This window comes from Limnothrix sp. CMB-01, from assembly GCF_055193175.1.
The window spans coordinates 2,375,240-2,432,910 of sequence record NZ_CM143720.1 but is presented as its reverse complement, the minus strand read 5'-3'; the positions used below and the strand labels follow the sequence as shown (position 1 = coordinate 2,432,910).

Annotated in this window: 49 protein-coding genes, 2 tRNA genes and 3 pseudogenes (1 of these 54 cut by a window edge); 30 read left to right on the top strand and 24 right to left on the bottom strand. The window is 54.3% G+C overall.

Annotated elements, in window-relative coordinates; genetic code table 11:
• From ACZA91_RS10255 to ACZA91_RS10240, 4 genes are all read right to left on the bottom strand, one after another.
• Positions 1–95, bottom strand: the 5' portion of a protein-coding gene (locus tag ACZA91_RS10255) for an alpha/beta fold hydrolase (RefSeq protein WP_463182240.1). 760 nt of this gene lie to the left of the window's left edge; 95 of the gene's 855 nt are visible here — the first part of the coding sequence; it begins with the start codon at positions 93–95; the stop codon falls past the left edge of the window.
• Positions 96–221: 126 nt separating this feature from the next.
• The gene (locus ACZA91_RS10250) at positions 222–887 is read right to left on the bottom strand and encodes a type I restriction endonuclease subunit R (RefSeq protein WP_190526690.1); all 666 of its coding nucleotides are present in this window, start codon (positions 885–887) and stop codon (positions 222–224) included.
• A gap of 163 nt (positions 888–1,050) precedes the next feature.
• On the bottom strand, positions 1,051–1,719 hold the full coding sequence (locus ACZA91_RS10245; RefSeq protein ID WP_190526692.1) for a peptidase associated/transthyretin-like domain-containing protein: 669 nt from the start codon (positions 1,717–1,719) through the stop codon (positions 1,051–1,053).
• Positions 1,720–1,917: 198 nt separating this feature from the next.
• Entirely contained in the window at positions 1,918–2,316 is a 399-nt protein-coding gene (locus ACZA91_RS10240; protein WP_463182239.1) for a peptidoglycan-binding domain-containing protein, read from the bottom strand.
• Here ACZA91_RS10240 and ACZA91_RS10235 point away from each other — a divergent pair.
• The 6 genes from ACZA91_RS10235 (at position 2,201) to ACZA91_RS10210 (ending at position 9,284) form a co-directional block, all read left to right on the top strand.
• Entirely contained in the window at positions 2,201–2,695 is a 495-nt protein-coding gene (locus tag ACZA91_RS10235) for a GUN4 domain-containing protein (RefSeq protein ID WP_463182237.1), read from the top strand. The two genes, ACZA91_RS10240 and ACZA91_RS10235, sit on opposite strands and share 116 nt — an antisense overlap.
• A gap of 156 nt (positions 2,696–2,851) precedes the next feature.
• Entirely contained in the window at positions 2,852–4,213 is a 1,362-nt protein-coding gene (locus tag ACZA91_RS10230; protein ID WP_190526698.1) for a Mur ligase family protein, read from the top strand.
• A gap of 142 nt (positions 4,214–4,355) precedes the next feature.
• Entirely contained in the window at positions 4,356–5,960 is a 1,605-nt protein-coding gene (locus ACZA91_RS10225) for a tetratricopeptide repeat protein (RefSeq protein WP_463182235.1), read from the top strand.
• A 60-nt stretch (positions 5,961–6,020) separates the two neighbouring features.
• Positions 6,021–7,679 (top strand): tetratricopeptide repeat protein, encoded by a 1,659-nt coding sequence (locus tag ACZA91_RS10220; protein ID WP_463182233.1) that lies wholly within the window; start codon positions 6,021–6,023, stop codon positions 7,677–7,679.
• Positions 7,680–7,722: 43 nt separating this feature from the next.
• On the top strand, positions 7,723–8,529 hold the full coding sequence (locus tag ACZA91_RS10215) for a type 1 glutamine amidotransferase (protein ID WP_190533336.1): 807 nt from the start codon (positions 7,723–7,725) through the stop codon (positions 8,527–8,529).
• A 554-nt stretch (positions 8,530–9,083) separates the two neighbouring features.
• Positions 9,084–9,284 (top strand): hypothetical protein, encoded by a 201-nt coding sequence (locus ACZA91_RS10210; RefSeq protein ID WP_099531870.1) that lies wholly within the window; start codon positions 9,084–9,086, stop codon positions 9,282–9,284.
• Between the two features lie 210 nt (positions 9,285–9,494).
• Here the strand turns inward: ACZA91_RS10210 and ACZA91_RS10205 are convergent, their stop codons facing one another.
• Positions 9,495–11,717, bottom strand: a complete 2,223-nt coding sequence (locus ACZA91_RS10205; protein WP_463182231.1) for a GumC family protein — start codon at positions 11,715–11,717, stop codon at positions 9,495–9,497.
• 423 nt (positions 11,718–12,140) lie between these two features.
• Here ACZA91_RS10205 and ACZA91_RS10200 point away from each other — a divergent pair, with 423 nt between their 5' ends.
• The gene (locus tag ACZA91_RS10200; protein WP_099531872.1) at positions 12,141–12,596 is read left to right on the top strand and encodes a DUF2996 domain-containing protein; all 456 of its coding nucleotides are present in this window, start codon (positions 12,141–12,143) and stop codon (positions 12,594–12,596) included.
• A 347-nt stretch (positions 12,597–12,943) separates the two neighbouring features.
• Here ACZA91_RS10200 and ACZA91_RS10195 read toward each other — a convergent pair.
• Positions 12,944–13,016 (bottom strand) — tRNA-Arg (locus ACZA91_RS10195).
• A 59-nt stretch (positions 13,017–13,075) separates the two neighbouring features.
• Here ACZA91_RS10195 and moaC point away from each other — a divergent pair.
• From moaC to aroF, 6 genes are all read left to right on the top strand, one after another.
• A complete protein-coding gene (gene moaC / locus ACZA91_RS10190) occupies positions 13,076–13,654 on the top strand; it encodes a cyclic pyranopterin monophosphate synthase MoaC (RefSeq protein WP_099531874.1) in 579 nt (192 codons plus the stop codon).
• Positions 13,655–14,185: 531 nt separating this feature from the next.
• A complete protein-coding gene (gene glgB / locus ACZA91_RS10185; protein ID WP_190356157.1) occupies positions 14,186–16,489 on the top strand; it encodes a 1,4-alpha-glucan branching enzyme in 2,304 nt (767 codons plus the stop codon).
• A 192-nt stretch (positions 16,490–16,681) separates the two neighbouring features.
• Positions 16,682–16,951 (top strand): 30S ribosomal protein S15, encoded by a 270-nt coding sequence (gene rpsO, locus ACZA91_RS10180; protein ID WP_099531875.1) that lies wholly within the window; start codon positions 16,682–16,684, stop codon positions 16,949–16,951.
• 15 nt (positions 16,952–16,966) lie between these two features.
• Positions 16,967–17,509 (top strand): photosystem II biosynthesis protein, encoded by a 543-nt coding sequence (locus tag ACZA91_RS10175; protein WP_463182227.1) that lies wholly within the window; start codon positions 16,967–16,969, stop codon positions 17,507–17,509.
• Positions 17,510–17,569: 60 nt separating this feature from the next.
• Positions 17,570–17,710 (top strand): hypothetical protein, encoded by a 141-nt coding sequence (locus ACZA91_RS10170; protein WP_158234325.1) that lies wholly within the window; start codon positions 17,570–17,572, stop codon positions 17,708–17,710.
• Between the two features lie 51 nt (positions 17,711–17,761).
• Positions 17,762–18,826, top strand: coding sequence for a 3-deoxy-7-phosphoheptulonate synthase (aroF, locus tag ACZA91_RS10165; protein WP_099531877.1), 1,065 nt, complete (start codon positions 17,762–17,764; stop codon positions 18,824–18,826).
• Between the two features lie 279 nt (positions 18,827–19,105).
• Here the strand turns inward: aroF and ACZA91_RS10160 are convergent, their stop codons facing one another.
• Positions 19,106–19,804, bottom strand: coding sequence for an N-acetylmannosamine-6-phosphate 2-epimerase (locus ACZA91_RS10160; RefSeq protein ID WP_099531912.1), 699 nt, complete (start codon positions 19,802–19,804; stop codon positions 19,106–19,108).
• A 327-nt stretch (positions 19,805–20,131) separates the two neighbouring features.
• Between ACZA91_RS10160 and ACZA91_RS10155 the strand changes: the two genes are divergently transcribed.
• Entirely contained in the window at positions 20,132–21,424 is a 1,293-nt protein-coding gene (locus tag ACZA91_RS10155) for a tetratricopeptide repeat protein (RefSeq protein WP_143472900.1), read from the top strand.
• 4 nt (positions 21,425–21,428) lie between these two features.
• Here ACZA91_RS10155 and hetR read toward each other — a convergent pair whose 3' ends face one another.
• Positions 21,429–22,385 carry a heterocyst differentiation master regulator HetR gene (gene hetR / locus ACZA91_RS10150; protein ID WP_255407481.1) on the bottom strand — a complete coding sequence of 319 codons (957 nt, stop codon included), beginning with the start codon at positions 22,383–22,385 and terminating at the stop codon, positions 21,429–21,431.
• Positions 22,386–22,450: 65 nt separating this feature from the next.
• Here hetR and ACZA91_RS10145 point away from each other — a divergent pair, with 65 nt between their 5' ends.
• Positions 22,451–22,696, top strand: a complete 246-nt coding sequence (locus ACZA91_RS10145; protein ID WP_463182224.1) for a hypothetical protein — start codon at positions 22,451–22,453, stop codon at positions 22,694–22,696.
• Between the two features lie 19 nt (positions 22,697–22,715).
• On the opposite strand, the gene ACZA91_RS10140 is transcribed toward ACZA91_RS10145, so the two are convergent.
• Positions 22,716–23,435, bottom strand: a complete 720-nt coding sequence (locus ACZA91_RS10140) for a hypothetical protein (RefSeq protein ID WP_099531879.1) — start codon at positions 23,433–23,435, stop codon at positions 22,716–22,718.
• An 836-nt stretch (positions 23,436–24,271) separates the two neighbouring features.
• On the opposite strand from ACZA91_RS10140, the gene ACZA91_RS10135 reads away from it, so the two are divergent.
• The 6 genes from ACZA91_RS10135 to ACZA91_RS10110 all read left to right on the top strand — a co-directional run bounded on the left by ACZA91_RS10135 (position 24,272) and on the right by ACZA91_RS10110 (position 29,343).
• Entirely contained in the window at positions 24,272–24,796 is a 525-nt protein-coding gene (locus tag ACZA91_RS10135) for a GNAT family N-acetyltransferase (RefSeq protein ID WP_099531882.1), read from the top strand.
• Between the two features lie 147 nt (positions 24,797–24,943).
• A tRNA-Pro gene (locus ACZA91_RS10130) sits at positions 24,944–25,017 on the top strand.
• Positions 25,018–25,574: 557 nt separating this feature from the next.
• Complete coding sequence (locus ACZA91_RS10125; protein ID WP_143472901.1) at positions 25,575–25,766, top strand: hypothetical protein; 192 nt, start codon at positions 25,575–25,577, stop codon at positions 25,764–25,766.
• A gap of 146 nt (positions 25,767–25,912) precedes the next feature.
• Positions 25,913–27,343 carry a diaminopimelate decarboxylase gene (gene lysA, locus ACZA91_RS10120; protein WP_463182221.1) on the top strand — a complete coding sequence of 477 codons (1,431 nt, stop codon included), beginning with the start codon at positions 25,913–25,915 and terminating at the stop codon, positions 27,341–27,343.
• 113 nt (positions 27,344–27,456) lie between these two features.
• Positions 27,457–28,296, top strand: coding sequence for a diadenylate cyclase CdaA (cdaA, locus tag ACZA91_RS10115; RefSeq protein WP_190356167.1), 840 nt, complete (start codon positions 27,457–27,459; stop codon positions 28,294–28,296).
• A gap of 288 nt (positions 28,297–28,584) precedes the next feature.
• Entirely contained in the window at positions 28,585–29,343 is a 759-nt protein-coding gene (locus ACZA91_RS10110) for an isoprenyl transferase (protein WP_463182219.1), read from the top strand.
• 167 nt (positions 29,344–29,510) lie between these two features.
• Here ACZA91_RS10110 and ACZA91_RS10105 read toward each other — a convergent pair whose 3' ends face one another.
• The 7 genes and pseudogenes from ACZA91_RS10105 to ACZA91_RS10075 form a co-directional block, all read right to left on the bottom strand.
• Positions 29,511–29,783 (bottom strand): DUF3143 domain-containing protein, encoded by a 273-nt coding sequence (locus ACZA91_RS10105; protein ID WP_190356165.1) that lies wholly within the window; start codon positions 29,781–29,783, stop codon positions 29,511–29,513.
• A gap of 252 nt (positions 29,784–30,035) precedes the next feature.
• Positions 30,036–30,701 (bottom strand): annotated as a pseudogene (locus ACZA91_RS10100) (adenylate/guanylate cyclase domain-containing protein); the annotation flags it as partial.
• A gap of 516 nt (positions 30,702–31,217) precedes the next feature.
• Positions 31,218–31,646: pseudogene (locus ACZA91_RS10095) on the bottom strand (PAS domain S-box protein); the annotation flags it as partial.
• Positions 31,647–32,207: 561 nt separating this feature from the next.
• A complete protein-coding gene (locus ACZA91_RS10090; RefSeq protein ID WP_099531890.1) occupies positions 32,208–32,738 on the bottom strand; it encodes a Rab family GTPase in 531 nt (176 codons plus the stop codon).
• A gap of 881 nt (positions 32,739–33,619) precedes the next feature.
• Positions 33,620–34,210 (bottom strand): tRNA adenosine(34) deaminase TadA, encoded by a 591-nt coding sequence (gene tadA, locus ACZA91_RS10085; protein ID WP_463182217.1) that lies wholly within the window; start codon positions 34,208–34,210, stop codon positions 33,620–33,622.
• An 87-nt stretch (positions 34,211–34,297) separates the two neighbouring features.
• Positions 34,298–34,861 (bottom strand): crossover junction endodeoxyribonuclease RuvC, encoded by a 564-nt coding sequence (ruvC, locus tag ACZA91_RS10080; RefSeq protein ID WP_463182215.1) that lies wholly within the window; start codon positions 34,859–34,861, stop codon positions 34,298–34,300.
• A 2-nt stretch (positions 34,862–34,863) separates the two neighbouring features.
• Complete coding sequence (locus tag ACZA91_RS10075; RefSeq protein WP_099531892.1) at positions 34,864–36,579, bottom strand: ABC1 kinase family protein; 1,716 nt, start codon at positions 36,577–36,579, stop codon at positions 34,864–34,866.
• 758 nt (positions 36,580–37,337) lie between these two features.
• Between ACZA91_RS10075 and eno the strand changes: the two genes are divergently transcribed.
• Entirely contained in the window at positions 37,338–38,627 is a 1,290-nt protein-coding gene (gene eno, locus ACZA91_RS10070) for a phosphopyruvate hydratase (protein ID WP_099531894.1), read from the top strand.
• A 192-nt stretch (positions 38,628–38,819) separates the two neighbouring features.
• Here eno and ACZA91_RS10065 read toward each other — a convergent pair whose 3' ends face one another.
• The 6 genes from ACZA91_RS10065 to ACZA91_RS10040 all read right to left on the bottom strand — a co-directional run bounded on the left by ACZA91_RS10065 (position 38,820) and on the right by ACZA91_RS10040 (position 45,658).
• Positions 38,820–41,039 carry a CHASE2 domain-containing protein gene (locus ACZA91_RS10065; protein ID WP_190533183.1) on the bottom strand — a complete coding sequence of 740 codons (2,220 nt, stop codon included), beginning with the start codon at positions 41,037–41,039 and terminating at the stop codon, positions 38,820–38,822.
• A gap of 171 nt (positions 41,040–41,210) precedes the next feature.
• Positions 41,211–41,519, bottom strand: a complete 309-nt coding sequence (locus ACZA91_RS10060; protein ID WP_099531896.1) for a hypothetical protein — start codon at positions 41,517–41,519, stop codon at positions 41,211–41,213.
• A gap of 178 nt (positions 41,520–41,697) precedes the next feature.
• Complete coding sequence (locus tag ACZA91_RS10055) at positions 41,698–43,242, bottom strand: bifunctional aminoglycoside phosphotransferase/ATP-binding protein (protein ID WP_190533180.1); 1,545 nt, start codon at positions 43,240–43,242, stop codon at positions 41,698–41,700.
• Positions 43,243–43,553: 311 nt separating this feature from the next.
• The gene (rplY, locus tag ACZA91_RS10050) at positions 43,554–43,853 is read right to left on the bottom strand and encodes a 50S ribosomal protein L25 (protein WP_099531898.1); all 300 of its coding nucleotides are present in this window, start codon (positions 43,851–43,853) and stop codon (positions 43,554–43,556) included.
• 251 nt (positions 43,854–44,104) lie between these two features.
• A complete protein-coding gene (locus ACZA91_RS10045) occupies positions 44,105–45,430 on the bottom strand; it encodes an adenylosuccinate synthase (protein ID WP_190355548.1) in 1,326 nt (441 codons plus the stop codon).
• A gap of 60 nt (positions 45,431–45,490) precedes the next feature.
• The gene (locus ACZA91_RS10040) at positions 45,491–45,658 is read right to left on the bottom strand and encodes a hypothetical protein (RefSeq protein WP_158234326.1); all 168 of its coding nucleotides are present in this window, start codon (positions 45,656–45,658) and stop codon (positions 45,491–45,493) included.
• Between the two features lie 26 nt (positions 45,659–45,684).
• Here ACZA91_RS10040 and ACZA91_RS10035 point away from each other — a divergent pair, with 26 nt between their 5' ends.
• On the top strand, positions 45,685–46,740 hold the full coding sequence (locus tag ACZA91_RS10035) for an adenosine deaminase (protein ID WP_463182212.1): 1,056 nt from the start codon (positions 45,685–45,687) through the stop codon (positions 46,738–46,740).
• Positions 46,741–47,083: 343 nt separating this feature from the next.
• Positions 47,084–47,584 (top strand): hypothetical protein, encoded by a 501-nt coding sequence (locus ACZA91_RS10030; RefSeq protein WP_190355551.1) that lies wholly within the window; start codon positions 47,084–47,086, stop codon positions 47,582–47,584.
• 14 nt (positions 47,585–47,598) lie between these two features.
• On the opposite strand, the gene radA is transcribed toward ACZA91_RS10030, so the two are convergent.
• A complete protein-coding gene (radA, locus tag ACZA91_RS10025; RefSeq protein ID WP_463182210.1) occupies positions 47,599–49,131 on the bottom strand; it encodes a DNA repair protein RadA in 1,533 nt (510 codons plus the stop codon).
• 552 nt (positions 49,132–49,683) lie between these two features.
• Here radA and rpaB point away from each other — a divergent pair.
• From rpaB to ACZA91_RS09995, 6 genes and pseudogenes are all read left to right on the top strand, one after another.
• Positions 49,684–50,412, top strand: coding sequence for a response regulator transcription factor RpaB (gene rpaB, locus ACZA91_RS10020; protein ID WP_099531901.1), 729 nt, complete (start codon positions 49,684–49,686; stop codon positions 50,410–50,412).
• A gap of 23 nt (positions 50,413–50,435) precedes the next feature.
• Positions 50,436–51,095 (top strand): cofactor assembly of complex C subunit B, encoded by a 660-nt coding sequence (locus tag ACZA91_RS10015; protein WP_463182208.1) that lies wholly within the window; start codon positions 50,436–50,438, stop codon positions 51,093–51,095.
• Positions 51,096–51,288: 193 nt separating this feature from the next.
• Positions 51,289–51,624, top strand: a pseudogene (locus ACZA91_RS10010) (DUF29 domain-containing protein).
• Between the two features lie 98 nt (positions 51,625–51,722).
• Positions 51,723–52,496 (top strand): PD-(D/E)XK nuclease domain-containing protein, encoded by a 774-nt coding sequence (locus ACZA91_RS10005; protein ID WP_463182207.1) that lies wholly within the window; start codon positions 51,723–51,725, stop codon positions 52,494–52,496.
• A gap of 10 nt (positions 52,497–52,506) precedes the next feature.
• The gene (locus ACZA91_RS10000; protein ID WP_463182206.1) at positions 52,507–54,021 is read left to right on the top strand and encodes a hypothetical protein; all 1,515 of its coding nucleotides are present in this window, start codon (positions 52,507–52,509) and stop codon (positions 54,019–54,021) included.
• Between the two features lie 241 nt (positions 54,022–54,262).
• Positions 54,263–54,883, top strand: a complete 621-nt coding sequence (locus ACZA91_RS09995; RefSeq protein ID WP_463182204.1) for a hypothetical protein — start codon at positions 54,263–54,265, stop codon at positions 54,881–54,883.
• Positions 54,884–55,179: 296 nt separating this feature from the next.
• On the opposite strand, the gene ACZA91_RS09990 is transcribed toward ACZA91_RS09995, so the two are convergent.
• Positions 55,180–57,432 carry a ribonuclease J gene (locus tag ACZA91_RS09990; protein WP_463182203.1) on the bottom strand — a complete coding sequence of 751 codons (2,253 nt, stop codon included), beginning with the start codon at positions 57,430–57,432 and terminating at the stop codon, positions 55,180–55,182.
• Positions 57,433–57,671 lie beyond the last annotated feature (239 nt).

The following is a 57,671-nucleotide window of genomic DNA, read 5'->3' as shown; positions in this document are numbered from 1 at the left end:
GGCGGGCGATCGTTGGGCGACTCGGGCACAACCTCGCGATAGACCCAGGTGTAGTCACCGGCTTTCACCGTTTGTTCTGGAATGCGTTTTGCCATCACGTCCTCATACAGCAAGTTGGGTTCCGTCTATCAAACACCAAACCTGTCTGGATCAGACCCCGATCGCCTGATTTTGCCCCCTCAGCGCCATGGCAACACGACTTGATCGCCCGTCAGTTCAGGTTAGGCAAGTGTTGGAGGCGTCGCGGCTGAGGACTCGGTAATAGTATTTGCTAATTGTCGCAAAATGCTGAGGACAAAATAGAGAGAATTGGGACGCGATCGCAGGGCAAATTCATCGGATAGTCCATAGAAAATCTGCTCATTTTGTTGCTGGACTTTCAAAAACAGAAAATGGCTACCATTGGTGACAAATCCATACAGCGGCAAGTTATTTTGGACGGCTCCAGCCATATAAGCCAAGGTTTGCGGAATTGCCACGCTGACATCATAGGTGGTGTCTTTGGACTCGATAATGGCGCGCCAAAATCGTTGGTGAATCACTAAAAAGTCAATGCGTCCGCGCAACGTTACGCCTTCCACTTGGGACTCAACTGTAACCGGTACTTCAGACCGCATCCGAAAGGGGGGATCGTAGAATCCTGCCAGCTCGAGCAGTGGAGAAATCACCAGGAGATTCACAACCCCTTCATCCACTTTGCCCGATCGCCAATGGTACAGAAAGCGATCGCGCAGTTGGTCAAGGCTGGTGCGATCAGAGTCAGCGATCGTATCTAGGTTTGGGAATGACTCCGCAAAGAATTCGTCATCTCCATTTGGAATTAAGCCCAAATGGGTTTCGATATCCTCCAGGCTAGCAATCAATTCCCGAATGGCAGTAGGTGACATGGCTGGCAATAGGAATGAGAATACAAAGAGTGTTCATTGAATCAATGAAACATCTGTATCTACAGATGTTTCATTCCTTAGGCTCAATTGCTCGCCACTTTGCAGATTAAGAGGTCTGCATGTGCCTGCAAGGGCTATGCAAACAAAATTTATACTTGATTTATCAAACAGGAGACAAAAGTGGGCTGTATATATAGCCTTCCAGTTCGTCGCATAACCTCCACATATTGCCACTCCAGAGCTGCTGTCCTTGTACTTCTTCAACTCTGCAGGTAACTAGAGTTTTTGCAGAAACTCTTTTGATCTCAGCACTTTCTTTTTCTGGTTTAGCTCGAACAGATACAAAGCCATCTCCAACGTCTCTAGTCATATATTGTGCAGTGGCATATGTTGCTGGATTTGTGCTTGAATCTGGAGCTGGCGTAGTTTGTAGAGATGTTTGCTTATCGAGAGGAATTGGGATTGTTAGGGTTTCAGACTCTGGCTTAAGGTCAACTCTCTTTCGATACTCTTGATATCCAATAGGTTTGATAATCAATATAGATCTCAACTTTTCTGGACAGTCAAAATATACATATCCTTCTGAATCAGTAATTTTGGGTGTATTCACCTTCCCTAATTCCTCTAAGATCACTGTGGCATTTGGCACTGAATTACGGGTGACTTCATCGACAACTTTGATACCGCAGTCAGTTGATTTTTCTGTTTTGTTGCTGGATTGCCAATGTCCGACGAGAATTGTGGCAAAAGCAGCAATAATTGCAGCACCAATTCCACTGAGGGCCATCCATTTGGATCCTTGATCTTGATTTTGGCTATTCTTGTTTTTCATGGGAGATACTTTTCCTTGAGAGTTAATAGGATGAAATTGTTTTCATCTTTATAACTTTCTATCATAAACCTTTTCTGTGTTGCTTTTAGTGACTATTGCCTTGACTGTAGAAGTGCGCCTGAATACAAAGAAGGCTGGGTTCAGAGATCGCCAAACCCAGCCTCATGTCATTTGCAAATTGCGACTAACGCAGCATTGTTAGGGTTTGCCGCGCGTACCGGATAGGCCCACGCCCCGTAACATGCGAGTCATTTCCTGGGAAACCGTGCCCGTGTGGGGCAGACCGTTCGCTGCTTGGTAGCGCAAAACGGCATTGCGCGTCAGGGGGCCGTAGTAACCCGTGTTGGTACGTGAGTTGAAATAGCCCAGCGTGCGCAGTTTGGCCTGGAGCGTCGCCACGCGGGCGCTGGTTTCGCCCATGCCGATCGAGCCGCTGAGGATACCGTAGCGACCGGAGTTGACGCGGTAGGAACGGCTGGGGATGCTGTTGCTGCCAAAGAGGGCCGATCGCGTTTTGGGGCCCACCACACCATCAGCGGTCAGGCCGCGCGATCGATTTGGGTTTTCAATCCAAGCCCAATTATGGAATGCTTGCACAGCAGAAACCTGTAAGCCTTTCAATTATTCCCGCCAGGATTTATGTCGCTGCTTTGGGGATGCTGTGGGCTGGCAAGTTGAAACCTATGATGGGTGGCATGTGCCGGACTACGACTTTAAGCGGCGAACTAAGATTCCCTACGATCTCAGCGCCCCGATCGGTCACTTGCCCAGTACCTTTGCCCTCGGTGGGGGTGAGTCTCAATCCGAGTACGATCGCCCCGACACCGAATCAACAATGGGGTTTTATGGGGTTGGTCGCTACTACTACACCTGGAGCCAAGACTCGTTCTTTGGTCACGATTTCCTAAAAGACTGTTTGAAAAGTATCTTGCAGCCCTGGTCAGACCCCAATAGTCTTGGGGGGCAAGAGGCTTAAGACCTTTGTTTGCATTGATCGTTTGTTTGCATTGATCGTTGGGGCAAGTGGTGTCTCAATTGTGGCTTTTCAAACATCGTCTCAGGTTCACAGTCTCCCGCGCGGGGGCCCAGCCGCCGGGTGGTAGGATAGCGGGGGTTTTGCGGACAGGGGTTCATGGCGGGCGCAATCGACAATTTGCGACTAGCAGCGGCAGTAATGGCCGCCCGGGCGATCGCCCTAGCCGTGCGGTTGCTGCGGCGCGGGGCCGGGAGTGTGTTGCCCGGCAGCATTGCCCGCAAGATTCAGCCCAATGCCTTGGCTCTGTTGGCAGCTCAAGTGAAACAGGGCGCGATTTTAGTGGCCGGAACCAACGGCAAAACCACCACGGCCCTGCTGCTGCGAAGCATTTTAGAAAACCAGGGCTATCGGGTGACCCACAACGCCACAGGGGCCAACCTGGAAAATGGTCTGACGGCGGCTTTGCTGGCGGATGCGAATTGGCTGGGGCGGCTCGATCGGGACTTTGCGATCTTGGAAGTGGATGAAAATGTCCTGCCCAAGGTGCTACCGCAAATTCGGCCGCGGATCTTGTTGGCGATGAATTTGTTTCGTGACCAGCTCGATCGCTACGGCGAGGTGGACACGATTGCTCGCCGCTGGGAACGGGCGATCGCCCCGCTCTCCCACACGATCGCCGTGTTGAGCGCCGATGACCCCACCCTCTGCCACTTTGGACAACAACTGGAAGCCCAGTGGGAAGATCTAGCCCGAGTTCGCTACTTTGGCCTCAGTGAACCGGAGCGCTTTTTACCGGAAATTCCCCACGCCGTTGATTCCATCTATTGCCCCAACTGTGGTCACTCTTTGACCTATGAGGGCGTTTATCTATCCCATCTGGGCGATTATCACTGCCCCAGTTGCGGTTTTGAGCGATCGCGCCCGTTGCTGAATAGCCGTGACTGGCCGCAATTATTGGTGGGCATCTATAACCAATACAACGCCATGGCCGCCGCCACTACCGCCCAAGCCCTGGGCATTGGGGAAGCACCCATTCAAGCGGCCATTCGCAATTTCCAAGCGGCTTTTGGCCGGGCAGAATCCCTGACGGTGCAGGGAAAATCGGTGCAAATTTTGCTCTCCAAAAACCCGGTGGGAACCAACGAAACCCTGCGAACGGTGGTGGAACTGACGCGCGATCGCCCCTTTTCGCCCACGGTGTTGCTGGTGCTGAACGATCGCACACCGGACGGAACCGATGTGTCTTGGATTTGGGACGCGGACACGGAAGGGCTGGTGGCGACGGGGGCCACGCTGGTGGTCAGTGGCGATCGAGCCTATGACATGGCCCTGCGGTTGGCCTACAGCGATCCCGATCGCCCCGCCGGGCCCGCCACCCTGTCGGTGGAAACCAACCTCAAGGCAGCGATTCAAAACGCCCTCGATCGACTGCCCGACGGCGAAACCCTCTACGTTCTGCCCACCTATTCCGCCATGCTGGAAGTTCGGGAAATTCTCACGGGTCGCGGCATTCTTTAGGTCTTGAGAAAGTCTTTAGGGACTACTTCATGGCTTAGGAATTTTCGCTTTAAGACAAATCGCGCCACAGACTGCGCCATCCATATTGGGTCACAGATATTGCGCCACAGATTGGGAGACCACAGATCAGGAGACCACAGCGGTGAAAGGCAGCGTCCAAGATCAGGCGATCGCCCTGGCCCAACAAGCGAACCAAGCCCTGGCGGCAGCAGACTGGTCGATCGCCCTGGCAGGCTATCGGGCGGCCCTGCGGTTGGATCCAGCAATTCCCGGTGTTTATATCAACCTGGCGGCAGCCCTGAAGGGATTGGGCAAGATGGCCGCCGCTCGCCAGGCCTGCGCCCAAGCACTGCGTCTGGATCCGCACAGCGCCATCGGGGTGCACAATTGGTTAGCCTTGTTGGATTGGGCCGATCGAACCCAGGCGATTCAAGCCTGCCACCATCTTTTGGATCAAATTCCTGAGTCCGCAGCCCTCTACGTAGCCGCTGCCCATCGGTTAAACAATCAAGATCAGTTTCCCGAGTTGATGGATTGGGTGCGATCGCGCCCCCTGCCTGATACTTGGCGCAATTTACCCTCCTTCGATCGCGCGGCGATCGGCTATTGGCAAGGACTCAAACATTACTTTGATGGGGATTTGGCCACGGCAGAAATTTGGTTGCAACAGGCGATCGCTGATGAGGTAACCTACCAACCGCCCCACATTCAACTCAGCCTGATCCTGGCGGAACAGCGCCGCCTGACGGAAGCCTTAGCCGTTTTGGATGCCGCCTGTGCTCGCTGGCCGGATCATGGCACGTTGCGCCACAACCGGGCCCTCTGTTTGCTCACCCTGGGGCGCTGGGCGGAGGGGTTTTTGGAAAATGAGTGGCAGTGGCGATCGGGACAAATGACCAAGCAGGACTTGCCCGGTCAGGAATGGGACGGAACCCCAATTCCCGATCGCACGATTCTGATTTGGGCTGACCAAGGTTTTGGGGACTCACTGCAATGGGCCCGCTACCTTCAGTGGGTTGCCGATCGCTGCCAAACGGTGATTCTGCTGTGCCCGAAAGCGCTGGTGCGGGTGATGCGATCGGCTCCAGGGGCGGGATATGTCACCGATGGTGTTTGCGAAACCCTCCATTTCAACACCCATTTACCCCTGTCCAGTCTGCCCCGCTTGACCCAAACCACGGTCGATCGCGTTCCGGCTCCGATTCCTTACCTGTTTCCCACTGCCACCGAGGCGATCGCGCCGCTCCCACTGCCGAAACCGGTGTCGAAACCGGATCAACGCCGGGTCGGGATTGTTTGGGCCAGTGGGTTTCGATCGGGCGATCGCCTAGAAGCCGTCCACCGCCAAAAATCCAGCAGTCTCCCGGAGTTAGCGGCGGCCCTCAATTTGCCCGGTGTGCAGCTCTACAGCTTGCAGATCGATCGCTCCGATGCGGATGTGGCCCACCTGGCTCAATTTGGAATCATTGACCTGGCTCCGCAGATCAAGGACTTTGCCGACACGGCCGCCTATTTGGCCCAGCTCGACCTGCTGATCACGGTGGACACGGCCATCTGTCATTTGGCCGGAGCGATGGGCAAACCGGTTTGGACGTTGCTCTGTTTTGCGGCCGATTGGCGCTGGCTGCTCGATCGCCCCGATACACCTTGGTATCCCACCATGCGGCTCTTTCGGCAGACCGAGCCTGGTGACTGGTCGGAACCCTTACAGCAGGTGCGATCGGCTCTGCTGGCCGGACAGTTCTAACGCTTGGAGACTCTGAATTTCGGAGACTCCGAATCTGGGAAGCTCTCACTCTTGGCAACCATGCAATCCTCGCACAGCCATCTTTTGGCCCATTCTCCCGAAGCGATCGCCCAGCTTCAGGCCGGCTTGGCGGCCCAAGGGACTGAGCAATGGTCAACCGCCCGTCATCACTACCGGCAAGGCATTCAGCAGGATCCCCATTGGGCGGGTCTGTACGTGAACCTTTGCGCCACCTATCGAGCCACCCAAGCTACTCAACCAGCAGAACGAGCCCTGGACTTGGCTTTGCGCCTGGATCCACAACTGGGAATCGCCCATTACTACGCCGGACTGCTGGCGCTCGATCGGGGCGATCGGGAAACGGCCCTGCGATCATTGCAAACGGCCCTTGCCCAGGATCCGGAACTCCCTGAAACCTATCTCACCTTTGGACAAGTTTGGATCAATCAAGCAGGCTTAAGCTCTTGGCTAACTTGGTTACGCCAAAACCCGCCTCCTACGGCTATTCAACGGCTGGCCCCTAAACAGCGGGCAATCATCGCTTTTTGGCAGGGCATGGCTTGGGATGACAACGATTCAGGGATTTCAGAACCAACCAAAGCAGAGCAGTCCCTACGCTATGCCATTACCTGTGATCCCGAACTGGGTAATGCGGCTGCCCGGTTAGGAAAACTCCTAGCGAACCAAAATCGATTTGAAGAAGCCCTTCACATCACAGAACAATCCTTGAAATACCAACCGGAAGATCCGCACCTGCGACTCAACCATGCCCTTTGCTTACTCTCCCTAGGGCGATGGCATGAGGGTTGGCAGGCCTACGAATGGCGGCGGTACTCGGATCAAAATCCTTGGGTGCAAGCGGCGGGCCCCGAGTGGGATGGGCAGCCCTTAAAGGGCACGTTGCTGGTGCTGACGGAACAGGGCCTGGGGGATACGCTGCAATTTAGCCGCTATCTGGCTTGGGCCCGGCAACGGTGCGATCGGGTGGTGCTTTGGTGTCCCCAATCGCTGGTGCGGCTCATGGAAACGGTGGCCGGGGTTGATCAGGTCTTCGCGGGTGACGATTGCCACATTCCTTACCGTGCCCAGGTGTCGCTGTTGAGCTTGCCTCGGTTGGCGAGAACCACCGTTGAGCAAATTCCCGCCCCGATTCCTTACCTGCGGCCGATCGCCCCGCTGGCGAATCAGCGCCCGCTACCGCGCCAAACCTCCCAAGCCTTGGCGGTGGGGATTGTGTGGCAAAGCGGCCCGCACATGAAAGACGCGGCCCGCAAGTGTATGGCACTGGATCCTTTGGCGATCGCCCTGCAATGTCCCGGTGTCCAGCTCTACAGCTTCCAGGTCGATCGCTCCGAGGCCGAAGCCGAGCGCCTGGCGGCCCAGGGAATTGTTGACCTCGCGCCCCAAATCAAGGATTTTGCCGACACGGCGGCCGATCTGGCGCAAATCGATTTGCTCGTCACGGTTGATACGGCCATTTGCCACCTGGCCGGAGCCATGGGTAAACCGGTTTGGACGCTGCTGCCCTATGCGGCCGATTGGCGCTGGTTACGCGATCGCCCCGATACGCCCTGGTATCCCACCATGCGTCTGTTTCGGCAGTCGCGGCCCGGCAGTTGGGCGGAACCCCTCAATCGGGTGCGATCGGCGCTGGAGGGTTGGGTGCGATCGGGCGCTGAACCCTCTCGATCGAACCCAGCATCTCGCCAATCGCGATAGACTGGCTCCGATTCTTCCGCAACCTTGCCCAGGTTTTCTGCCCGTGAGTCTTTCCGCCTTGCCCACCCTCTCTGAACCCCTGGTGATTGGCTGGCTCTATCCCAAGCTAATGAGCACCTATGGCGATCGGGGGAATGTGACCTGTTTGCAGCGGCGCTGTGAATGGCGCGGCATCCCGGTGCGAATTCAAGCGCTCGATCGAGACACAGACCCCAGCCAGTTCACCCAGGTGGACTTGATCGTGGGCGGCGGCGCACAGGATCGCCAGCAGGAAATCGTGATGCGAGATCTGCAAGGGGCCAAGGCCGCAGCCCTGAAAGGGGCGATCGAGGCCGGCGTGCCCGGCGTGTTCACCTGTGGCGCACCGCAGTTGCTCGGCCATTACTACGAACCGGGTTTAGGCCAACGTATTCAGGGGCTGGGCGTGTTGGATTTGGTGACTGTGCATCCGGGCCCCGACGCGCCCCGCTGCATCGGCAATCTGGTGCTGGAGGTGACCGCCGAACGGCTGGCGCGGGAGTTGCGGCTGATGTTGGGAGATGTGCCTTACCTGATCGGTTTTGAAAACCACGGGGGCCGCACCAAGCTGGGATCAGTGGAGCCGCTGGCCCGGGTGGTGCGCGGCTTGGGCAATAACGGCGAAGACCAAACCGAAGGCGCATTTCACTGCAATGCGATCGCCACCTATTCCCATGGGCCCCTGTTGCCGAAAAATCCCTTTTTGGCTGATTGGATGATCCAAACGGCGATCGCCCGACGCACGGGGGAATCCTGCGCATTGAACCGCCTGGACGATTCTCTGGCCGATCGGGCGCGATCGGTCATGCTCCAGCGCCTCAGTGTGGGGTAGGGGTAAATCGTCGCAAATTCCCCGCGTTAAACCGTCTCTTTCGCAAGGCTCCATTTCAGGATTGAAAACCCCAACCGCCAATCGACAGGGGTTGATCAACCGCAATCATCCACTTTTTCAATCAATCGGTTCAAAAATGCTGGGAAATGGGCTGAAGCGACGGATGGCCGGCTCATGGGGCCATCGTCAGCTTCCGGATTTAAAGATGGGGAGTGATGGCCAGCACTGTCTTCCTTGCAATCTTGCGTTACAAGTAAGAGAGTCAGGGGGCAATGACCTGGTGGATCACTGGTAAATCACTGGTAAATCATGGGTCGGTGGCAAGGTTCATGGTTGACAGATTTCGTGACCCATCACGGTCACAATGACCTCAGGCAGGGGAAGATGTCAACTTCGCTAGTCTCTGATATCGCGATCGCCCACCTTCAACCTGGCGTGATTGCAATTGCCCCCTCAATTGAGCCTTAGCGCCGCCCTTCGGGTGGGTTTAGCTCTCTCAAAATTGCTCAATGGCAGTGGATTTGCTGCATTGCTTCACTCGTTAGGAGGTTTTCATGGCCCCTTCACTCGCGTCTTCGACTGCTTCCTTACCCGATCGCGCCGCCGTTTGGGAAAGCTTGGTGCAAGCGATCGCCTCTAGCTCCGGTTTTGAACGCTGGCTGGAACAACAACCCAGCACGCCCAATCAACCCACGGTCACGGATTTGCTGGTGCGTCGCTATCTGCGTGAGACCTTGGAAACCCTTGCTTACTAGGTCTAGCTCAGGTTTTTTCCAGGTTTCTTTCCCAGGATTCAACGTTTCCAGAATTGAACGTTTCCAGAATTAAACGATCGCTTCCAGCGTAGTTGATTCAAATAGGCTCAAATAAGCACCCGAGAGACCAACCCAACAGGGGGATCTCTTGGGTGCTTTGGTTTGGGTAGCTCGTTAGGACGGGGCATCAGGGCGATCACCCGGCTGTGCCTAGCGTTGTTTCGATCGCGCGGCCACGGAATTGGAGGACGGCCGCACGATCGACCATTCATCCACCGCCGCCATCGGATCGATCGCCTCGGCATCCTCTTCCAGCAGGGGTTCTTCTTCCAGCAGCTCAAAGGGCGAATCGGCACTGTCAATGGCAACACCAATTAAGCGAATGGTGCTGGTTTCCTCATCGGTCAACTCATCCAGCCGCTGAGTGAAGGCGGTTTTGTCAGTGTGGCCAGGGCGAGCCACTAAGATCAACCCGTCCGTTTGGGACTCCAACAGCAAGGCATCGTTGGCATTGTTGAGGGTCGTTGCTTCCACAATCACGTAATCAAAGCGACTGCGGGCATCCAACAGGAGTTGCCGAATTTCGCTAGATTCCAAAATCGCCGCGCAATCATTCTGGGGGCCGGGACTGGGGGCAATGTAGAGATTTTCCACCTCGGGAACCATCCGCGCACAGTTGTTCAAACTGCTGTAGTAGTGGAACGGTTCACGAACCGCATCCGGATCCGGAGCCACGCGCAGGGCCTTGGCAGCGGAGGGAGCGCGCAAGTCCAGTTCAATCAACAGGGTGCGTTTACCCGATCGCGCCGCTGCGATCGCCAAGTTATAGGCCACCACCGATTTCCCTTCGCCCACGTCCACACTGCTCATCAACAGCACTTTCAGGCTGCTATCCAGGCGGCGCAAGTTGCTGCGGAATTGTTCATAGGCTTCCCCTGGGGGCGAGGGTTCCACCAACACCGGCAACAGGCCCGGCGCACGGGCAGCCAATTCCGGCAAAATGCCCAGCAGTTTGATATCCCGCTCGGCCAAGGCGCTGCGAATTTCGCTGTCGGCCTGGTAGCGGCGATCGAGCATTCCCAACACCAACAACAACGCCCCGCTCAAGACCAAACCGCCCGCAAACCCGGCCGGCAGGGTCAAGCGCATGGAGAGCTTTTGCGCAATTTCCTCGGAGCGGATGGCGGCCGGTTGGGCGATCGTGAGGCTGCTGACGGTTTCCGCCTCGGCTGCTTCCGAATCGACTAATTTGGCCTGCATTCGATCGTAGAGCGCTTTTTTCAAGGCCACCTGCTGAGCCAGGCGATCGCGCTCTAGCTGTTTGTTGGGCACGCCTGCATATTCCTGACGCAGTTCCCGTTCCGCCTTCAAGGACAGGGTGAGTTGGCGTTGCAGGGTTTCTTGCTGGGTTTTCAGGGAAACCAAACTGTTGGCTAACTGTTGCCGCGCCGGATCCAGGCTGCTGCTCGATCGAATCCGACTGGTGGCCGCCAGCGGTTTTGCCCCCGCCATGCTGCCGCCAACCACCTCTTGGGCCCGACGATTCAACAGGGTCTCTAGGGACTGTTGCCGCTGCATCAACAATTGCATTTGGGGATGCTCCGGCCGCAGGCGTTGGCTTTGGAGCAGCCGTTCCGCCTCCACCTGCTGAAGCTGCACCCGCAACTGAGCCAGCATCGGATCGGAACTGAGGGCCGAAGACACATAGGCATCGTCCACCGACAGGCCCAGCCGCTGTTCCAGGGAGCGCACCTGGGCGGTCACGCCTTCCAGTTGCAGTTGCAGTTGGCGCTGCTGATTCCCGATCGTGGCGATCGACTCAATCAGGGCCCCATTTTGGGCCGCCAAAATCGCCGCCCCTTCCACCCGATCGTATCGTTCCAAATTGCGCTCCGCCGCCCGCAGTTCTCCAATCACCTGCGGCAGCCGGGCCCGAATCGCGTCAATAATTCCCTTCACCCGCGCAGCATTCAGTTGCCGGCTTTTCTCCACCATCAACTTCATGAGGGTGTTTGTAATCTTTTCGCCCCGCTCCCCTTTCTCATCCGTGAAGCGCACTTCCAAGGTTGGCGGGCCGCTTTCTTTTTTCTTTTCTTTTTCGTCACCGGAGTTGGGATCGCGCACCCGCAGGCTTTTGAGCAACAACTCCGGATCCATCCGAAATTCCTTGGCCACGGGCGCGATGATGTCCGGCGCGGTCAAAATGTCTGGCGAGAGGGTTTGCCCTTGCTCCACAATCGCCGCTCCCGTTTCCGAAAACGACACCCCCGCCCGTTGGTATGACAGAACTCCCAAAATGCTATAGCGCGGGGGCGGCACGGGTAACAACGACAGTCCCGCACCAACGCCGGCCCCCAAAATTGGGCCCACGGGCAGGATCCACAAATAGCGCTTGAGGGCTAGGGAAAACCGCTTAACCAGGGGCGAGGCCATGATTCAGGAATGAGCAAAGGGTGATCCAACGATAGCAAACCTATTCAAGGGCGACGAAAACAGATCAGGGACGACGAAAACAGATCAAGAACTGGTTTGGGCTAATGGCAGCCGATCGCTGGGCCTTGATTCATTGGTCGATCGCTCGTTCCACAGCCGATCGACCGCACCCGATCGACTGGATCGACTGGGCCGCTAGGCGTTAGCCAATCGGTTTGATAATCAGCCCAAAAGTCCAAAGCTAGCCGGAACTTCCCGCCGCTCCGTACAATACTTGTTTAGATTTCAGTTGCTTAGGTTTCGAGACCCGCAAGAACCCCCACATTGCCGATCGCCCGTTGTGGGTCATGTCCCGGCAGTGGTGGTTGAACCTAGGCAACCCGATCGCCCCGCTATTTTCTGCACCATATTTGCTGAACCATCATGGCTGACAATCCGGAAGTGAAAGCGGAAGTACAAGCGAAGGCCCCCGCTGCGGCCCCAAAAGCTGCCCCAGCCAAAGAAAAAGCCCCCAAACCGGAAGACAAGCCCTTTGGCGAATTTATTGAAACCGAATATTTGCCCGCCCTGCAAAAGGCCCTGGTCGATCGCGGTGTGGCCGGCTTGGCGTTGCAGTTTGTGAATGCCACCGTTCCCATCAAAGGGCTGGAAGACAACCAGTGCTCTCAGGTGATTGGTAGTTGGGGCGATCGGGAATTTCGGGTTTATTTCCCCAAAGACGACATCAACGCCACCAAGGGATTTTCCTACACGGAAAAAGGCGGCCCCCACAGCACCCTCGAACCCTTCTTGATTGATGAGCGGAAGGCGAGCTTAGACCTGTTGGTAAATGCCGTAGCCCTCCGGTTGCGGGCCCAAAAGTGGATCGAACGCAACTAGGCTAACTTCGGCGCTTTGCATGGCTCCAACATCCCGATCGCCCAACCTTGGCTCGGGAATGGAATCCAATCCAGTCCTTTGCGATCAGGGATTTTAAATCATCTCTGATCCATTGGGCTGGGGATGCCGCTGTGCGCTGGTTCGGTTCCTGGATCGAGCCAAGGAACAGCCCAACCAAAACTCAGGTGCTCGACTTGCTGAGGCTCGGCTTGCTGAGGCCCGGTCTATCTCGTCAGAAACTCAGTCTGACTGACCCAACCGATTTCAGCGGGATCGCGAGAATCCCGAAACTCAAAACTGCAAAAGTTCTTAGAACCAGAGCTTTTTAGCGTATTGTTTTCTTGAAACGGGCGAGGAGGGATTCGAACCCCCGACACCGTGATCCGTAGTCACGTGCTCTATCCACTGAGCTACACGCCCTAGCTCGACGGCGGTTAACCGTTTAGCGCCGAACAATCATAGCACAGGTTATCCGGAGCATGACAAGTCTCGACCAAAATTTTTTGGAGCGAGGGCCAAACCCAGCCACTGCCGTTGATTTGGCCGCTGGGGGGGGCGATCGAGCCGTGGCCGCCCCTTCGCTCACCCACCTGGACGGCAGCGGTGAAGCCAGAATGGTGGACATTTCCGCCAAGACGGCCACCACGCGGGAAGCCCTGGCCGAAGCGCGTGTCCGAATGCTGCCCGCCACCCTCGCGGCGATCGAGTCTGGCAATGCCCCCAAAGGAGACGTGCTGGGGACGGCCCGCATTGCCGGAATCATGGCCGCAAAACAAACGGCTAACCTCATTCCCCTTTGTCATCCCTTGCCCCTGAGCAAGGTGCAGGTCACCCTCACGCCCGATCGCGCCCTTCCGGGCTACATCATCCAAGCCAACGTGAAAACCAAAGCCGAAACGGGCGTAGAGATGGAAGCGCTCACGGCCGCATCGGTAGCCGCCTTAACCCTTTACGACATGGCAAAGGCGCTAGAAAAGTCAATGCAAATTGAGGCCGTGCGGCTGATTACCAAAACCGGCGGCAAATCTGGCGACTACCAGGCCCCCGATCGCCCTTGAGACAACAGCAGCCATTTGCTATGGTCTGTGCAACCCTATGCAAATTTCTGTTGCTAATGGTTGACAAACACTCATCGATCGCAATGAATACCCCTTTTGATCAAGCGTTTTTGACCTGCTCCCTTGAAACTTCCTCCTGAAAATTAACCCCGAGAATTAGCCCTGAAAACTAACCCCAGGAATTAATCCCAAGAATTAACCCCGAGAATTAACCTCGAAAAGCTGAGAATTTCCCTCGGAAACCAACCATTGAAAGCCCCCTGCTAATAGCCCCTTGTTAAACGCTTTTGGTAACCCTAACCCAGTTACTGTGCAGGTCTCAGCCATTCCGCAGATGCTCCTGAAGGTGAATGGTGGCCGCTGGCACTGGGCGCGCGATCGCCCAAGTTTCAGCCCCCAAACGGCTCTCGGTGGCCCCCCAGGCTAAATGGCCGTTTGCTGTTTTTGTCTGCGCCCTTTTGTTCGTCACCGCTGTTTTTCGACCGTTGTTTTCGACCACTGTTTTCGACTGTTGTTTTAAAAGATCGCCCTATGATTCCTACCATTGCCCAAGATCAAGTCGATCGGATTGTTCACAACCATCATCACAATCCCTTTGAAGTCCTTGGCCCCCACCTGGTGCTTCAGCAAGATGGTGAAACAACCTGGGCAATTCGGGCCTATTTGCCCAGCGCCAGCGCCGCTTGGGCGATCTTTCCCGAAGAACGTCTTGAAGTGCCGATGGTCTCTGTGCATCACCCGCACTTTTTTGAGTGCACCATCACCCGTCACGAAATCGCCAACTACCAACTGCGGATCCAAGAAGGAGAGCATGAGCGGGTACTCTATGACCCCTACGCTTTTCGATCGCCCCTGGTCACCGATTTTGATGTTCACCTCTTTTGCGAAGGCAATCACCACCGCATTTACGAAAAACTGGGGGCCCACCTCACGGAAATTGAAGGAGTCAGCGGTGTTTACTTCGCCGTTTGGGCCCCCAACGCGCGTAATGTTTCCGTCTTGGGCGATTTCAACTACTGGGACGGCCGCAAACACCAAATGCGGAAAATGGACGGCGGCGTTTGGGATTTGTTCATCCCCGGCGTGAAAGCAGGAGATCCCTACAAATTCGAGATCAAAAACTGGGAAGGGCACATTTACGAAAAGAGCGATCCCTACGGATTCCAGCAGGAAGTGCGCCCCAAAACCGCCTCGATCGTGGCCAACCTGGATCACTACCAGTGGAGCGACAACGATTGGATGGACAAGCGCCGCCACACCGCGCCCCTAGAACAGCCGGTTTCGGTTTATGAAGTCCATCTCGGCTCCTGGTTGCATGAAAACTTTGCATTTCCCGGAACCCATTACGACGGCACGCCAGCCGAATCGGTTTCGGTGGCGGAACTGAAGCCCGGCACTCGATTTTTGACCTATAAAGAACTGGCCGATCGCCTGATTCCCTACGTCAAAGAGATGGGCTTCACCCATGTGGAATTGTTGCCCGTAGCAGAGCACCCCTTTGATGGATCTTGGGGTTACCAAGTCATTGGTTATTACGCCGTCACCTCGCGTTATGGCACGCCTCAAGACTTCATGTATTTTGTCGATCAATGCCACCAAAACGGCATTGGTGTGATTGTGGATTGGGTGCCCGGTCACTTCCCGAAAGATGGCCATGGTTTGGCAGGGTTTGACGGCACTTGCCTTTATGAACATGCCGATCCCCGCAAGGGCGAACACAAGGAATGGGGCACTTTAATCTTCAACTATGGCCGCAATGAAGTGCGGAATTTCCTAGTTGCTAATGCCCTTTTCTGGTTCGACAAATATCACATTGATGGAATCCGCGTGGATGCGGTGGCCTCAATGTTGTATCTGGATTACTGCCGCGAAAATGGGGAATGGTTGCCCAACCAATACGGTGGTCGAGAAAACATTGAAGCGGCTGATTTTCTACGGCAAACCAACCATCTGTTGTTCAGCTACTATCCTGGCGTACTCTCGATCGCGGAAGAGTCCACTGCTTGGCCGATGGTTTCTTGGCCAACCTATGTGGGGGGCTTGGGCTTCAATTTGAAGTGGAACATGGGCTGGATGCACGACATCCTCGACTATTTTTCGATGGATCCCTGGTTCCGCCAATTTCACCAAAACAACGTCACCTTCAGCATTTGGTACGCCTTTAGCGAGAATTTCATGCTGGCTCTGTCCCACGATGAAATTGTCCATGGCAAGAGCAATATGCTCGGAAAAGTGCCCGGTGATGAGTGGCAAAAATTCGCCAACTTGCGCTGTCTTTATGCCTACATGTTCACGCACCCGGGCAAGAAAACGCTCTTCATGAGCATGGAGTTTGGCCAATGGAGTGAGTGGAATGTTTGGGGTGATTTGGAGTGGCATTTGCTGCAATACGAACCCCATCAGAAGCTGAAGCAGTTTGTGACTGATTTGAATCAGCTTTATCGCAACGAGCCTTGCCTTTATACCCAAGATTGCCGTCAGGAAGGGTTTGAGTGGATTGATTGCAGCGACAACAACCACAGTGTGGTTTCATTTGTGCGCTGGGATAAGGATTACAAGGATTTTGTGGTGGTGGTTTGTAATTTCACGCCGCAACCCCATTCCCATTACCGCGTGGGGGTTCCCAAGTTGGGCTTCTATCGCGAAGTGCTCAACAGCGATTCGCGCAAATATGGCGGCAGCAACATGGGCAATTTAGGGGGCAAATGGGCGGAGGAATGGTGGTTCCACGATCGCCCCTACTCGATCGACCTCTGCTTGCCTCCGTTGGGCGTGTTGGTGCTCAAGTTGGATCATGCGGCCACGGCCGCAGCCAGCGCCGAAGGTGACTTTTAGGGAGTCTCCCAAGTCACGGTCTAGGGGGTTTTGTAGGGGTTTTTGAGGCAACTTCTGGGCGGCTTTGGGCTTCCCGGCCGCTGTGAACCCGGGGGCGATCGCAATCGAGCGATCGTCCCCTTGCACTCCGGTCTGGGCGTGATATTCTAGAGAGCTGCTGTCTGTACTTAGCAACACCCAAGCAAATTCGTCATGCCCCTGCAACAAGAGCGCAAACAAACCGTCATCAATGACTTCCAAACCCACGGCACCGATACCGGCTCGGCGGATGTGCAAGTGGCGTTGTTGACGGCGCGCGTCGAGCAACTCAGCGAACACCTGAAAAAGAACAAGAAAGATCACGCCTCTCGTCGTGGTCTGCTGCAAATCATCGGTCGCCGTAAGCGCCTGCTGGCTTACATCCTGAAGCAGGATCGTGAGCGTTACCAAGCGCTGATCAAGAAACTCGGCATTCGCGGTTAGGGAGCGCTATCCATCGTGTCAGGCGAGCCTCCCTCTCCATCGCCGCGCGATCGCTTGCCCTTTGAACCGGGAAAACGCCGCAAGGCCAAGGCTGAATCCGAGCCAACCCCTGCGACGACACCGGCTCCGCGCAAGCTGAACCCGCTGCCTCCCTCCACCAAAGCCAAGCCCGCCCAAACCACCCAGCCGGACTCCGCTCCCAAACGGGTCTACACGCGATCGGAAATGGCAATTCCCGATTCGGTGAGTAAGCGCATGGCCAAACGGATGGTGGTGTTTTGTGGTGTCCCGACGGTCTTGAGCTTCGCCAGCTTCATCGGGGCCTACTTTGTCAACACGCGAACGGAAGTCCATTTACCCACCGTGCTGGTTTTCTCGTCCAGTTTGGGATTCCTGGTGCTGGGGGTGTTGGGTCTGAGCTATGGGGTGTTGTCTTCGTCATGGGATGAAACAGCGCCAGGCAGCTTGTGGGGAATCGGGGAGTTTCGGGTGAACTTTGGCCGAATGGTTGAAGGTTGGCGAGCAGCCCAGTCAGCCCGAAACAAAGAAAAATCTTAATTACACTAGAGAGGACGAACGGGGCTGCCAGGATACCTGGCGGCTCCGCGCGCTTTAGGGATGTGGGATCCAATCCGTAACGGGTTAGCGGGGGCAAGGGTGTCAGGAACGCAGGTGGTGTTATCAGTTCGACGGCGGGGCTTGGGCAAGCGCGTGGGGGGCCTGGCGGCGTTTCGATCGCGGCTTTGGTCTGCCAGCTAGCCTGGCTACACTCCTAAAACGCTCAAAATCCCATCAACAGAGGCTTCAATCATGATCATTGTGATGCGTGCGGGCGCACCCGCTGAAGAGATCGATCGCGTTGCGGACGAGTTCAAGAGCTGGGGCTTGGATCCCGAAAAAATCGTCGGGAAACATAAGGTGGTGCTGGGTCTGGTGGGCGACACGGCCAGCATGGATCCCGAACGGATGGAAGAAATTAGCCCCTGGATTGAACAGGTGCTGCGGGTGGAACAGCCGTTCAAGCGGGCCAGCCGGGAATATCGCCACGGGGAAGCCAGCGAGGTTACGATTCCTACCCCCAACGGCCCGGTAACGATTGGCGAAAACCACCCGATCGCGGTGGTGGCGGGCCCTTGCTCCGTGGAAAACGAGGAAATGATTGTGGAAACGGCCCTGCGAGTCAAGGCGGCCGGGGCCCAGTTCCTGCGGGGTGGGGCCTTCAAGCCTCGGACTTCGCCCTATGCGTTCCAGGGCCATGGTGAAAGTGCCTTGGAACTGTTGGCAGCGGCTCGGGATGCGTCCGGATTGGGGATCATCACGGAGGTGATGGACACGGCCGACATCGAAAAGATCTACGAAGTGGCAGATGTGCTGCAAGTGGGGGCCCGCAATATGCAGAACTTCTCGCTGCTGAAGCAGATTGGGGCCCAAGATAAGCCGGTGCTGCTGAAGCGGGGGATGTCTGCCACGATCGAGGAATGGTTGATGGCCGCGGAATACATCATGGCGGCGGGCAACCCGAACGTGATCCTCTGCGAGCGCGGCATTCGCACGTTCGATCGCCAATACACCCGCAACCATCTGGATCTGGCCGCTGTGCCGGTGCTGCGCCGCCTCACCCACTTGCCGATTATGGTGGATCCTAGCCACGGCACGGGCTGGGCCCACTTCGTACCCACGATGGCCAAGGGATCGATGGCTGTGGGCTGTGATTCGCTGATGATTGAAGTCCACCCGAATCCGAAGAAGGCCCTGTCGGATGGGCCCCAATCCCTGACTCCGGATCAGTTCGATGCGTTGATGGTGGAGTTGGCGGAATTTGGCCGGGCCCTGAAGCGGTGGCCGACTCCGGCGGCTGTGCCTGCGTTGGTGTAGCTAACCGTTGCCATGTGATGAGTCGGGCCGGGCGGTGATTTGGGTTCAACCGAGTCCAGCCCAGCCCGATCGGGTTCAATCCCGTTGAATCGGGTGTGATGAACTCTTTGCCTGAAACTCAGTTGTGAAGTAATGGGGCGATCGAACAGATCGCCCCATTACTCTTAGGGATGCCATCTTGGGGATCCGCAAGCGGCTGGAACCGAGATCCCGCCGTGAATTTCGGAGGCGATCGAGGCGATCGAAACAATCCAGCTCAGCCCCAACAAACTGTTCAGACTATTCCAGGGCGATCGCCCGTTGATAGGCTTGCACTTGCAGATCGATCCCCGTGATGGCAGTTCCCACAACCACGGCAAAGGCTCCCCGATCGATCGCAGCCCGGGCCATGGCCGGCGAAGCAATGCCCCCTTCACAAATGCAAGGTACTGTCAGGCGCGTGACCATTTGCGTTAACAGATCCCATCCCGGCGGGGTCTGATCTTGGGTCGCTTCCGTGTAGCCATACAGCGTTGTACCCACCAAGTCAGCTCCCGCTTGGGCGGCGGCTTCGGCCGCTTCCCAGGTGTCAATGTCGGCCATTACCGGTTTCCCCAATTCCTGATGGATGCGATCGATCAGTTGGGCGGCGGTGTCCCCTTCGGGGCGCGATCGCAGGGTGGCATCAATGGCGATGATGTCGGCTCCGGCGGCGGCGATCGCGGCGGCATCGGCAAAGCGTGGCGTGATGTAAACCGAGGAGCCAGGTAGCACCTGCTTCCAAAGACCAATAATTGGTACATCGGCCCCCAAGCGAGATCGGGTTGCCATCACATGCTCGGGACTGTCTAAACGGATACCCACCGCCCCCCGCAACACAGCCGCTTGGGCCATGGTGGCAATGATCTGAGGATCCCGCAGGGGGGAATCGATCGGGGCCTGGCAAGACACGACCAAACCACCACGCAATTGTGTTATCACCGGCTCAACCCCTAACATGAACATTATCAATCGTTGAAACAGTTGAAACAATAGACGAACTAGCCGACTGAACCGGCCGGCCGTCTCGAGCCGAAATCTTCGGTTGCTGGGCGCACCAGCCCCAGGGCAACCTAACCCAAGCTAGGGGTGATGGCTGTGAAATTCCGTTGCACGAACAAGCGCCCCTCCGAGATCCCACGTAAAATGCCCACGTAGAATGAAGCTAATTTTCTGTTTGAGTTGCCCCCAAGGGCCACAGAATACCTTAGCCAGCCTACGGGGGTTGGCCACGCTCCCCCCTGCTCCAAGCTGCCCTCAACGCGCTTTTGGGATGGAAACAATCCTGTGAATTCCCCCGATGCCACCACTGCTCTCCAGCCTGCTGCCCTGGAATCCTACACCTTGGCCCTAGGGCTTTGTCGATCGGGGCAATGGACAGAGGCGATCGAGCTGTTTGGCCAGGCGATTAGCCTCGCTCCCAATTGCAGTGCCCTGTGGAATGACTGCGGCAATGCCCTGGCTCGCACCGGCTGCCTTCAGGATGCCATCACCTATTACGATCGGGCGTTGGTGCTGGAGCCGCAAAATCCCCACTATTGGTATAACCGGGGCACGGCCCTTGATGGTGCTGGGCAATTGGAGGGAGCCTTAGCCAGTTATCAAAAGGCGCTGAACTTTGCACCACTCGATCATCGTCTTTGGAATAATTTGGGCGTAACCCACTTCCGGCTGGGCCATTGGGAAGCGGCCGCCCATAACTATAGTCGGTCGATCGAACTGAATCCCACCTGTCCCCGCGCCTGGCACAATCGCGGCGTGGTTTTACGCAAGCTCAATCGAGACAGCGAGGCGCTCACCTGCTATGAGCGATCCCTGGAACTGGAACCCGCCAGCGCCGCCACTTGGTATCAGCGCGGGATCGTCCTAGACAATCTCAAGCGCCACGATGAAGCCATTGCCAGCTATGACAAGGCCCTCGGTTTGCGGGATGGCGACCACAATATTTGGCATAATCGCGCGATTTCCCTGCGTTGGGCAGGTGATTTGGCAGGGGCCCTCGAAAGCTACCAAAAAGCCATTACCTTTGACGCGGCCGATGCGGATACCTGGTACTATCGCGGCCGCCTGATGCGGCAGTTGGGGCGCATTCGGGAGGCGATCGCCAGCTATGACCTCTCCTTGACCCTGAACCCTGAACAACCTAATGCTTGGTACGATCGGGGCAATGCCCTCTTCTCGATCGGGCAATTACAAGCGGCGATTAAAAGCTACGACGAAACGATCAAGCGCGATCCCACCAAGCCCACCCCTTGGTATAACCGCGGCCTGGCACAACTCCGGCTGCGGCAACCGGAAGCGGCCCTGATGAGCTACTTGAAGGCAGCCGAACGCGGCCTATCGTTACCGGAGTTGCAATTTTGCCAGGCCTGTTGCTACCTGCTGCAAACCCAGCGATCGGATTGCAGTGACTGGGAACGCCAAACGGCCCTCGATCGCGCCGCCAGTTGTTTGCAAGCGGCAATTGCGGCCAACCCCGATCGCTACGGTTCCTTCGCCACCGCCCACCAACTATTTGAGCCGGTCAAGCCCGATGCCAATGGCCGAATTAAGCCCCTGAAAGGCTCATCTGTGTCTTAGAGATCTAGGGATCTAGGTGGTCAATCCGATCGCCCGCTGCCAGTTGCACCACGATCGGCTGGCCACCTTCCGTATGGTGTCGATCGGCCCATTCCCGCAGCACCCGATCCAAATCCGCCATCGCTTCTCCCAGGCGATCGGGCGCAATATCCAACTCCTCGATCGCCCGCATGGCCTGTTGTTTCTCCGGATTCGCCGCCCATTCCCGCAGCAATCGGAAATAGGTCGCCGTATCCTCCACCGCCGTGTAGCTGCGGGCCTCGGAATCCTTCGGAGTCCAGTAGGAAGCTCGCACCAAGGCATAGAACGGCATTCCCCAAGGCGAGTCCAGCCGCGACACCGTTCCCGAGTGCAACAATCGCCGCTTGATATGTTCCGTCAGGGCTTCGCTCAGGGGCATTTGCTGTTCGATCGGGAATGGCTCCTGCGATCGGCGATGCAAAAACTCAATTAGCTCCATGAACTGGAACGAGTTCAAAACCTGAGCATCGGGCAACTGATCCGGCAGCTTCCGTTCCAAATAATGCTTTTCTTCACCGGTTAGACTCGTCCCCGGAATGCGGGGCTGACCCGGCTTCCAGGGAAACCGCTCCATCCAAACCGCCGGCAACTGAATCAGGTAGCGCGGCTCCTGGGATCCCAACATCCGCAGCAGCTTGCCTTCCGTCAAGGCCTCGCGCACCTCCTCCACAATCGCCTTCACCCGCTTTGGCTCAATGTGGTGCAAATAGCCCGTATGGCGTAGGTTTTGCCCCTGTTCCAAATAAGTCAGGTAAATGGCGCATTTTGCCGCCGTAGCCGCCGCATCCAAAAATGCCCCGTGGCGGTGGCCACCGGTTCGCATGGCACTAAAGGCCAAAAACAACAGGATGCGATCCATCGCTCCGGCGCTAATGCGCTCAATGAGATCGCGATCGCTCAGTTGCGACTCTTCCAGCACGCGGTGAGATCCTGAACCCAAAACAGCTAACCCTCAATATCAGACCAGCTTCAATAGAACTTTCACGGGAGCGCTTTCATGGGCAAATGCGGAACAATCACCGATCGCGATCGCGCCAAAAACGCCACCCGATCGAGCAACTGACCTTCAAAGCAACCTGCGCAGACCCACCGGCCCAAAAAACCGGGACAGTCAACCGCCAGCGCCGCCTGAACGCCCCCATTTCCCCTTCAGGAAGGAAATTTCTAATAATCGCCCCATTGTGCCATTGGTACTCTGAGACGGCCAAGGGCGATCGTCAGAGATTGGGGGGGAAATACCCGGATGGGTGATTCCCCTTGGGCTTCCAACTTAGCACCCCATCAGACGTTGACGAACCCCTTCCGCAATTCGTTGACCCAGATATTCTGGAATCAAGCTCTCATTGGGGCCCAGTAGATACAAAATCAGCCTTGTTCGTCCCCGCCACACCAGCAAATTGGCATTCACCACCAGCAAATCCTCTTGCCAGATGGCATACATCACCTTGTAGAACAACCCCGGCTGGTTATCCGCCTCAATCAACAGAGCGGGCAAATGGAACACCGGATCCACATAGAACTCCGTTTCCACCTGCTCCAACCCCGCATCCAGGTTGAACTCCACCGCCAGCATCTCTTCCACCTCAAAGTGGCCAGCCAGAGCTTCACGAATGGCGCGGCAAACATTTTCCGAAGTCTTCTCCGTCAGAGCCTTGCTGCCCCGAGACACCACCAACTTGATGAACACCAGCATCGGCGGGTGAATTTGCCCGTAAAGGCTCAAGCTGTGGATCGTCAGGCCATAGGCCGCCAGCACCCCAAAAATGTCACTGAGCAGAAAGGATTGGTTGCGATAGGCAAAATGCAGTGCGCTTTTGCCCCCTTCCGGCTTCAGTTCAATGACCGCTTGGCGAGTTTTGTAGAGTTGATAGGCCAAGCGCAGATTTTGCAGTTGAATTTCACTGCTGACAAACTGCTCATAAAATTGCGGAAAGGCCCGGTTGAAGCGCTTGAGCAAGTCGAGCGTTGAGGGCTTGAGACCCGAACTCATACCGGATGAAACCGCACCTGCCACCGTGTTTTACCGCTGATAGCGCTTTGAATCCATCTTGACATTCCGTCACTATTTCACTAACAATTGCCGCAATTTGCTAACAAATGCCGCAATCGGGAAACATCCTGTTGGGTGGCGGTGAAGTTGGCTTCATCCGCTCTACAGGCTGACACAACCCAACCGGCCGCCTTTCGCGTCATAACCACAGTGGGCGATCGCGACGGGGAGCACCCTTCAGAGCCAGCCAGTTTTGCCAGCCAGCCTCAGAACAAGCAAGGGTGACGGCGCGATCGCCGGTTCCGCAACGCGACTTTAACGGGACTTTCTTTAGCGGGACTTTTTTAGATGGCCTGATGATCTCAATCGATGGCAGGCCAAGGGACTTGGCTTATGGTTCCCATTAAAACCTATATTGGCATAGAAATTGGCGGCTCGGTGGGCAACCCCGCCCCTTGAACCACAGAAGCGCCAAACCGGCACATGGCTGGGCTGGCCGGGCAGTGGCGAAACCGCTGAATCGATCGCTGAGGTTCATCAACGGCTCCTGAATTTGGGTCGGAATTCGGGGTTGCGGCGGCTTCTTTTCAGTCTTGGGTTGCCAGTTGCCGGGAATGATCCAAGTTTCGCGCAACCCATGGCACAATAGAGCGCAATCACAGCGTTTTCTAAACCAACCTCAACCAACCATGGCGTGGTAATCACCGCACGGTGCAGAGCGATCGCGCCCCTTGCCGGTTGAGTGATTAGCCCCATGGCTGCATCGTCGTTGTGGCGAATTGGTCTCGGGTACTGGCTGTCGCTGGCAAGTGTTAAGACAGATCGTGTAGGCTCACATGGGGTTTTGGAAGAGCTTATTTGGAACACAGGGCGATCGCCCGGCCGCAACGGTCGAGGCGGTTCCCGGCTATCAACCCCTGGAGCGAGATCCGCAAACGGGTGAGATTCGGGTTTTCTTTAGTACCGATCGCGATATTGATCTGTACGACCTTGAAGAGCTTTGCGATGCGGTGGGCTGGGCCCGTCGGCCCCTGCGCAAGGTGAAAAAAGCGATTCAACACAGCTTCTTGGTGCTGTCCATGTGGGAGCAGCGGGGCGCAAAGCGGCGGCTGATTGGCTTTTCGCGGGCCACGTCGGATCATGCTTTCAACGCCACCGTGTGGGATGTGGTGGTGCATCCAGATTTTCAAGGCCGAGGTTTTGGCAAGGCGTTGATGCGCCAAACGATCGAGCAGTTACGCCGCGAAGACATCAGCAACATTACGCTCTTTGCCGATCCCCACGTGGTGGATTTCTACAAGGGTTTGGGGTTCATGCCCGATCCGGAAGGGATTAAAGGCATGTTTTGGTATCCAGATTAGGGCTGAGCGGGCGGTGGTTGGAGTCCCTGCGCCTGTTCCGCCTCAGGATTCACAGCGTCTGTGATATGATGGCCTTGTCTGTGGCTGCGGGCGAACTCTCTCCCGTGCAAGCCACCAGCGCTGGCCATCAACGTTGGCCGTCAACACCGGGATGTAGCGCAGCTTGGTAGCGCGCCTGCTTTGGGAGCAGGATGCCGCAGGTTCAAATCCTGTCATCCCGATTCAGCAATTTCAAAAACGCCGGAACCCAAGTCAGAACTTGGGCCGCCGTTGGCGATGGCAGTCTGCGGGTTCGATCGAAATCGATTTCGAAATCGATATTGATCAAAGTCGATCGAACCGGATCCACCACCATCTCCAGGCAAATCATCGGGGCAAGGGGTTTAAACCCCTTGTCTTTGGTCTGTTTAGGATTGCTTGATCAATTCCCTAAACCATTGATCCCATTGATCAATGATGTTGATCAATGATGATTAACGATCGACTGATTGATTTTAGTGATCGACTCTGGTGATCGGCTCTGATTATTGATCAATCGTTTTGATGGACTCGATCGCCTGCCAAATCATCACGCCCGTGAAGGACAGCACAAACAGCAACTGAAACAGATAGAGGCCAGGATAGGTTTCCAAAGAAATCATGATCAGAGGTGGGGATCTTGTGTTGGGGGTTCGATCGGCTCGTTGATTTCAACAATACTCGATCAATTGAGACCCTGGGGAGCCACGCAGGCCAGGCCGCGCAATAGTAAACTAACCGGATAGGCCAGGGGGCCGAAATGGTTAGATCCACGGCGATCGCTCCTTCAGATGCTGTGGTTGGCCGCTGGTTTGCCTCTGGTCTCGATCGCGAGTTTTGCAACGTTGGCAACCATGATCATCGGCTCTGGATTGATGTTCATATTCGTCAGCTCGGTAGATTCGGTGTCGGTAGGTTGGTGATCGATCGGGTTGTGTCCCGATCGCCCTAGATCGATCACACTGGATCGATCGCCCATCGGAGCATCAGAGGATCATCGGAAGCGCATCTAATGGAGATCGCCGGTTCTGTGGTTGCCAATGGTTGCCAACGTTTGCCAATTCCCCATAACCACCCAACCCGCACTGCTACAAACCGATGGTTGCTACGCCCGCTGCTCGCCCCCAAACCAATCACGCTGATCAGACGGATTCCCAAACCTCCAGCCTGCAATATCTTCACCCCCAATCCGAAGGTGGCCCTGAGCCATCACCCAACCAACTGTTGATGCCCCTCACGGCTCGCGTGAACGATCACGACCATTTGGAAGTGGGCGGTTGCGATGTGGTGGAGCTGCTGGAACAGTTTGGCTCGCCTCTATACATCCTGGATGAGGAAGGACTGCGGGCGGCCTGTCGCCAATACCGAGACTCATTCAAGCAGTTTTATGCGGGAGAATCCCAGGTACTCTACGCCTCCAAGGCCTGGAGCTGTTTGGCGATTTGCGCGATCGCCCAGTCGGAAGGCTTGGGCGTGGATGTGGTGTCGGCGGGCGAAATCCTCACGGCCCTACGAGCGGGCACGCCGGCCGCCAAGATTTATTTGCACGGCAACAACAAATCCCGGGCTGAACTGGAATTGGCCGTGCGATCGGGCTGCAACATCATCACCGACAACTGGCTTGACCTGCACACCTTGGCCAGCTTCTCCGCCTCGGAGCCAATTCGGGTGATGGTGCGGATCACGCCCGGCATTGAATGCCACACCCACGAATACATCCGCACGGGCCACATTGACAGCAAGTTTGGCTTTGATCCAACCCAAGTAGATGAAGTGCTGGAGTTTTTAGCCCAGCAACCCCACTTACACTGCATTGGGCTACATGCCCACATCGGCTCTCAAATTTTTGAGCTGCAACCCCACAGCGATTTGACCGATACCCTGGTGCAGTGGTTCGTTAAGGCCCAGCAGTTGGGGCTGCCGGTGGCGGAGTTGAATGTGGGCGGTGGTTTGGGCATTCGCTACACGGAATCCGATGACCCGCCGAGCATTGAGCAGTGGGTGCAAACGATCGCCCAAGGGATCACGGCAGCCTGCGATCGGACGGGATTGCCCCTGCCCAAGTTGCTGTGCGAACCGGGTCGATCGCTGGTGGGGTCTTCTTGCCTCACGGCCTATCGGGTTGGCAGCCAAAAAACGGTTCCCAGCATCCGCACCTACGTTTCCGTGGATGGCGGCATGTCCGATAATCCCCGACCGATCACGTACCAATCCTTGTATCGATCGGTGGTGGCGAACCGAATGAGCGCCCCTTGCACAGAAACGGTTACCGTAGCCGGTAAGCACTGTGAATCGGGCGATGTGCTGATTCGGGATGCCCAACTGCCGGCCCTGGAAACGGGGGATGTGTTGGTGGTGTTGGCCACGGGGGCCTATAACGCCAGCATGGCCTCGAACTATAACCGCGTGCCTCGACCGGCGGCGGTTTTGGTACGCAATGGTCAGGCCGATCTGATTCTGGAACGGGAAACGGATGAAGACTTGCTGCGGTTCGATCGCCTGCCCGATCGGCTGCAAGGGCTGAGCTAGACCTTCCGCCCCCCGTTTTGCCCCCAGGGTTCATCAACGGTTGTCCACTGGGGGCCTGCGCATTGGGGGCCTGCGCCATTTCGTAGACCGATTCTTGAGTTGTCCGAGACCCGCTGTTGCTGCTGCAAGCGATCGATATCGGCCTAGTTTTGCTCCTGACGTATGCCCTGTTGGCCGTCGTCGGCGAACGGCGAACCCTGTGGATGGTGCGCGGGTTCGTCGTACTGATGTTGGCGGCGGCGGTGGCCCAGCGTTGGGGGCTGTCGCTCTTGAGTTTTTTCCTGGGCAACTTGACGGTTGGGGCGGCCGTGGCCATGGCCGTTATGTTGCAGTCGGAGTTTCGGCGCTTGTTGGAAAAGTTGGGCCGGGGCCAAGTGGGGGAGTTGTTGTCCCGATCGCCCGACACGGCCCCAGGCACCGACAACACGATCGATGAACTGGTAGACGCGGTGCGGGAACTGTCCCAAAACCGCACAGGGGCCCTGTTGGTCTTGGAAACCAGCGGCACGATCGATGAGCGCGATTTTTCCGTGCCTGGGGTGCGTTTGGATGCGGAAGTCTCGAAAGAGTTGCTGCAAACCATTTTCCAAACCTCCACCCTGTTGCACGACGGAGCGGTTTTTATTCAGGGCGATCGGGTCACTTCAGCGGGAGCTATTTTGCCCCTGTCCGATCGCCAAGCCTCTCGCCAGCTTGGAACTCGCCACCGGGCCGCCATGGGCGTGACGGAACGGATGGCCAACTGTCTTTGCATTGTCGTTTCCGAAGAAACCGGGTCGATTTCCGTGGCGGAGCGCGGCCAACTGGAACGCCCGATCGCCAGCAGTCGCCTGCGGGAAATTCTGAAAACCAAGCTCGCCTCGCCCAGCGATCGGGAACAGCGAGTCACGTCCCTGCGACAGTTGCGGCGACAGTTGCTATTCTTCACGGGCCTGTGGCGCAAGCGGCGATAGATACCCGTGCCCGGTGGAAGTTCTGCCCCTCGCCCAATCATTTCGGCCCTCAATTCAAGCAGCCCAACCAACCCCTAGATTCGCCGGCCAACGCCCCTACCCCGTGGGGCCGCCCGGGGAGAGCGTCGAGTTGCGATCGTTCGGGTATGCTCATGGGAAGCAAGCCAGCAATTTTTGTTGACACGCGCTAATCTGAACGAGACTTCCTGCACAACTGCTCTCAAATTCACCTCCCATTGCGTTCTCCATTCGCAAAGGTGGTGAAGACTTTATCTTGCGTCGATTCATATGACCGCAAAACAACTCCTATCGCGTGAATTGCCCGCCGATCTCGATCGAGCGCTGTTGCCTCGCCATGTTGCTGTGATTATGGATGGCAACGGCCGCTGGGCAAAGCAGCGCGGCCTCCCACGCATCATGGGCCATCGCCGGGGAGTTGATACCCTTAAAGACTTAATTCGCTGCTGCAAAGATTGGGGCATTCAAGCCCTCACGGTCTACGCTTTTTCGACAGAAAATTGGGGTCGCCCCGCCGAAGAAGTAGACTTTTTGATGATGCTTTTTGAGAAAGTTCTGCGGCGAGAACTTCAAGAATTAATTGAAGAGTTGGTGCGCATTCGATTTGTGGGCAATATCCATGCGCTCCCCGATTCTTTGCAAGCAGAAATTGCCCATGCTTCAGACCTTACGCGCCACAACAATGCTCTGAATTTCACCGTAGCCACCAACTACGGCGGCCGACAAGAAATTTTGCAGGCCTGTCGGGCGATCGCCGCTCAGGTCAAAAGCGGTGACCTGGCGATCGAGTCCATTGATGAACAGCTCTTTGAGCAACACCTGTACACGCGCGAACTCACCGATCCCGACTTGATCATTCGCACCAGCGGCGAAATGCGAGTCAGCAATTTTTTGTTGTGGCAAATTGCCTACGCAGAGCTTTACGTCACCGAAACCCTGTGGCCAGAGTTCGATCGCGCCGCTTTCCATCAAGCCCTCATGAGCTATCAAAAGCGCGATCGACGCTACGGCAAAGTGCGCACCAAATAAAGTTCACGCTCAAAGTTCGCGAATAAAGCTCGCGAATAAGATTTGCGAATAAAGTTTGCACCCCAATAATGACGGGTTGAACCTCAAGTTCACTAGCAATTTTCAAGGATTTCGTGCAAGGCTTTCGCGCAAAACTCCGGATCAAGATTCCAGCGCAGGACTCTGCTTCAAGGCCCCGAGAAAATTGCATCTTCAATATCCCGCCGACTCAAGGAATATTTAAACGATCGCTGGGTAGACTCTCCAGATCCATCCGCATCCAAGTAGTAAACCGTCAGGCGATCTTCTTCTAGATATAACGTTGCCTGCCAAGCATCCTTTTGGATATGCCAACAATGCAATGCTTCGCGATCTTGGGTGCAACCTTGGGATAGCAGCCACGTCTCAATTTGTGGCAAAGGATGGTTATAAAGGGGCGAGTCTTCTGAGGGCAGGGTCATAACAACAGCAGAGATCGGGGACTGAAAATCAAGCGATTGTTAATCGCAATAATCGGTAGCAGTGATTGAATATTCTGATTTTGGGAGATTCAATCACAATTGAGGGCCGCCCTGCATTGTAAAGGAATTCGGTGGAAGCGGCTAGCCAACAATACCGGCTTGCATTATCAACACCCATCGTTTTTAGGGTTATGTTGATCAAGTTGCCGATCGACTTGATCAACATAACCAATCACTATCACGAATCATGATTTAGGGCATATGACCCAACAGAAAATAGGTATCCATATCGCCTTTCCCTTTGATGTGAACTAAGCCACGATGCTCAAATTGGTAAGAATTTTTGAGCAGGGCATAGGTGGCGGCTGAGGTTTGAATTCTCCCTGGAATGCCATGCGATTCCATCCGCGAGGCGGTGTTGACCGTATCCCCCCAAAGGTCATAAATAAATTTCTTCAGGCCAATCACGCCTGCCACAACGGAACCACTGTGAATCCCGATGCGAATTTGAAAATCACGTTTTTGCCTGTCGTTAAACCGACCCATGACTAACTGCATATCCAGGGCCATATTCGCGATCGCCTGGGCGTGGTCGGCGCGCGGGGTGGGCAAACCCGCCACCACCATATAGGAATCGCCAATCGTTTTAATTTTCTCTAGGCCATGGATTTCTGTGAGCTGATCAAATTCCGAGAAAATTTCATTCAATAATTCCACCAGCTCGATCGCACTCAAATTTGAAGCGATTTCCGTAAAACCGACAATATCCGCAAACAAGACGGTGACGGCGGCAAACTGTTCTGCGATCGTTCTGGCATTGCGCTTCAGACAATGGGCGATCGTTTCCGGCAGAATATTTAACAGCAAGCGCTCAGATTTTTCTTGCTCTAGCAACAGGGCTTCTTCGGCCTTGCGACGTTCCACATATTGCCCCAACTGGCTGCCCAAACTTTCGCCCAAATTCAACAAATCAGGACTCACGAGTTGAGAGGCTTGCTTGAAAAACAGCAAAATTCCCAACACTTGATCGCCGGTTTTAATCGGAAATCCAAACCCCGTTTTGAAGTTTAGATTCTGAATTTCCAAAGTTCCCGCCGGAACCGCTTGATCCGGGAGATCTTGTTGCCATTTAGCCTTCGTTTCTTGCCAAACCTGCGAGAGGAAACTGTGATCTTCATTCAAGCGCAGGCAACGCACTGGCTTCCAATCGTGGCTAATTTCCAGCATGGGAGACAGCCAGTGATCAATGCAATGGGCAGATGGATTTCCACTACCAACATCTGTGCGATCAATTAACCAAAATTCTCCCAATTGCCAATCAAATTCTTGGCACAAAGCTCGAACCACTGCCGACAGAGCTTGGGTGGCAATATTCGACTCAGAAATAATTCGCGTAATTAAATGTTGAACCGATTGATATCGTTGGCGGCGTTTTTCTTCCGTAACATCGCGCCCCACATACAGAAAATCTTGAACCGTTTCTGCACGCCCCAACTGTCCCGTTAGGGTGTTGGTGAGGCGCGATCGGGAAAAGGCAATCACCAAAATTGCGCCGGTCTTAGTTTGGCAAACCGCTTCCCCTTCCTCCGCCGCCAACAGGTGTCCTGGCTCTGGAGCTGATGGGGCATCTCGGCGCGCCAAAATTGCCGACATGGGCTGACCAATTAACTCCTCAGCTTCGTAACCCAACAGATGACGAGTGGCCGGATTCACCATCCGAATTAACCCTGCTTCTGAAACCAAAAGCAGCATTTCACTCATAGCTGAAATAATTTGATCAATCTGTTGCTTGGTTTCCTCTAAATTCCGAATCAACAGATGTTTTTCATTAGTCGCTTGAACCAACACTTGCTCCAAGCTCATGCGATCGGTTACATCTTCTAGGAAAAAAATTAAATAGTGTTCAGCAGTGGGGCTGGGGTGCGCCGTAATATGAATATCAAAATAGATTGGGGAGCCATGGGCGGTGACACGGCCAATGCCCTTGATGTTGAATTCTGGGCGATCGCCCGCTGCCACCTCCACCAAAATTTCATCAATCCCAAAGAGTTCTGGGAACAGTTCATAAATCTCCAGCCCCAGCAATTGCGCAGCCAGTTGATCAGGACTGAGACCCGGGGCAGTGGGTGCGAACTGGCCGGTGGAGTGATCCACAGCCCCATCCGTTGGGGCCTCGATCGGGGCGATCGCTCCCGCCTCCGCAGACTCCACCAACATCTCCAGCAATCCTGAGTCGATCAAAGGAGCCACATTGCCCTGAACCGAAACCACCTGGAAGGCTTCGTTCACAACAATCAATTGGATATGCTGAGGCAAGGATAATTTCATTCTGCTCAAGAGGCCGCAGCAACAGCAAAGTTGACTTTAAATTACCCACTGTGGATGCCAACTATTGCATCCATGAAGACTATAGCTCTCCTTCGGTTACCCATTGAGCATCGATTGCGATAGCTCTAGGAACATCTTGTCAACATTATCGCCCGTTTTGGCGGAAGTGGCATAGGTCGCCACCACCTGAGACTCATGGGCAAAGCTATGCAACCCCATAACCTTAGTCAGCATTGTTGGTTCAATGAGATCTGCCTTATTAAAGGCAATCACGACGGATCCCTTAGGATTAACTTGCTGAAACATTTGTAGGTGGCGGTCGAGGTTTTCTACCGTTTCCATGCGGCTACTGTCAGAAACAATAATGATTCCACTCGCACCACGGAGATAGGACACATCGATCGGCTTGTAATCTGTGCGTCCTTCAATATCCCAGACCATTAATTGAAACTTGTCGCCTTCTGGCAGCTTAAGGCTAGTGGCATCAATTAGTTTTTTGGAGATCTTAACGCCAACGGTTGACAAATATTGATCACTAAATTGACGATCAACAAACCTACGAATTAGACTGGTTTTGCCAACACTAAAATCGCCAACCAGACAAATTTTCTTAGAAATAGTTGCCATTCTGCCCCCAACACAAGTCTCAGCGAAGTCAAATTATACCTTGAAGGATTCCAGGAAGGATTCCAGGCATCTTTTAGTTTTTAGCCTATAGTTTTTGGCTTGTCGGGGTCGGCGCTCAGGTTTTGTCTGGCACTGTTGACGATCGGGTGGGGGCCTGCAAACGGTTGAAGTTCCGATGCCTCAGAGGTTGGGGAGATGGCTGGCGATCGATCAACTATGCGTCGATCATCTCTGCATCGTTGATCACAGGTTGGGGGATTTGCGGCAGCCATCATCAAACTTTCGCCATTTCAGCAGTGAACAATAATTTTATTATTTTCAGAATAAGGTTTTCTTAAAAGCACTTAATCTCTTCACAAGTAGTTACGATCATCCAACAGCAGCTTTCTATCTCTTTCAATTTTGTTCTTCCCTGATCAGCCCTTCAGGTTTCTCAGAGTTAATTAGTGAAGGAAGATATAGCCTGGATGAGTGAAAATTAGATTTCTTTGATTTTGACTTGAATGAGTTTCAGATCCAATAATTAGGAGGGTGATCATTGCATACCAACTACCTGCTTGATGGCATTTGTCATGTAATGCGATAATCGGTTTAGATGTAATTTCTAGTTCTGGATTTAAACATAAATCCTAAACATTCATTTAAAAGATTGATTCGAGAAATTAATTACTAAATTGATAATTAATTAATTGAATTATTCATCAAATGATGAATTTGGAGATTTTTAAAATGAATGAGACAATAGTGCCAATAGGGATATTTGAAAAATCAAAATCGACATATCAAAAGTTTATAAATCAACGAATCTAGTAGTAAAAATAAGAGGCTGCGGTTTTTAATTTCACAACAACTGGCGTTTGGCAAGTACTCCAAGATACTATTCAGGTACTTTCCGAAGGCTGGGTACAGAATCGATCAGGACGCTTCTGTTGAAACCAGGCTTGTAATTGTTGCTGACAGTCTTGGCCCAAGACACCGCCAATAACCGGCAATCGGTGATTGGAAGCGGCACTGGCGGGCAAATTAAGCACAGAACAAATGGCTCCCGCTTTGGGATCGATCGCCCCAAAAACAAGCAACCCAAGTCTAGCGTTAATGATTGCCCCCGCACACATGGGGCAAGGCTCCAGGGTGACGTAAAGAACGCAATCGTTTAGATGCCAATTTTGGCGCGATCGCCCGGCCCGTTGAAGCGCCAAAATTTCCGCATGACCCGTGGGATCGCCATCCCGTTGCTTGCGGTTTTCGGCCTGCGCGATCGCCTGGCCTTGTCTATCCACCACGATCGCCCCCACGGGCACATCCCCGGCGGCCCCGGCGGCGGCGGCCAATTGCAAGGCGTGACCCATCCAATGTTGATGTTGGGGGTGTTCCGGCTCCAGGAGCGTGCGATCGATTTGGCAGCTTTTGCGAGCGGCGTTTCCCGAGGTGATCAGTTGTGGTGTTTCCAGCCCCTGACTGATTCGCAACATCGCTCTCGCCCCGCAACTTTGCAACTCCAACAACCTGCTACCAACTGGTTTCTAGCCAATTAACGCTACCTGTGAGCCGCTTGGCCCCTAGCCGCGATTGGCAGCTTCCGCCCCCCAAGCGGCGATCGCCACGGCCAACGCATCGGCCGCATCGTCCGGCTTGGGCAAGGTGGCCAAATTCAGTTCCCGGGCCACGGCGGCTTGCACTTCGGGCTTCTTGGCGTTGCCGTAGCCGGTGAGGGCTTGCTTAATTTGGGCCGGTGTGAATTCTACCCAAGGAAGTTGCCGTTGAGCCAAAACCAGCAACACCACCCCACGGGCTTGGGCTACGGCGATCGTGTTGCCCATCCGATAAAAAAAGAGTTTTTCGATCGCCACCCGATCCGGCTCAATTTGGTCAATGACCGCGTGCAAATCGTCGTGAAGGGTCACCAACCGATCGCCAATGGGCTGGCCGGCAGGGGTGGCAATGATGCCAAAGTCGATCAATTCGATCGCCACCGGGTCGATCGCCACCGGATCGCTCGATCGCCAACCCAACGAACCATCACCCCCAAAAACCGGATCCCCAACGACAGGAACGCTAATTGCCCCGAATCCTAAAATGGCTAGCCCCGGATCAAGGCCCAGAATCCGTTCCCGATCGGCCATAGCTACTCCATGAACCGATCAAGCCGCTTGCGCACCGACAGCCGCACCAACGCCCGCACCAGCAACACCACCGCCACTCCCGACCCCGCAAACACAAAGGCCGCCCAGTGGGCCAGGGGCCCCGTCACCAAAACCGCCCCGCTAATTAACAAACAGCCCGCCAAGCAGGTGTACATCAAACATTCGATCGACAGGTTCAGGCGTTTCAGGGCCCGATCGGTTTCCGTCGATCGCACCCGCAGCTCCAGCTCACCCCGTTCAATTCGTTGCTCCAGCCGCTGAATTGCCAACACCGTTGGATTCGGCTTGCTCAGTTGCGCTTGCACCGTATCCAGGGCCAACTTAGCCAAGCCCAGCCATTTTTGGGTTTTGTTGGCTCCTGGCCCTTCCGCGAGCGATCGATTGGGATCAATGCCCGCAAACTGCTTCACAAAGGGTTTGGCCAGCGCAATCAGGTTATATTCCGGATCCAGTCGCCGCGCAATGCCATCCAGCGTTGTAATCGACTTCAAAATGTAAGTCATTTGGGCCGGCAGTCGGAACGGTTGCTGCTCAAATAAAGTGGCAATTTCCCGGCGCATTTCCGTGAATGCATTCACATCCACCGGCCGCTCCGCAAACCGTTCCAGGGTAAATTGCAGCAGTTTCCGCACCGGTCGCATATCCGAAACCGGCTCAATTAATCCCATGGAAATTAGGGATTCCAACACCGATTCACTATCTTTTTTCAGAACCGCAAACAGGGTTTGCAGCATCTGTTCTTTGGCCAGGGATTTCACTTCCACAAACATGCCAAAGTCATAGAAAATCAGCGATCCATCTTGGGTCACTGCCAGGTTTCCCGGGTGGGGATCTGCCTGAAAGAAACCATCTTGCAAAAGCTGTTTTAAGTAGCAACAAACGCCCAACTGATTCAGCTTTTTGGTGTCAATGCCGCAGGACACCAGCGCTTCGCAGTCATCCACCTTAATTCCCGGCAGATATTCCATCACCAACACGCGGGAAGTGGTGTAGGGCCAATGGATTTTGGGAACTCGGACGTTTTGAAATTCCTGAAAGTTTTGGCGAAAATGATCGGCGTTGTGGGCCTCGTGAACGTAGTCAATTTCTTGATAGAGAATCCGAAAAAATTCTTGATAAATGGACTCCAAATCGTATTGCTGAGTCCAGGGAAAGAGCAGCTCGCTCCAGTGAATTAAACGCCGCAGAACTTTGAAATCCAGATCAAACAGCGGCTCTAGACCCGGGCGCTGAACTTTGACCACGACCCGATCGCCCCCAGGCAGCACGGCCCGGTGAACTTGCCCCAAACTGGCCGCCGCGATCGGCTCCGGTTCAAATTCCAGAAAGAGTTCTTGAACAGATTGGCCCAGCTCCGCTTCGATCGTGGCGATCGCCAGATCCGTGCTGAAGGGCGGCACAGCGTCCTGCAATCGGCTGAGGGCGGTGATATATTCCCCCGGCAACAGATCGGGGCGGGTGGACAGGGCCTGTCCCACTTTGATAAACGCGGGCCCCAAGTTCACCAGGGTTTGGGCTAGCCACTGGGCCCGGCGACTGCGTTGCTCACTGCTGTTTTGTTTGCGAACACGATCCCACCACAGGGCCGAGACAAATCGCCCGATTGCGATCGTCACGTCCTTCTGCCGTTCCCAACTGGAATATCGGGGTTTTTGCCAACGGGGGGCTAGGGGCTGGGGCTTGGCTTTAACCAGCATTCGAGCGATCGAGCAAAGTAGCAGTCTCAGTGTAGGGGATTTTGGCGAAGCCAGTCTCAGCCAACTAATTCCAGCCAACTAATTCCAGCCAACTAATTCCAGCCAATTAATTCCAGCCAATTAATTTCAGCAAGCCCTAATCCAAGCCCTAATCTCAGTTCATGCACTAACGCAGGTCACGGCTGGAGGAATTGGATCGATCGGGGCGATCAGGATGATCGGGGCATCAGCTCCCGATCGATCCCTAAAGTTTTGGGGCGATCGGGCGATCTTACGGTTACGACAGAGCCAGAATCAGTCCGATACCGCTCAATTAACTCAATTAACTGACGGAAGTGCCACCGAGGCCCATTTCAGACCCCAATTGGCTGCCCAAGCCGTAATGGTTGATGCAGCAGAACAGATCACCCAAGGTCAACAATGGCCAGCTTCAGTGTTCAGACCTCGGAGCTGAGGTTTTGAGAGTTCCGACTTTTGAGGTTTAAGTTTGGGATTCAAGTGCTCCAGCCTTGATCTGTCCAAGTCCAAACCCCAAAGCTCGCTGCCATCAAAGCACCAGAGCCGCCTAGAAGCATCACAGCAGGTTCACGGGATCTCACGCGCAAAACCCGCGCAAACGACCCATGAAGACTTATTCTGATTCTGGCAATTGACCGCTGGATGGGGCGATCGCACTTGGCCACCCGATCGCGGGGCACAATGCCCATCCCAACGGCCCGCATCGAGTTCGCTTTTGGATTTGGAGAAAACGCATGGAAATGACCGACACGGGGATCGTCGAAATTCACGCGCGAGAAATTTTGGATTCGCGGGGTCGTCCCACCGTCGAAGCCGAAGTCACCCTCGAATCGGGGGTAACCGGCCTGGCTCAGGTTCCCAGCGGCGCATCCACCGGCACTTTTGAAGCACACGAACTGCGGGATGACGACCCCGGCCGCTATGGTGGCAAGGGCGTGCTGAAAGCCGTTGAAAATATTGAAGAGCAAATTTCGCCGGAACTCTACGGCATGGATGCGCTTGATCAAGCCAGCATTGACCTGGCCATGATTGAGCTGGATGGCACGCCCAACAAGTCCAAAATCGGTGCGAATGCCATTTTGGCCGTGTCGCTGGCCACGGCGAAGGCCGCCGCCGCCACCGCCGGGTTGCCCCTCTATCGCTACCTGGGCGGCCCCTTGTCGAACGTGTTGCCCGTGCCCCTCATGAACGTGATTAACGGCGGGGCCCACGCGGACAACAATGTGGACATCCAAGAATTCATGATTGTGCCCCACGGAGCCAGCAGCTTTGCGGAGGCCCTGCGCTGGGGGGCGGAAGTGTTTGCAGCCCTGAGCAAGGTGCTGAAGGATAAAAACCTGCTGACGGGCGTGGGCGATGAGGGCGGCTTTGCGCCGAACTTGGGTTCCAACCAAGAGGCGCTCGATTTGCTGATTGCGGCGATCGAGAAGGCCGGCTACAAACCGGGCGAGCAAGTGGCGCTGGCCCTGGATGTGGCTTCGACGGAGTTGTACAAGGGTGGGAATTATGCCTTTGATGGGGCAACCCACAGCCCGGCGGAAACGATCGCCTATTTGGACAAGTTGGCGAGCCAGTACCCGATCGTGTCGATCGAGGACGGCCTGAGCGAAGACGATTGGGACAACTGGGCGGCGATGAATGCCAGCCTGGGCAGCCGCACCCAACTGGTGGGCGACGATCTGTTTGTGACCAATCCAACGCGCTTGCAAAAGGGGATTGAGCTGAAGGCGGCCAATGCCATTTTGATTAAGCTGAACCAAATCGGGACGCTGACGGAAACCCTGGAGGCGATCGACCTGGCCACCCGCAGCGGCCTGCGCTCGGTGATTAGCCACCGTTCCGGCGAAACGGAAGACACGACGATCGCCGATTTGGCCGTGGCCACGCGCGCCGGTCAAATCAAAACCGGTTCTCTCTGTCGGAGCGAACGGGTAGCGAAATATAACCGCCTGCTGCGAATTGAGGATCAACTGGGCGATCGGGCGGTTTATGCCGGAGCGATCGGCTTGGGCCCGAAGTTCTCGAGCTAGGCCTCTCCTGAAAGCTGGTGCAGCCTGGCCGATCGGTTCAGGCTGTGCCTACTAGCATGGCTGCCTTAATTCACTGGGTTAAATGACATGGCTGTTACCGTCACTTGATCGTTAAGCAGCAAGGGGCTTAAGCCCCTTGTTACCACGACTGGCTCCGCAACTTTGACCCAATATTTTAAGGATGTCGCGCTACTACCCTCTCAAAACCCGATCAGGCTCGGCTGGCAGCTCGCCATAGAGACAAAACGCATTTTTTCCCATCCCCTTGGCCGCAAACATGGCGGAATCGGCATATTCAATGAGTTGATCGGCCGTTTCCGCATCATCGGGAAACAGGGCCACACCAATGCTGACCGTAATTTGGCAATCACAGCCCTCAACGCGATAGGGCTTGCTGACGGCGGCCAGGAGTTTTTCGGCCACCCTGGCCGCCACGTCCCCTTGAGGAATGGCCGGCAACAACGCCACAAATTCATCACCGCCAAATCGGGCGATCGTGTCGCTGCCTCGCAGGTTTTGGGTCAGGCGTTGGGCACATTCAATCAACAACAGATCGCCGGCCCGATGGCCCAAGGTATCGTTCACGGCCTTAAACCCATCTAAGTCCAGATATAAAACCGCGCTCATGAACCGATCCTGGCGGGCTTGTTGCAGCGCCACATCCAAGCGCTCATAGAAATATTTACGGTTCACCAATCCCGTGAGGCCATCGTGGCGAGCTTGGTATTGCAACACATCGTGGGCTAGCTCCAGTTGCTGGGTATAGTCCCGCAGTTCGGCGGCGGTGCGGCGTAATTCCGCTTCGGCTCGGCACTGCTCGGTAATATCGCGCATCACCCCCACCAGGAATTGATTCCCGGCTCGATCGCGGTGGAGGGTGCGCTTGGTGCTCACCATTCGTTCTCGACCAAAGGGATCGGGCCAGGCAAATTGGGTTTCGGCGGGCCCCAACTGGTCGATCGCCCGTTGATCTTCCGCCGTGAGGGCAGCGGCCAACTCAGCAGAAAACACATCCTCTGCTCTTTTACCCAACAGATCGGTGGTGGTTAGCCCCGTGAAGTTGCAAAAGGCAGGATTCACGGCAATCCAGCGCCGATTTTGGTCTTTCACAAACAGTGGCTCGGGAATGGCGGCCAAAACTTGCTGAAAAAAGAGGGTCGATCGGGTCTGTTCCTGTTGCCGCTGAAAGGCCAGCAGCCACAGCCCCCCGGCGCTGGCCAGCGTGCCCATGGCCACCGGCACGATTGGAATCCACCACCCCCACCCCAGGCTCAGGCTGGTGAAACTGCCAATGCCCAACAGGGCCAAGGCCAGGTGAAAAGCCGCCTGGCCCATGGAGCGAGATCGCTTCACGGCGATCGCCCCGGCCGCGGTCCACAGCAAAATCCAAACCTGTTCCACCCAGTCGGGCCAAGTGCGAATGGGCGGCCGCCCCTCGATCGCGGATTCCAACAGTTGCTCGATCGCCTGGGCCTGCAATTCCACCCCAAAGATGGGTTGGGCCGAATCCCGTCCTTGGTTGCTGTAGGGCGTGTAGGCATAGTCCTTCAGGCTTTCGGTCATGGCCCCAATGACCACAATTCGCCCACTGAGTTGCGCGGGCGACACCTTCCCCTGCACCACGTCCCGCCACCAAACCACCGGCACGGTTCTGGAGGGGCCCCGCCAATCGGCCAGGATTTGGTAACCACCGGCATCAATGCCCTGGTAGCCGCCACTGTTGGGGTCGATCGGGGACAACCGCAGCCGCCCCAGTTGCAGTTGTTTGGGATCTTCGGTTTTGGTCAGGGTCACTTGGCGCTGTTGCAAATACAGTTGGGCCAACACAAAGGCAAAGCTCTGATGCATTTGGCGTTGGCGCGTTTTTGGATCCGTATGCCACCAATAGAGGATGTGGCGGCGCACCAGCCGATCGGGATCGATGATGATGTTGTTAAACCCAATTTGCTGATAGCGAGCCAGGGACGCTGCGGGCAGGATTCCTTTTTTTTCCGAGTCGGGCATCAGCCGAATACCGACGATCGGGACAGGACTGTTCTGAAAAATTTCCTCTAGGCGTTCCTGACCAGGGGGTAGGGGCAAATCTCGGTAAATATCCAGCCCGATCGCCACGGGACGAGCCGCCACGAGTGTTTCCAACAGTTTGGCCAAGTCTCGATCGCGGGCGGGCCAAACCTTCAAAAATTGAATATCCGGTTCATCCACCCCCACAATCACCACCCGATCGCGCAGGGGCGGGGTCGATCGGGCCCGAATCAGCCAGTCATAGGCCACCAATTCCGCCTGCTGGAGCCAGCCCCAAGAGCGAGCCAACAGCAAGCCACCGGCCACCGCCGCCACCAACAAAACATCAGCGACCTGGCGCGTTTGCCAGGGCAGGCGTTGATCGCGCCATTGACCCCATTGCCACACGGTGCTTGTTTCCTCTTCGGTGGGTGCTGCCGACTGTTGAACTCCGTAACAACGGTCAGCTCTCAGTCAGAGCACTTGGGTTAAGACAATGCACTTACCCTGAAAACAAGGCACTTACCCTGAAAAAAATTTCCTGCCGCTAGGGTAATACCGATCAGCCGTGATTCGACCCTAGCGAGGCCGCACCCGCAACCACTGATCTAGCCAGCCAATTTGGCGACGGCGACGGCCCTGGCGCTTGAGGCGCGAAGATTCCAGGGTTTCGTAAGGATAGGGACGCGGCGCACGCTCCACCCGATCGAACGTTCGCCGCGTCACCACCGGATCGGCGGCCGGCTGCTGCCACCACACGGAAATAATTGATCCAGCAGCGCCACCAAAAATCGCCAGCACCAAAGCTGACAGTGTGCTGTAGCCCACCCCCACCAGGGCAAGCCAAAACAGCAAGAACCAAACTAAGCCTTGATACAGATAGCTCACGGGTCTGGGGATTGTCGCGATCGGGGCGGCCGTTGCCCAAATTTGCCAAGTTTGCCAAGCACTGAGTGCGAATTGGGAACCAGATTACTCAGCGCCAGATTACTCAGCGCCAAATTACTCAGCACCAATAACCGCAGGCAACTTGCGCAGGGCCAACAGCCGCCACCGGGAAAATCAGCTACTGCAACTTTAAATCGCCCCCCCGGGCTGTGTCTACCTCGCGCACCCAAAGGCGTTCCTCATTGCTGAAGGCCTCGAAGGCCGCCACTTGAGCCGCCAACAGATCAGCCGTGGCATCGGCAATGTCACCGGTTCGCTGATTGAGTCGATCGCGCAGCACCTCGATCGGGGCTTGGCAATGGACAATTTCCAAATCCAATTCCCGTTCTTGGGTGGCGGCAATCACCGTTTGGCGCAAGGCTCGGCGATCGTATTTGGCATCGAGAATCACCGTTTCGCCCCGACTGGCCAGATCCAGCCCCAATTGCAGCAGGTGATCGTAGGTTTTGGCGGTCATTTCGGCACTGTAAAGGGATTGCGGCCCCTTTTGGTCGAGGGGCACAGCGCCCAAGTGTTTGCGCACCGCATCCGATCGAATCTGAATCCCGTTGGTTTGGCGAGCCAATTGCCGAGCCACGGTTGATTTGCCCGATCCCGACAGGCCACACATCAAAATTACCTGACCCGATCGGGGTTGGGCATAGCTGGCCGCTTGGCGATAGTAGGCGGTAGCTCGATCGTGGGCGGCGGCTCGATCGGCCTCCGGAATCGCCGGGTCATTCAGCAAAAAGGAGGTGACCTTGGCCCGCACGTAGGATTGGCGGCTCAGATACAGCGGCAGCAGGGCCAAACCAGCCCAATCGCCCGATCGCTCCGCATATTCATTGACAAAGGCATTGGCTAAATCAATGCGGCCCCGAGCTTCCAAGTCCATGGCCAAAAAAGCCACGTCGTAAATTGTGTCCACAAACCGGAAAGGTTCGTTGAACTCAATGCAGTCGAACAACAGCGGGCGATCGTTCAGCCAACAGATATTGCCCAAGTGCAAATCGCCATGGCCATTGCGAATGAACCCGCCGGTCACACGACTTTGGAATAGCTCCCCATTTTCCGCAAAAAAAGCTTCCGTCCAACTTTGGGTCAGGTCAAATTGTGCTTGGGTTTGGGGCCCGCCAATGTAACCCGTGGTTTGTTGAAAGTTCTCATCAAAGGAAACTTTAATTTGCGGGATTTCCCCAAAGGTATTGATGTAATCGCTGGTGGGAGCGGTGCGGTGAAATTCCGCCACCACCCGGGCCAACTCAATGATGTCCGCTTCGGTGATTTCGCCGCGATCGAACCGAGCGCTCATCAAATTTTCCTGAGGAAATTGATGCATTTTGACGGCATATTCCACCGCCCCATTGCTGGCTTCAGCTTCGCCCACTTCCGCCAATTGGTAGCGATCGCCCGTTTGAATAATGGGAACTACGCCCACATAGAGTTCCGCTGCACTACGTTGGTTGAGCGCAATTTCTTGAGCGCAAAATTCCTTACGCCGCTCCAGGGTGGAATAGTCCAAAAAGCCAAAGTTCACCGGCTTTTTGAGTTTATAAACCCAGTCTCCCGTAATAAACACAAAGGAAACGTGGGTTTGGATCAGGGCGATCGGCTCCTGCACCGGATGGGGATAGAACTCCGGCTGAAGCATCTGTTGCACCAAGGGCGGCAGCGTCGAATCCATGCACAAAACTCCTGAGGGGGACTGGCTCAATCTCGCTGCTTGCATTCAACAGGTTCAGTGCAGAGAATGCAATGCAACAAATTTTCAATACAAGCGCTCAACAAGCTCTTAACAAGCTTTCAACAAATCCTCAATCAGCCGAATTGAACGCCCAGGACTCCCAATTCAAGATGGGTTCCAAATACGTTCCAGATACGTTTCAGATACGTTCCAAATGCGCTCCAAATATGTTCAAAACACAAAGTAGGGCAATCGAAACTCAATTGCCCTACTCTCGCTTCATCAAGCATCCAGTTAGATTGCCAGGCGATTTAGCCCTTCGCGGCCAGGAAGCTGACGTGATAGACCATGGTTGACTTCCAGGGGTGCTTTTGCACTTCTTGCAGCACCACGGAACCCTTCCAGTTCAAATCAGCGATCGTGAGTTCAACCGGAGTTTCGCCCACCTTAACCGATCGCAGCATATAACCCAAATCCCGGGCGTTGATCGTCAGCAACACCGAGTTTGCGCCGTCGTGACCGTAGAGGTTCGCCGGAATCAAGCCTTCGCGACGCAGAGCACCGGGCTTGCTGCCTTCGGGACGGACTTGGGCTTCAAAAGTAAGGCTCATGGATGGTTCTCCTATTGTGGGATCGATCGCACTTAGTCAAGCAAGAATCGGCGGGCGATCGAGCTATCGTCGGCGTAGAAAGCCAAAGAATATTAACAGAAATTCAACCCCATTCCCCAGGCTTGAGCCGTTGAAAGGGAGCCTGAACAATCAGGGCATTTTCAGGCAAGGGCCCGTAGCCAGATGCCCCCCAGGGTTAACGGATTGCGACTAACCCTGATGGGGATGATTGTGGCCACTGGTTCTTAGGGCTAACTCTGGCCGTTTTCGTACAGCAAGGCGCGTTTGGGGCCGTGAATGGGGTCTTCGATGATGATCGTTTGGTCGCGGCTGGCTCCCAAGGAAACAATCGCGATCGGCACGTCCATCAACTCCGCCAAAAACTTCAGGTAGTCCAGCGCCTGCTTGGGCAAATCTTCCAGGTTGCGGCAACCGCTGGTGGAAGTTTGCCAACCGGGCAGGGTTTCGTAAATCGGCTGGCACTTGGCGAATTGGTGCGACCCGGCGGGGAAATTTTCGCAGCGTTGGCCGTCAATTTCGTAGGCCACGCAAACTTTGATTTCCGCCAGCTCATCCAACACGTCCAACTTGGTGATGGCCAAGCAATCCAGTCCGTTGATCCGGGCGGCATAGCGGCCAATGACCGCATCAAACCAACCGCAACGGCGCTTGCGGCCCGTGGTGGTGCCAAACTCGGCCCCCCGTTCGCCCAAATGTTCTCCGGTTTCGTCCAGGGCTTCCGTGGGGAAGGGGCCTTCGCCAACGCGGGTGGTGTAAGCCTTGGCCACGCCAATCACCCGATCGATGATTGTAGGGCCCACGCCTGCCCCAATGCAGGCTCCCCCAGCCACCGGATTGGAAGAGGTGACATAGGGATAAGTCCCGTGATCCAGGTCCAACAGGGTTCCCTGGGCCCCTTCAAACAGAACGTTCCGTTTTTGCTTCACCGCGTCGGCAATTTTGAGCGATGCGTCGATCACATGGGGCCGCAGTCGATCGCCATAGGCCAAATACTCTTCAATCACCGCTTCCGCGTCCAGCGGCGGCAGGTCGTAGAGCTTTTCGAGAATGACGTTCTTTTGGGCGATCGTCCAACGCAGCAAGTCTGGCAGCGCCTCGCGATCGATCAAATCCATGACCCGGATGCCGGTACGCTCGGATTTGTCGGCGTAGGTCGGGCCAATGCCGCGCCCCGTCGTCCCAATCTTGTAGTTACCGCGTTTTTCCTCCGCCGCGCGATCGATCAGCCGGTGATAGGGCATGGTCACGTGGGCCGTTTCCGCAATCAACAGGTTGTCCGTTGAAATGCCCAACGCTACGAGCTGATCGAGTTCTTCAATCAGCACTTGCGGATCAATGACCGTGCCCGAGCCAATGATGCACTCGGTTTCGGGATACAAAATGCCAGACGGAATGAGGTGCAGCTTGAACACTTGGTCTTGAACAACGACCGTGTGTCCGGCATTGACCCCCCCTTGGTAGCGAACTACCACGTCGGCCGACCGACTGAGGAGATCTGTAATTTTGCCTTTGCCCTCGTCGCCCCACTGGGCCCCAATTACAACGACGTTAGCCAACGGTTTAGCGGTGTTTGAGTTTACACAAACGACGATTATCAGGATCGAGGTGTAAAGGTGTCAACCGGGCGATCGAGGCGGTGACTGGGTGAAATCGCTCGGGGGGATATAGGCTCGGGCGATCGCGCCCGATTTAATTTTCTTAAGCAACAATAAAAATATCGAAATGATCGTCGGTGCTTGGGCCCGATCGGGACGATTTCCAGCCTCGATCGCGATCGCTCGCAAGACTCAGTACTCTCGGGGACGCTTCTATGGCATTACATGCAGAACTGCATCGGCATTTGGGTGGTTCGGTCGTGCCTCGGGTGCTGTGGCGCTATTTTGAACGGCATCGATCGGACTTAACGACCCAATTTCCAGACTATGGGGCATTTGAGAATTTCTACACCCGTCCTCGCAAAACCCTGGCGGAGTATTTGGAACTGCACTCATTGGTGGAAAGTGTGCAGACCCAGGAAATGTTGCCCTATTTCATCTATCGCCTGATTCGGGGGGCCTACATTTTCGAAAATTTGGCCTATTTGGAGTTGCGCTACACGCCCTATCTGCGCACCCCTGAGCATTTGCCAATGGGAGAGCGGATCGATCGAATGGCTGACATTGTGCAAACGGTGGGCCAGGCCAGCCAGGTGGTGGATTGCCCGATCGTCACCAGCCAAATTTTATGTATGCATGTCAAGTTGCCCTATGAGGTGAATCGGGCGATCGTGGAGTTAGCAGCTCAGTCGCGGGACTATGTTTGCGCGATCGACCTGGCGGGCGGTGACGATTTGTATGGCGATCGATTGCATGAGTGGATTGAGCTATACGAATTAGCGCGATCGCTGGGTCTCAAAACTACGGGCCATGTTTACGAAACTCCCATGGGGCAATGTCCCGACCTTTTACCGCTGTTGATGCGCATTGGCCATGGGATTCAAATTCCCTTGCAATATCCCGAGCTGCTGCCCGAGTTGGCTCGCCGGGGACAATGCTTGGAAGTATGTCCCACCACCTATCTCAAAACGGGAACCATGAGCGATTTACGGGAACTGAAAACCGTGTTCGATCGCTGCTTTGAGGCGGGGGTTGAGATTGCTATTTGCACCGACAATGCGGGTTTGCATAATGTGCGATTGCCCTTTGAATACGAAACCCTGCTGACCTTGGATGTGATTGATTTTGAGCAACTGGAAGCCTGCCAAGAAGCAGCATTTCGCCATGCGTTTGCTTGGCCCCACAGTGCTCGCCCGGCGGCCGTTTTGGGCAGTTTGTTCGATCGCAAAATTCCGCGCGATCGGGCGATCGGTGAACCACTGCCGGTTTAGACAAATTTTCTAGTTGTCGGATCGGGTGAAGTGCCCAGCCGGTGCAGACTGCAACATCGTTGAAACGGCGGGGGCATCGATCATAATCTCGATCATGATCATGTTTCAGATCTTTGAGATCCTCCTCATTCCGGGAGGATTTTTTGTATAACCGTGCAAGAAACAATCGAACAGCCCATTTTAATGCAATAACTTGTGTTGCTATAGAAGCTGATTTCAAGACAATCTTATTTTTGAGGTTGTCGTAGCTTTTTTTTTCGTTTTCGGCATACTTCGGATCAGCCCCAAAGTCTGTCATCACAAGGCATTGCCTCCAATTCATGGTCAATTGATTGTTATGCCAATGAAAAAAGAAACCCGAATTAGCCGACTTGTTAGCTCTCTTGATGATCAAACAGCCGCTAGAAAAGCTTACTTACAACTTGCAGGAAGTGGTCTTTTCCATCTGCTCACGGGTTTGTTTCTGAGAGCCGCTTTCACCAGTCCCGACTTTTCTATGTCGCTGCTAGGTGTGGCTTATTCTATGGCGATTCCCCTAGTATTGCCAGTCATTGGAATTGTGGCGGGATTACGAATTTTAGCAATTGGCGGACTGGCGGGTGGCGTAGTCATTGTTGTTGCTTTGGTGTTCACATCTGGCGCAGGGCTAGCGGTCATTCCCTGGGCCTTGCCCATTACAGTGCCGTTAATTGCATCTGCTCTACAGTTTTTTGCCATTGATAATTTGCGATTAATGGTTGGAAAACTCAGGGCGTTATTTTGGGGTGGAATCACTGGTTCCGCTAGCACAGGCTTGGGTATCGCTTTAGGAAATCTTTTCAATTTCACGCTGTCTGGTCGTTAGCTCTACAGGCTCACTCAATTTTCAATTTGGGGTTGGGGTGTGCTTGAGTGCGAATCGCTGGTTTCCGGATCAGGGGCGGCATCGGCCGCGGTCGATCGCGCCATGGCCGCCCCGATCGCATCCACCAACCGCCCCACGGGAATCAGTTCCATTCCCCGAATTCGTACATCGGAACCCTTGGGCACGATCGCCCGTTTAAATCCCAATTTCGCGGCTTCCTTGAGCCGTAATTCCAGTTGGGAAACGGGACGCACTTGGCCGCCCAAACCCACCTCGCCGATCAGCACCGTGCCCGGATCAACGATGCGATCGCGGAAACTGGCCACCAAGGCCACGGCCACACCCAAGTCCGCCGCCGGTTCCTCCACGCTCAGGCCGCCGGAGGTGGACACGTAGGCATCGAGCCGAGAAAGGGGCACGCCCACCCGTTTTTCGAGCACCGCCAAAATTTGCAGCAGCCGGTTATATTCCATGCCCGTGGTGACGCGGCGCGGCGAGGAATAGCTCGTGGGGCTGACGAGGGCTTGCAGTTCCGCCACGATCGGGCGGGTTCCTTCGCAGGCCACAATGGTCGCCGTGCCCGGCACGCGCTCATCTCGGTTACCCAAAAAGAGAGCGGAGGGGTTTGCGACTTCCAACAGCCCCCGATCGACCATTTCAAACACCCCCAATTCCTGAGTAGCGCCGAAACGATTTTTAACCGATCGCAACAGGCGAAAACTGGCAAATCGATCGCCCTCAAAATAGAGCACCGTATCCACCAAATGCTCCAGCACCTTGGGCCCGGCAATCGCCCCCTCCTTGGTCACATGGCCCACCAGCAACATGGCCACATCCTGCCGCTTGGCCAGGCGCATCAGGGCCGAAGTACATTCCCGCACCTGGGCCACGGATCCCGGCGCAGAAGCCAGCGCGGGCAGATAAATCGCCTGCACACTGTCAATGATGGCGATGGCCGGTCGCAAGCTTTCAATTTCCGCCAAAATTGGCTCTAAATCCGTTTCCGGCAGCAGGTACAGATCGGCGCGATCGTCCGGTGATTCCTCCGGGAGTTGGCCCGAGATCGGTTCCGCCGCCGGAGCCTGTACCCCCAATCGCTGGGCCCGCAGTTTCACCTGCTGTCCCGATTCTTCGGCACAAACGTAGAGTACCCGGCGCGATCGAGCCAGTTGGTTAGCCGTTTGCAACAGCAGGGTTGATTTACCAATGCCCGGATCGCCGCCAATCAGCACCAAGGAGCCGGGCACAATTCCCCCGCCCAAGACTCGATCGAGTTCTCGAAACCCCGAAGCCCAGCGAGATCGGGGGCGATCGCGAATTTCGGCCAAGGTGCGAGCCGCGATCGGGCTGGCCGGCTCTTGGGAGCGCGATCCCTTGCGCGATCGGGTCGTGGCGGCCACGGCGGCCCGGCCCGTGGTGCTGGGTTCCGCAGCCAACACCTCTTCCACCAAAGTGCCCCACTGGCCACAACTGGGACAGCGCCCGAACATTTGGGCCTCCACGCCTCCGCAGGCGCTGCAAACGTAGCGGGTTTTTACCTTCGCCATTCGATCGTCTCCCCTTTGATCCGGCCCTTCTTGATCCGGCCCTGGTTGATCCAGCCCTTGACCGCCGTTTTCCACCCCAATTGGTACTGGTTCAATTCAGTGCTCCCAGCCCTCGATTGCCGTTAATTAGCCTCTGCCCTAGGATGGCAACCCCTAGAATGGCAACCCCCGAAAGGAGAATCCACAAAAGCGCAACAAATTAAGAAATTTCTGCAATTGTTTCAATTTCGTTGCAACATTGCGACAAACACCCCGCTTGTTTTTAATAAAGGGTGCGTTCCCAATCAGTTACAATTCCCGACTCCAAAGAACTGGGGTCAAATGCGCTCCCATCGCACATCAGAGCGGGTAATTTGTCAATCCATTTTGACGAAATCAGCCCTCAACCTGCGCCGCGATCGACTGATAATCTCCAAAACGGAAGAGAAACGGCGGTTAGAATTGCCTCTTTAAATGTCCTCGGTACAATAAAGCGATAAAAGCCGAAAGATAGCGATTCAAAAACACGCAAAAGTTCACGCAGAAGTTAAAGCCATTGGAGGAGGCCTCTCCTTGGATAGTCACAAAGAAAAAATCCTGGTTGTTGACGACGAAGCCAGCATTCGCCGCATTCTAGAAACCCGCCTGTCCATGATTGGCTATGAGGTGGTCACGGCTGCCGATGGCGAAGAAGCCTTGGACGTGTTTCGGAAGGCGGGGCCGGATCTGGTGGTGTTGGATGTGATGATGCCGAAGCTGGATGGCTATGGCGTGTGCCAGGAACTCCGCAAGGAATCGGATATTCCGATCATTATGCTCACGGCGCTGGGCGACGTGGCCGATCGAATCACGGGTCTGGAATTGGGGGCCGATGATTATGTGGTGAAGCCCTTTTCGCCCAAGGAGTTGGAAGCTCGGATTCGCTCGGTGTTGCGGCGAGTGGACAAAAACCACGCCTCTGGAATTCCCAGCTCTGGCGTGATTCAGGTGGCCAACATCCGCATTGACACCAACAAGCGCCAGGTTTACAAGGGCGATGAACGAATTCGGCTGACGGGAATGGAGTTTAGCCTGTTGGAGCTGTTGGTGTCGCGATCGGGCGAACCGTTCTCGCGGGCAGAAATTTTGCAGGAAGTTTGGGGCTACACACCCGAGCGCCATGTGGACACCCGCGTGGTGGATGTGCATATTTCTCGACTGCGGGCCAAGCTGGAGGAAGACCCCAGCAATCCAGAACTAATCCTGACGGCGCGGGGCACGGGTTACCTGTTCCAACGCATTCTGGACGCAAACGAGGTTTAGGGGCCCGGCAGCCCTCGGCAGCTATGGCGCGATCGCAAACCAATCGTTGGCTGCAAAATTTGCCGATCGCGGTGGGCATGGCGATCGGGGTGGGGCTGTTTGTGAATCGGCTCTGGACTCCTCAAATCAGTGAGTGGCAGGCGAGATCGGACGTGGCCGGGACGATCGCCTGTGCTTTCTTAATTTTGACGGGGTTGCTCTGGCAGCGGGTGCAACCCAAGTTGCCGGATGCGGTGGAGCTAACGGGGCCGGAAGGGTTTGAGCTAGCGCCCGATCTTGATCGCCCGTTGCAGGTGGAACTGGCCTGGGCTTCCCACCTGTTGCTAACCAACACGGTGACTCGATCGGTGGTGGTTTACCGGGGTGATCGCACGGCTGGGCAAACGTTGCTTCGGCGCGGTGTTTTGGGCCCACAAGCGATCGTCAAACCGGGGCCGATTGTCCAGCGGGCGATCGATAAACAACAACCGATCTATCTCGTGGATTTGAAGGTTTATCCCGGCCGCATTGAGTTTGACTATTTACCCGAAAATACCCAGGGCGTGATTGTGCAGCCTTTGGGTGATCGGGGCGTGTTGATTTTGGGAGCCAACGCCCCCCGCAGTTACACCAACCAAGACGAGCGCTGGATTGCGGGCATTGCGGACAAGCTCGCCAACTCGATCGAAGCCGCAACTTTTTAAGTTTGTCGTGCCACTAAGCGGTCAGTGTTTTTGCAATTCTTGCCAAATAATCAGGCTGCACACTGGGCAGGTAGGTTGTCCTGACCCTTTAAAGCGCTGGTTTCCGTGAAGTGTGGTGATGACGCTGGCTCGCAATAATCTAGCAACGCTGTACGATCATGACTATGCTGCCCTATAGGGCGATTGGGCAGGAATTGACTGCGGCCACCTAATTGAGGAATCAACAGACATGGGGCGGCGCGAGCGAGTAAGCTTAGAGAGTAATCTCGTCGTGATTCTGCTGCATTTGTCGAAGTGGGAATTCCTTCCGTCCTTGTAATCGGGCAGTTGTGCTGTTAGCGGCACCAAGCATCGCACCCGTTTCCAGGCACTGATAGAAGATTCTCCTAGCCTCAGAAATTGGCTGAGTGAGGCGTTAGCTTGAGCTTATTCCAGGGCACGACAGCAAGCTAGCGACGAAACAAGATTATCAATCGATTCCTTTCCCGAAAGTTGTCCCTACGATATGGGCGAGATCGTCAATGACTAATGTTCTTTTAGTATGAGCAAAACTTTAGAGCCAAAATATAAAATTTTGTTCTAAGCTATCTGTAGCTAAACTTTGATCTACATCAGAGAGTCATTGCCTTGAAACAATCTGAGATATCTAAAATCATTCAAGAATCTATACGTCTAAAATCGGATAGAGACACTTGTTTAAAGGAGTTTGACAACTTTTTTCTAAGAACCCTTTTATGGCTAGAAAACAATTTTGGACAACAATCAATCGAATACGAGAAAGCCAAGAAATTCCAATCAGAATTGTGTTTTGAAGCGCCGAGAGTCAGTGATCTGACCAAATTCGGCTTATATCAAAAAACAATTGACGGTTTAATTGCAATCGTAGAATCTTCGTCACTTCGATTCCGGAAAATGGAAGAAAGTGACTTGGAGTACTTGAATCCTGAGCAGATAGTTCAAGAAATATGTTGCAAATTCAGCTATTTTGTTGATAAAATCAATTCGCCTTATAGGCAAGATAGGCAATGTTCTGTGAATATAAGAGATGAGTACGACGTTCAGCATATATTAAGGGCTATCTTAGTTATGTTTTTCCGTGATATTAGAGAAGAGTACTCGATACCGGAGCAATTGGGTGCATCTTCTAGAATTGATTTTTTTATACCTAGCTGTGGAATCGCAATTGAAGTTAAAAAGACGAGAAGAAATCTTACTGATTGTGAGCTAGGGCAACAAATTGCCATTGATGTTGCGCGATATCTTAAATGTCAGCAAGTAAAACGTCTAGTTTTTTTTATTTATGACCCCGATTCATTGATTAAAAATCCAGTGGGGTTACTTGAAGACGCAAATTCAATGGATGAAAGAGTCGTTGCTATTACTTCTCCTAAAAGAATCTAGGAATCATCATATGTCAATGCAAGTTTTTCTTAACATTCAGCGTCGAGCAGAGCGAGAGCCGGACAAGGTCAAAATACAAGAAAGCTTTGTTGAACTAGGGGCAATGAGTCTTTTTTTGGAATCTGAAAACCATCAAATCATTTATGGTAGAAGAGGTACTGGAAAAACCCATATCTTATACTTTTTTGAATCTAAAATAAAGGACAGATCAGAAGTTTCTGCCATGATTGATATGAGACTGCTCTCGTCTACCAATGACTATGAAAAGACTAAAATTGATCCCATTATCAGAGCGAAGCATATAATTCGGGATTTTATAGATCAACTGTATGAGTGCTTGTATGATGATTTGGTGGATGAGTTACGCCAAGAAGTTGTGAATTCAAAAATGGCTATTGACTCTAACAGAGGTAGTGTCTCTGGAATCGCTACGGAAATCAGAAAAATTGCCAAAAAACTTAATTCTAATAACAAGAAAATCTGGATACTAATTGATGAATGGAGTAGCTTGTCGCCTGACCTGCAACCTTATTTTGCTGATCTGATTAAGAAGATTTTTATTCCGATTCCCGGTATTGTTCTTAAAATTGCTGCTATGGAACATCGCTCTAGGTTTGCAATATCTAAAGATGATTCTCTTATTGGTATGGAAGTTGGAGCAGACATATCTGCTGATGTTAATCTTGACGATATCCTTCCCACAGAACCTAGAGATATGCTCTCAACTCAGTCCTTTTTTAAGGATCTACTATATAAGCATTATATGGTGAATCTAGATCCCACAGAAAGTGCCGAAAAATCCATTAAATCTGCCGATGAACTTATAAGTAAGTTTTTTTTAAGTCAAAAAGCTTTTGAAGAGTTTGTGAGGGCTTCAGAAGGCGTACCTAGAGATGCAATTAACATTATCTGCTTTGCTGCAACTCCGTACTTGCGATCTAAAAAATTTGATGCGAGATTCAGTAATGATGACATTACAAAAGCAGCAAGAAACTGGTATGAGAATGACAAGAAAAATCAGATTGAGCTTAATGATTCAGCCTTTGCAAAAAAGGCCGAATCACTTCTTGAATGGATAATTGAAGAAGTTATTAGGGGAAGAAAAGCTCGCTGCTTCTTGTTAAAGAAAGGAACTAGTGATAAGTACATAGATTTCTTGTTCGGAGCAAGAGTATTGCACATACTCAAGAAAAACATCTCTGGATGGGATGCAGGAGTTAGATACGACGTTTACAAAATTGACTATGGTTGTTATGTAGATCTCAAGAGAACTAAAAATGATCCGCAACATCTTTTGGGCGATGCATTGGCAGGATATATAGATGATCTTGAGCGACTAGATGTGCCTGAAACTGACTATCGAGCAATTAGACGAGCTGTTCTTGAATTAGATAGCTTCTATGAACAAAATAAGTCAAGAAGTCCACGACGGAAAGAGAAAGCCAAGCCGAAAAAACGATTACAGCAAAGTGATGTAAATATGCAAATTCCGTTGTTCGATATGGACACTTTTCATGAAAAATAGAAGTAGATAGTTGAGAGTATGAAATTCATATAAATATCATCTGTCTAACTGCTTAGCCGCTTATTTGCTTCTAGATCTTCTGTTGTCTCTATGCTCTATTGATCTTTTCAAAAAGAGCTTATATAGCGGCATGGTGATAGCGCTAGCTGAGAAACGATTATGACTATGATCTTTGGGTTAAAGAAATGAGCACCGAGTAAGTAACGATGGATTGCAACGCCTCATTGATCGGGAACTGGTTATGGCATACAGTGACTTTAGCTTGGCTCAGGCGATCGCCCAATTTTCCTTGAGCTTGTATGATCGCCCCCATCATTTTGCGCCCGTGCCGCCGATTCATCCGAGCGATCGCCTGCGGGAACTGCTGCAAGAAAATGTTCCTTTGGCCCTAGCCAGTAATACGGAAAAGGCTCGATCAGAATGGATTATTGCGCCTATCTTGGTGGAGCTGCGGCGACAACTGGCAGGGCAAATTAGCCTGTTTTCTGGGATTGATTTTGATATTGATCCGAGCTGTGGATTGAACGGCCGTTGCGATTTTTTAGTGGCACGATCGCCCGAACTATTGCTCCTGAAATCACCTGTGACGATACTGGTAGAAGCCAAGTGCGAAAACATCAATAGTAGTTTGGGGCAATGTGTGGCTGAAATGGTCGCAGCTTGGCGATTCAATCAGCAGGCCAATGATCCCATTTCCTCGGTTTATGGAGTGGTGACCACTGGAACCACTTGGAAGTTTTTAGGGCTACATGATCGCGACAGCAGACTAATTTTAGAAATTGATTTAGATGAGTATTACCTCAATCAGCTCGATCGAATTCTTGGAATTTTGACGTTCTGCGTGACTGGCAAAGCCCCCTAAATGGAAGCCCCTGAAAGGATATTTGGATATTTGAGAAGTGCTTTGGGGTACTGACACAAGCTCATAAAAAATTCATAACCGATTCATCAATGCAGTAGCACAGCAGTCTTTGGGGGCTGGCTCATCCCATTTCTCAACCAACATTGATCAAGAATTGGAGGATTTTTGAACTCAGCCACTGAAGCTTGCTGTGCTACTGGAGATTAGGAAATTAGAAATTGCCGCGATCGATCAGCAACTTTCAACAAGTAACTTTCAGCCAATTGCAATCGATCAGCGGATTTCAGGTGTTGGCCTTAGGAGGCGACACTGGCAGCGGTGCGGCGGCGGCGGCGACCCGAAGGCGCGGCGGGAGACTCAGGGGCGATCGAGTCGGTGGCAGCGGCAACGGCAGTGTTGCCCGTCGGGGCGGCCGGAGCCGGGCGATCGCGCCGCACAGAAATCGGAGCCGCGATCGGCTGTACCAACACCACCACTTGAGGCGTACCCACAAAGTCACGACGCAACAGCCGCTGGAACTCGCGCTCCAGTTCCACCTTCAGACCGCCCCAATCGATATCGTCATCGCTGCGGCGAGCCGGGTTGGTGACAAAACGCTCAAACCGGTTGCTGAGGAAGTTTTTCAAGGTCGCCCCGATCGCCCCAGTCAGCTTGGATGGGTCAATGCTGCTGACCACACCGCTCATATGCACCTGAGGATCGCAGGCCAACTGACCCGTGCTGTAGATGCTGGCAGCAACGGTCACCAGGCCTTCGTTGGCCAACTGTTGCCGTTCGCGCAGGGCCCGATCGCTCACCACGCCCGATCGAGACGCATCCACCAGTTCAATCCCCGAAGGAACCCGATCGCCAATCTTGATCGAATCCTGGGTCAGTTCCACCACGTCGCCATTTTCGATGATCACCATGTTGTCCGCCGGAATGCCCAAGCTCTGGGCAATTTCCGCGTGCTTCACCAACATCCGGTGCTCACCATGCACCGGCATGAAGAACTTGGGCCGCGTCAGGCTAATCATCAGCTTGTGATCTTCCTGGGAGCCGTGACCGGAAACGTGAATGCCCTTGTCGCGCCCATAGACCACATTCGCCCCCAGCATCATCAGCCGGTCGATCGTGTTTACCACCGCGATCGTGTTGCCAGGAATCGGATTCGCCGACAGCACCACCGTATCCCCATTACGGATTTTGATTTGGCGATGTTCGCCCTTGGAAATTCGCGTCAGGGCCGACAGCGGCTCGCCCTGGGAACCAGTAGTCAAAATCACCACCTTGTGATCGGGGTAATTTTGCAGCTCATGAATCGGCACGAACAGATCATCCGGGCATTTCACATAGCCCAAATTGCGTGCATGGGCGATCGTGTTCAGCATCGATCGACCCAACACCGACACCACCCGACCCTGCTTGTGGGCAATGTCCAAAATCATGTTCACCCGATGCACCGACGATGCAAAGGTGGTCACCAACAGGCGACCCGGTGCTTTCGCAAAGGCCCGTTCCAAGTTCGGATAAACCGATTTTTCCGAAGGGGTGAAGCCAGGAATTTCGGCGTTGGTTGAATCACTAATCAGGCACAAAACGCCCTTTTCACCGTATTCCGCCAACCGCTGAAGATCGAAATATTCACCATCAACGGGCGTGTGATCAAACTTGAAATCACCCGTATGAATCACCACACCCAACGGCGTGTGAATCGCCACCGAAAAGCTATCGGCCATCGAGTGGGTGTTGCGGATAAATTCCACCAGAAACTTGGTTCCCACCCGCACAAATTCACGCGGGCCCACGGTGCGAATTTCCGTGCGATCGCTCACGCCGGCCTCTTCCAACTTGTCCGACAGCAGCGCCATCGCCAGCCGCGGCCCATAGATCACCGGAATATCCACTTGCTTCAGGTGGAAGGCAATGCCGCCAATGTGGTCTTCGTGACCGTGGGTGACAATCATGCCCTTAATTTTTTCGCGATTGTCCCGCAGATAAGTCATATCCGGCAGCACAATTTGAATGCCGTGCATTCCATCGGTGGGGAACGCCAGCCCAGCATCCAGCATCATGATTTCATCTTCATACTCGAAGATGCAGGTGTTCTTACCAATTTCGTGCAAGCCACCCAGGGGAATAATTTTCAGCGTTCCGGGCTTGCCGTTACTGATGAATTGGGTTGAAGGTTGAGCGGCCGAAAAGTTAGTTCTGGGGGAAGCAGTCACGAGGTTTTGACTCATAGGGATAGAGGGGGAAAAGGTGCGATCGGTTGATTGAGCAAACGATTGATCCAAGGTCGCAGCATGATCTGCTTGCAACAATTTCTTGGGAGTGGCTTGGGAGTTGGAATTACGCTTGCGAATTACGCTAGGGGCAGAGCGCCGAACATCGTCACGGGAGCTATCTTTCACGTCTTTTGCTGCCACGTTTTTACTTCCAGGGGCGATCGGGGTTACGGAAACTTCGGGATTCACTCCACGGGCCAACTCGCTGGCCAGCTCGCCACCGTTAGCCACGGAAGATTCGGAATCTGCTTGCTGACGAATTCGCTTTCTGACTTGAGTCATTTGCCTCCAGAAATTTCACTCAAAAATTGCACTACTTAGCGTTGGAATCGGTCACCAGACTGTTAGCAACGAATTGGGGAGTACCGTCATGTCCTCTCGTCGGGAAAGGAGCAAACCTGATTCGTGATGGTTAGTGATGGGCGGTACTCAGCCTGTTAAACGATTGAGCTGGTTGTCTCAATCAACCCGTCGTCCCCAGCCGAATCACGCGATCGGCGGTGGGTTGCTGCTGCGGGAAA

What these genes read in the sequence shown, in the direction of transcription:
- ACZA91_RS10250 (WP_190526690.1), bottom strand. Translation starts at nt 887, where the DNA reads ATGTCACCTACTGCCATTCGGGAATTGATTGCTAGCCTGGAGGATATC.
- ACZA91_RS10245 (WP_190526692.1), bottom strand. Translation starts at nt 1,719, where the DNA reads ATGAAAAACAAGAATAGCCAAAATCAAGATCAAGGATCCAAATGGATG.
- ACZA91_RS10235 (WP_463182237.1), top strand. Translation starts at nt 2,201, where the DNA reads ATGCTGTTGCTGCCAAAGAGGGCCGATCGCGTTTTGGGGCCCACCACA.
- ACZA91_RS10230 (WP_190526698.1), top strand. Translation starts at nt 2,852, where the DNA reads ATGGCGGGCGCAATCGACAATTTGCGACTAGCAGCGGCAGTAATGGCC.
- ACZA91_RS10220 (WP_463182233.1), top strand. Translation starts at nt 6,021, where the DNA reads ATGCAATCCTCGCACAGCCATCTTTTGGCCCATTCTCCCGAAGCGATC.
- ACZA91_RS10210 (WP_099531870.1), top strand. Translation starts at nt 9,084, where the DNA reads ATGGCCCCTTCACTCGCGTCTTCGACTGCTTCCTTACCCGATCGCGCC.
- ACZA91_RS10205 (WP_463182231.1), bottom strand. Translation starts at nt 11,717, where the DNA reads ATGGCCTCGCCCCTGGTTAAGCGGTTTTCCCTAGCCCTCAAGCGCTAT.
- ACZA91_RS10200 (WP_099531872.1), top strand. Translation starts at nt 12,141, where the DNA reads ATGGCTGACAATCCGGAAGTGAAAGCGGAAGTACAAGCGAAGGCCCCC.
- moaC (WP_099531874.1), top strand. Translation starts at nt 13,076, where the DNA reads ATGACAAGTCTCGACCAAAATTTTTTGGAGCGAGGGCCAAACCCAGCC.
- glgB (WP_190356157.1), top strand. Translation starts at nt 14,186, where the DNA reads ATGATTCCTACCATTGCCCAAGATCAAGTCGATCGGATTGTTCACAAC.
- rpsO (WP_099531875.1), top strand. Translation starts at nt 16,682, where the DNA reads ATGCCCCTGCAACAAGAGCGCAAACAAACCGTCATCAATGACTTCCAA.
- ACZA91_RS10170 (WP_158234325.1), top strand. Translation starts at nt 17,570, where the DNA reads ATGTGGGATCCAATCCGTAACGGGTTAGCGGGGGCAAGGGTGTCAGGA.
- aroF (WP_099531877.1), top strand. Translation starts at nt 17,762, where the DNA reads ATGATCATTGTGATGCGTGCGGGCGCACCCGCTGAAGAGATCGATCGC.
- ACZA91_RS10160 (WP_099531912.1), bottom strand. Translation starts at nt 19,804, where the DNA reads ATGTTAGGGGTTGAGCCGGTGATAACACAATTGCGTGGTGGTTTGGTC.
- ACZA91_RS10145 (WP_463182224.1), top strand. Translation starts at nt 22,451, where the DNA reads ATGCGGAACAATCACCGATCGCGATCGCGCCAAAAACGCCACCCGATC.
- ACZA91_RS10140 (WP_099531879.1), bottom strand. Translation starts at nt 23,435, where the DNA reads ATGAGTTCGGGTCTCAAGCCCTCAACGCTCGACTTGCTCAAGCGCTTC.
- ACZA91_RS10135 (WP_099531882.1), top strand. Translation starts at nt 24,272, where the DNA reads ATGGGGTTTTGGAAGAGCTTATTTGGAACACAGGGCGATCGCCCGGCC.
- ACZA91_RS10125 (WP_143472901.1), top strand. Translation starts at nt 25,575, where the DNA reads ATGGTTAGATCCACGGCGATCGCTCCTTCAGATGCTGTGGTTGGCCGC.
- lysA (WP_463182221.1), top strand. Translation starts at nt 25,913, where the DNA reads ATGGTTGCTACGCCCGCTGCTCGCCCCCAAACCAATCACGCTGATCAG.
- ACZA91_RS10110 (WP_463182219.1), top strand. Translation starts at nt 28,585, where the DNA reads ATGACCGCAAAACAACTCCTATCGCGTGAATTGCCCGCCGATCTCGAT.
- ACZA91_RS10105 (WP_190356165.1), bottom strand. Translation starts at nt 29,783, where the DNA reads ATGACCCTGCCCTCAGAAGACTCGCCCCTTTATAACCATCCTTTGCCA.
- ACZA91_RS10090 (WP_099531890.1), bottom strand. Translation starts at nt 32,738, where the DNA reads ATGGCAACTATTTCTAAGAAAATTTGTCTGGTTGGCGATTTTAGTGTT.
- tadA (WP_463182217.1), bottom strand. Translation starts at nt 34,210, where the DNA reads ATGTTGCGAATCAGTCAGGGGCTGGAAACACCACAACTGATCACCTCG.
- ruvC (WP_463182215.1), bottom strand. Translation starts at nt 34,861, where the DNA reads ATGGCCGATCGGGAACGGATTCTGGGCCTTGATCCGGGGCTAGCCATT.
- ACZA91_RS10075 (WP_099531892.1), bottom strand. Translation starts at nt 36,579, where the DNA reads ATGCTGGTTAAAGCCAAGCCCCAGCCCCTAGCCCCCCGTTGGCAAAAA.
- eno (WP_099531894.1), top strand. Translation starts at nt 37,338, where the DNA reads ATGACCGACACGGGGATCGTCGAAATTCACGCGCGAGAAATTTTGGAT.
- ACZA91_RS10055 (WP_190533180.1), bottom strand. Translation starts at nt 43,242, where the DNA reads ATGGATTCGACGCTGCCGCCCTTGGTGCAACAGATGCTTCAGCCGGAG.
- rplY (WP_099531898.1), bottom strand. Translation starts at nt 43,853, where the DNA reads ATGAGCCTTACTTTTGAAGCCCAAGTCCGTCCCGAAGGCAGCAAGCCC.
- ACZA91_RS10035 (WP_463182212.1), top strand. Translation starts at nt 45,685, where the DNA reads ATGGCATTACATGCAGAACTGCATCGGCATTTGGGTGGTTCGGTCGTG.
- ACZA91_RS10030 (WP_190355551.1), top strand. Translation starts at nt 47,084, where the DNA reads ATGAAAAAAGAAACCCGAATTAGCCGACTTGTTAGCTCTCTTGATGAT.
- radA (WP_463182210.1), bottom strand. Translation starts at nt 49,131, where the DNA reads ATGGCGAAGGTAAAAACCCGCTACGTTTGCAGCGCCTGCGGAGGCGTG.
- ACZA91_RS10015 (WP_463182208.1), top strand. Translation starts at nt 50,436, where the DNA reads ATGGCGCGATCGCAAACCAATCGTTGGCTGCAAAATTTGCCGATCGCG.
- ACZA91_RS10000 (WP_463182206.1), top strand. Translation starts at nt 52,507, where the DNA reads ATGTCAATGCAAGTTTTTCTTAACATTCAGCGTCGAGCAGAGCGAGAG.
- ACZA91_RS09995 (WP_463182204.1), top strand. Translation starts at nt 54,263, where the DNA reads ATGGCATACAGTGACTTTAGCTTGGCTCAGGCGATCGCCCAATTTTCC.
- ACZA91_RS09990 (WP_463182203.1), bottom strand. Translation starts at nt 57,432, where the DNA reads ATGACTCAAGTCAGAAAGCGAATTCGTCAGCAAGCAGATTCCGAATCT.